This window comes from Xanthomonas sp. F4 (assembly GCF_011761895.1).
The window spans coordinates 173,015-230,328 of record NZ_JAASQX010000006.1 but is presented as its reverse complement, the minus strand read 5'-3'; the positions used below and the strand labels follow the sequence as shown (position 1 = coordinate 230,328).

Below are 57,314 nucleotides of genomic sequence, written 5' to 3'. Positions count from 1 at the left end.
GAGATCAGTACGACGCCCGAAAGCGTCGCGAGTTTGGAAGTCTTCCACATAATCACGTCCTTCCCCTGTTGGGGTTTTTTTGCCTGCCGTTCAGGCGATTCCACATTACGCGAATCGCAACAGGCCACTGTTGACAAATAATCAATCGATTCATACTTGTGATGCGTATCACTTTTATATATTCGGGAATGAGTCCCGAAAAAGTGCGCCGCATCGACTGCTCAGGTATGGCCCCAAGGTCACGCACCCTTACGTGGACCAGTCCGGCATCGCCGGGGCGTCGGGCGCTGTGCTCACTGCAGTTTCCATGCCACACAGGGCGGTCACGCCTGCGCGGCATAGCCGCCGCGTGCGGCCGGTCGCCTCGCCGCGGATGTGCGCATAGGCGGTCTTTGTTGGTGCGCCGGATCGAATGCAGCCGTCTATCGCCTGCGTTCTATAGCGCTGGGAAGACAATCGCCGCCACAGGGAGTTTCTCGAACGCGGCACGGCGTTCCCGTGCCGGGCATCGCGCTGATTGAATGTGGCGAAGTGACTGTTACTCAATAACCTGATGTATTTCTATCGTGCGACGAATGCTTGACGCATTTACGTCGTGCTGCCGTGATCGGTCGAGGCGGCGGTTTAAAACGCAATGGGCATGGCGATGGCCAAGGTGCGCCGCGCGCTGCCGAACCGCGTCTGCCATGCCGGCGTACATGTGGCCTGCCGAATCTTCCTCGCCACGGCATTGCTGCGCATCCCAATTCCCAAGGCATGGCAGTGGCCTCGCCTGCCATCGCACACCGGCATCCCGCCGGTGCGGTCGCGACGTCGCCGGTGGCGAAGACGGCGGCGGTGCCGGAACACTGCCGCCGCATGCGCTTACCAACTGTAGTTGACGTTGGCGTAGGCGAACGCGCCGTTGAAGCCGAATGGCGAGGACGTGCTGTACGGCAGATAGGTGCGGGTGCCGGCGCCGGCGCGAGAGCGGTCGGGATATTCGTTGAGCACGTTGTCGCCGCCGACGGTCACGCGCCAGCGGCCCAGCGTGTAGGCGGCCGACAGATCCAGGGTCCATTTGGCCGCGTAGGTCTGGTCGGCTGCGGGCGTGGTGCCGAAGTCGGTGAACTCGCCCCAGCGCGTGGCGGTGGCGGTGAAGGCCCAGGCGCCGGGCGACCACACGCTGCTCAGGAAGAACTTGTCGCGCGGCGAGCCGCGGGTGATGCGGCCGATCTCGGCGCGGCCGATGCGCACCGCGGTCGGGTCGATCGCTTCCAGCACCGCCGGGTTGCCGGCGATCTTCTCGATGTCGGTCTTGTTGTAGTTGTAGCCGGCGGTGAGGTCGAGGCTGCTGGCGGGCAGCGCGAGCTTGTAGGTGCCGATCGCGTCCACGCCCTGGGTCTTGGTGTCGATGGCGTTGGTGAAATAGCGGCCGCCGCCGATGCCGGCGTAGCCGTTGCCCTGCAGGTAGTTGCGCACGGCCGTGGAGGTGAGGTTCTCCGAGAGCACGATGCGGTCGTCGATGTCGATGCGGTAGGCATCGAGGGTGATGTACAGCGCGTCCACCGGCTGCAACACCAGGCCCAGGCCGTAGTTCTTGGATTTCTCGGCCTTCAGCGGTTCGGCGCCGAGCGCGATCGCCGCCGGGTTGTCGGTGCGGAAGGTGCCGATCTCGAACGGCGTGGCGGCGATGCTGCCGTCGGGCTGGGCGACGTTGATGAAGTTGGTGGCGACCGACTGGAAATACTGCTGCTGCAACGAAGGCGCGCGGAAGCCGGTGGAGGCGGTCGCGCGCAGCGCGACCTTGGGGCTGAAGGCGTAGCGCAGCGACAGCTTGCCGGTGGCAGTGTCGCCGAAGTCGCTGTAGTTCTCGTAGCGCCCGGCCAGGCCGGCGGAGAACTTGTCGGTGATGTCGCCTTCCAGGTCGAGGTAGGCCGAGTAGCTGTTGCGGTCGTAGTGGCCGGAGTCGCTGGGCTTGAAGCCGGCGAACACCTGCGCACCCGGCAGCAGGGTGCCGTTGGCCGAGGGGATGCCGCCGTTGACGTAGGACGCCGGCTCGCCCGGCGATTCGTTGAACTTCTCGCCGCGCCATTCGGCGCCGAAGGCCAGGGTCACCGGATAGGCCAGGCCGACCTCCAGCGATTTGCTGAAGTCGGCGTTGAGCACGTTCTGGGTGACCTGCAGCGCGCCGGCATAGAACTCGGTGGGGCTGGCCAGGCCCAGGCTGTTGTTGAGGCTGTGGCGCACGTCGAAACTCAGGTCGTTGCGGCCGTAGTTGTAGCTGAGGTCGATGGCCAGGCCGCCGGCGGTACTGGACTTGACCCCGCCGACCCAGGACACGTCCTTGCTGACGTTGTAGATCTGCGGCAGGAAGCCGTCGGGATAGATCTCCGGGCGGTTGCGGTTGTCGCCGGACCAGCGGAAGTAGCCGTTGGACAGCACTTCGCGGCGGCTGAGCATCGCGTAGGAATAGAAGGTGATGTAGTCGGCCGGGCTGTACTGGCCGTTGTAGGAGAACGCGCCCTGGTCCACGTCCGGGTCGCCGTAGCGCTGCTGCACCTGGCCCTGGTACGGCGTGGCGCGATCGGTCTGGTCCTGGTGTCCGGCCTGCGCGGCGAAGTGCACGCTGCCGGTCTCGGCGAAGGTGAGGCCGGCATCGCCGGAGAGCTGGTACTGCTCGCCGTCGCCGGCGCTGTACTTGCCGTAGCGCCCGGCCAGGCTGCCGCCCGTGCCGCTGCCCTTGAGCACGATGTTGATGACGCCGGCGATGGCGTCGGAACCGTATTGCGCGGAGGCGCCATCGCGCAGCACTTCGATGCGTTCGACCGCGGCGATGGGAATGGTGTTGAGATCGGCCGGCGAAGAGCCGCGGCCCTGCGCGCCGTTGAGGTTGACCAGGGCGGTGGTGTGGTAGCGCTTGCCGTTGACCAGCACCAGCACCTGGTCCGGCGAGAGCCCGCGCAACTGCGCCGGGCGCACGGCATCGGAGCCATCGGTGATCGCCGGGCGTGGGAAGTTCAGCGAGGGCACTGCGCGCGACAGCGCGGTGGCCAGTTCGGTGGTGCCGGTGGACTGCAATGTCTCCGGCGAGATGATGTCGATCGGCGAGGCCGATTCGGCCACGGTGCGGTCGGCCACGCGGGTGCCGGTGACGATGACCGTGTCCAGCGTTTGCGCGTTGCCGGCGTTCTGTGCGTGGACGGAAACGGCGGACGTCGCCAGGCACAAGGCGACGGCGTGGGCGAGCGGAGTGAGCGTGCGCGTCATGGGGGAGGCGGCTCCAGAAGTGGGGGAGGGGCGCCGCTGCATGCGCACTCCCCTGTCCCCTGGCGGATGCGGCGACGCTCCCTAGGGATTACCGGTTGATGTCAGTGGAGTCAATATTCCGTTAAGGGCGGCGCTGAGGTTGCAACTGCAACCACCGCTGCAGGCGTTGCGGCAGAGCGAATCCCTGGATTTTCCGGCCTCGTAGACAAAATGCCGGCGCTGCGCGCGGACGTGGTGCACGCGGCCGTGCCTGCGCGCGGGCGCTGCGGCGTTTTTCGCAGTGCGATGTGCAGGAGGCGGCCTGCGCGGCACAGGGCAGAGCACGGTGTCGCGCGCGCGTGGTTGTACGGGCACCGCATGTCGCGAGCATGCCCCTGGTACCCCATAGGAACGGCTTCAGCCGCGACGCGGACTGCGCAGGGTCGCGGCTGAAGCCGCTCCTACAAGAAGCCACGGGCCGCCACAGCACGGCACGCTGCGAACAATCCCCAATCCCCAATCCCGAATCCCGAACACAACAACGGCCCGGAGACCCGGGCCGTCGTCATGCCGCTCAACGTAGGCGCGATCGACGCCCACTCATGCGATCACCAGCGGTAATTGATCCGCCCGTACACGTAGGCGCCGTTGAAGCCGTACGGCGAGTAGTTGCTGTACGGCAGCATGCCGTAGGTGGAGTTGATCAGGTTGTCGGTCTTGTCCGGGTACTGGTCGAACACGTTGTCCGCGCCCAGCGTCAGCGTCCAGTTCGTGCTCGGCTTGAAGCTGGCCGAGGCGTCGACCACCCAGTCCGCGCCGTAGGTCTGGTCGCGGGTGGCGGTGGCCGAATTGCGCACGGTGAACTCGCCGTAGCGGGTGGCGGCCAGGCTCAGGTCCCACTTCGGCAGCTTCCAGGTGCCGCTGAGGATCAGCTTGTCCTTCGGGTAGCTGTCCTCCAGGCGGCCGATCTCGTCGCGGCCCAGGGTGGTCTGGGTCGAGCCGATGGCGGCCAGCGCCTGCGGCTGGGTCACCGCATGGGTGATGTCGGTCTTGCTGTAGCCGTAGCTGGCGGTGAGGTCCAGTGTGCTGGCCGCCAACGGGATGCTGTAGGTGCCGACCACGTCGACGCCGCGGGTGCGGGTGTCGGCGGCGTTGCTGAAGTAACGCACGCTGGTGACGTTGCTGTAGCCGAGCCCGCGCAGCTGCCCCAGCACCGCCGCGTCGTTGAGGTTGGACGACAGCAGGATGCGGTCGTCGATCTCGATCTGGTATGCGTCCACGGTCAGGTACAGGCGCTCGACCGGCTGCAGCACCAGGCCCAGGCTGTAGGACAGCGAGGTCTCGGCCTTCAGCGGCGCGGCGCCCAGCGCCTGGGCCACGGCGCTGTTCACCGGGAAGGTGCCGGATTCGAAGAAGCTGCCGTTGATGTAGCTGCTGGTCACCGCCTGGTACTGCTGCTGCGCCAGCGACGGCGCGCGGAAGCCGCTGGCGACAGTGCCGCGCAGCGCCACCTTGTCGGTGAACGCGTAGCGCGCCGACAGCTTGCCGGAGGTCTTGCTGCCGAAATCCGAGTAGTCCTCGTAGCGGCCGGTGAGGCCGGCGGAGAACTTGTCGGTGAGGTCGGCTTCCAGTCCCGCATACACCGCGTAGTTGTGGCGGTCCGAATGCACGGCGTTGAGCGGCGCGAAGCCGGCGAAACCCTGCGCGCCGCCGGTGGTGCCGGTGTACGAGGCCGGCTCGCCCGGCGACTGGTTCCACTTCTCCTGGCGGTATTCGGCGCCGAAGGACAGCGTCACCGGATAGGCCAGGCCCCACTCCAGCGGCTGGGTGAAGTCGGCATTGACTGCGTTCTGGGTGTACTCCAGCGCGCCGTCGTAGAAGCGACTCGGGCTGTCGACGCCGAGGCTGTAGTTGATGCTGTTGGCGGTGTGGAAGTCGACCTTGTTGTAGCCGTAGTTGTAGCTGACGTCCCAGGTGAAGCCGCCGGCGGTGCTGCCCTTCAGGCCGGCGACCAGCGAGCGGTCCTTGGAGTACTGCTCGATCTGCGGCACGTAGCCGTCGGGATAGACCTGCGCCAGCAGCGCGGTCTGGCCGTTGTGGTTGGGCGAGCGGTAGAACGCGAACGAAGTGATGTCGCGGTTGCTGGCGATCGCGGTGGCGTAGCCGGTGAGGTTGTCGCTGAAGCGGAACTCGCTGTTGGCCGAGACCGCGGTGGCATCGACCTTGGGGTCGCCGTAGACGAAGGTGGTCTGGCCGATGCCGGGGTAGTTGCCGGTGTTCGGCGCGGTGCCCTGGTAGGGGCCGGCGCGGTTGGTGGCGTCCTGCTGGCTGATCTGCCCGGCCACGTGCAGGCTGCCGCGGCCATCGCCGAAGCCGACCCCGGCGTCGCCGGAGAGTTGCGACTTGGCGCCGTCGCCGGCCGAGTACTGGCCGTGCTCCACGGCCAGGCTGCCGCCTTCGCCGGCGCCCTTGAGCACGATGTTGACCACGCCGGCGATGGCGTCGGAGCCATACTGCGCCGAAGCGCCGTCGCGCAGCACTTCCACCCGCTCGATCGCGGCGATCAGGATCGCGTTGAGATCCACCGCCGAGGAACCGCGGCCGATGGTGCCGTTGACGTTGATCATCGCCGAGGTGTGGCGGCGCTTGCCGTTGACCAGCACCAGCACCTGGTCGGGCGAGAGCCCGCGCAGCTGCGCCGGGCGGATGCCGCTGGTGCCGTCGGTCAAGGCCGGGCGCGGGAAGTTCAGCGAGGGCAGCGCGCGCGACAGCGCGGTCGCCAATTCCGAGGTGCCGGTGGCCTGCAGCGCTTCGGGGGTGATGATGTCGATCGGCGATTGCGACTCGGCGACGGTGCGGTCGCTGACGCGGGTGCCGGTGACGATCACCGTGTCCAGCGTGCTGGGCGTGCTGGGCGTGCTGGGCGTGCTGGGCGTGCTCGGCGCGTCGGGCGCGGTCTGGGCGAAGGAGGGGACGGCGAGGGCGGCGAGCACGGCGCTCGCCAGCAGCGACAACGGACGGTTCATGAAAACTCCAACAGGTGCCGAAACGGCAGGCGGGGCCGCGGCGGCCGGCAAGGCCGGCGGGCCGCGTCCTCAGGGATGTCTAATTATTTTTTAACATGCGTGCTGCGTCGCAGGATGCAAGCGCATGTTCTTATTCCATTACGTTCTAAGGGTCGGCAGAACGCCGCGTGCCGCCGCCGAGAGCGGACGGCAGTCGCAATGGCGAGGCGGCTATGCAGGCCGAGCAGCGTCCGCGCCCCATCGGGACAGCTGCGGCATCGGCCTGTTGGCCGCGCGAAGTCACGCGTGGCAGGGCGTCGCCGCTTGTCGCGGCGACGCCCGCCAGGTTCGCTCAGAAGCGGTAGCTCACCCGTCCGTACCAGTAGCGCCCGTTGAAGCCGAACGGCGACAGCGGCGAGTACTGCAGGCCGTTGGGCCGGTCGTCGTAGATGTTGTTGAGCGCGGTCCGGGTCGGGTACTGGTTGGTGACGTTGTCGGCGCCGACGGTGAAGGTCAGGTCGTGCCAGGCATAGCTGGTGGACAGGTTCAGCAGCCAGCGTGCGGCGAAGCCCTGGTCCTGGCTGCCGTCGGCCTCGTCGCCGCGGCGGGTGATGGCGCCGTAGCGGGTGGCGTCGCCGTGCAGGGTCCAGCCGGCCAGGCTCCAATCGCCGCTGAGCACGTACTTGGTGCGCGGCGTGGCATCGGTCAGCAGGCCCTGGCTGGCGCGGCCGAAGTTCGGATCGGAGATCTCCAGGATCTCGATCTTGTTGTAGTTGGCGCTGAAACTGAGGTTGAGCGTGCCGGCGCGGTCGAGGTCGAGCAGGTAGTTGTTCACCCAGTCCACGCCGCGGGTACGGGTGGTGGCGCCATTGACGAAGAACTGAGCTGCGCTGACCTGGCCGATCGGTTCGGCCAGCGAGATCTGGTCCGAATACAGGATCTGGTCCCAGATGCGGATCTGGTACAGGTCCAGGGTGGCGTTGAAGCCGCCGCCCGGTTGCCAGACCGCACCGATGCTGTAGTTGGTGGATTTCTCCGGCGACAGCGGCTTGGCGCCGAGGGCGATGGCCACCGGATCGGAGGTGCGGTAGGTGCCGATCTGGCTGAGGACGCCGTCCACCGGCAGGGTCACCACCGAGGCGTAGTTCTGTTGCGCCAGCGAGGGCGCGCGGAAGCCGTTGGAGATGGTGCCGCGGATGGCGAAGGCGTCGTTGAGCTGGTAGCGCGCCGACAGCTTGCCCGAGCGGGTGGTGCCGGCATCGCTGTAGTCCTCGTAGCGCGCGGCCACGCCGCCGGACAGGCGCTCGGTCAGGTCCGCTTCCAGGTCGGCGTACACCGCCTTGCTGTGGCGCTGGAATTGCCCGGCCACGGTCGGCGACAGGCCGGGGAACACTTGCGAGCCGCCGGGGTAGGGCGCGCCGGTCTCGGGGTTGATGGCGTTCGGATCGAAGTAGATCGAGGTGGGTGAGCCGGCGACCACGGCGTACTTGTCCTGCCGGTATTCGGCGCCGAAGGCGAGGTTCACCGGGTAGGCCAGGCCCCAGTCCAGGGACTTGCTGAAGTCGGCGTTGAGCGCGTTCTGCTCGTTGCGGAAGCCGCCGGCGTTGAAGCGCGTCGGCGAGGCGCCGGTGCTCCAGTACAGGTTGGTGTTGATGGTGTTGCGCAGGTCGAAGGTGACGTCGTTCTTGCCGTAGTCGGCCGAGACGTCCCAGGTCCAGCCGTTGTCGGTGCTGCCCTTGACGCCGAGCACCGCGGCGCGGTCGTTGGAGGGGTTGTAGATCTGCGGCAGGTAGCCGTTGGGATAGACCGCCTGCACGTTGCGGTCGCTGTTGTCCCAGGCGCGGTAGTAGCCGTTGGACAGCACCTCGCGGCGGCTGAAGTTGGCGTAGCCGTACAGGTCGACGTGCGGGGTGAGCGCGTAGCCGAAGTTGACCAAGCCCTGGTAAGTCTTGACCGCCGGGTCGCCGTAGCGCTCGTAGGGCACGCCGCTGGGGTTGGCGGCGCCGGCGAGCGTGGTGGCCTTGTCGGTGTTCTCGGCGCGATTGGTGTTCATCGCGTTCTGGTAGTTCCACGACACTCGCACCCAGCCCGGCGCCTCGCCGCCGGCCGCGCCGCCGAAGGCCAGACCGTAGGAGCCGTCGATACCGTTCTGCGCGCCGTCGCCCTTGTCCATGATGCCGCCGTTGACCGCGACGCTGTTGCTGCCGGCCTTGGCACCGTGCTTGAGGACGATGTTGATGACGCCGGCGATGGCGTCGGAACCGTATTGCGCGGAGGCGCCGTCGCGCAGCACCTCGATGCGCGCGATCGCCGACATCGGGATCGAGTTGAGGTCGGCCGGCGCCGAGCCACGCCCGACCGAGGGGTTGTAGTTGACCAGCGAGGTGGTGTGGTAGCGCTTGCCGTCCAGCAGCACCAGCACCGCATCCGGCGACAGGCCGCGCAGGGTCGCCGGGCGCAGCGCGTCGTTGCCGTCGTTGATCGCCGGGCGTGGGAAGTTCAGCGACGGCAACAACTTGCCGAGGGCGCTGGCGAGGTCGCTGGCGCCGGTGGCCTGCAGCGCCTCGGGCGCGATGATGTCGATCGGCGACTGCGATTCGGCCACCGTGCGGTCGGAGATGCGGGTGCCGGTGACGATGATGTTGTCCAGCGTGGTCGGTGCCTGCTGGGACTGGGCGAGGCTGTTGGCGGAGGCGAGCGCGAGCAGGACGGCACTGACGAGGGGGAGGCGGCGTTGCGTCATCGGGCGGAGACTCCAGTGGCTGGGAGGATTGGCGTGGGTCTGGCGATTTCCGGTGTGGGCGGTGCAATGCTGCGGTGCAGCGATTGCCATCGGATTGAAATCCGTTTTTCACGCCGGCGCGTATACAAAAACGGACCTGGGTCGGATTTTCTCGGTGCCCCGGGGGCCGCCCCGGACGACGCCGCGTCGCCGCCCGGGTGGGCCGGCGTCGGCGAAGCGGCTACACTTCCGCCTCGCTAGCCGAGTGCCCTGCCTTGATTTCCCTACGTAATTTCGCCTTGCGCCGCGGCGAGCGGCTGTTGCTGTCCAATGTCGATCTCACCCTGCATGCCGGCTACCGGGTGGGTGTGGTCGGCCGCAATGGGGCCGGCAAGTCCAGCCTGTTCGCGGCGGTGAAGGGCGAACTGGAGGCCGACAAGGGCGACGTCGACCTGCCCGGCAAGGTGCGCATCGCCAGCGTCGCCCAGGAAACCCCGTCGCTGCCGGACCCGGCACTGAGCTTCGTGCTCGGTGGCGACACCGCGGTGGCCGCGGTGCTGAGCGAAGAGGCCGAGGCGACCGCGCGCGAGGACTGGGAGGCGGTCGCCGCCGCGCACACCAAGATGGCCGAGATGGGCGCCTACGACGCCGATGCGCGTGCCGGCAAGCTGCTGCACGGCCTCGGCTTCCCGGCCGAGACCCATCACCGCGCGGTGTCCTCGTTCTCCGGCGGCTGGCGCGTGCGCCTGAACCTGGCGCGCGCGCTGATGATGCCCAGCGACCTGCTGCTGCTCGACGAACCGACCAATCACCTCGACCTGGACGCGGTGTACTGGCTGGAGCAGTGGCTGCTGAAGTATCCGGGCACGCTGCTGCTGATCTCGCACGACCGCGAGTTCCTCGACAACGTCGCCACCCACACCCTGCACCTGCACGGTGGCGGCGCCAAGCTCTATCCGGGCGGCTATACCGATTTCGAACGTCAGCGCGCCGAACAACTGCGCCAGCAGCAGATCGCGCACGAGAAGGAACAGGCCGAGCGCGCCCACCTGCAGAGCTTCATCGACCGCTTCAAGGCCCAGGCCAGCAAGGCCGCGCAGGCGCAGAGCCGGATGAAGCGTCTGGCCAAGCTGGCCGGTACCGAAGCGGTGCGCGCCGAGCGCGAGTTCCGCATCGAATTCGCGCCGCCGGCCAAACTGCCGTTCTCGCTGATCCGCCTGAACCATGTCGAGGCCGGCTACGGCAGCGACGCGGTCATTCTGCACAACGTGGGCTTCGGCCTGGAAGCCGGCCAGCGCATCGGCCTGCTCGGCCCGAACGGTGCCGGTAAGACCACGTTGGTGAAGACCCTGGTGGGCGAGCTGGCGCCGCTTGCAGGGGAACGCGCCGCCCATCCGGACCTGCGCATCGGCTACTTCGCCCAGCACACGGTGGAATCGCTGCATGAAGGCCAGTCGCCGATGGAGCACTTCCGCGACCTGGCCCCGGATGCGCCGAACCAGGCGTTCCGCGACTTCCTCGGCAAGTGGAATTTCCCGGGTGACCGTGCGTTCGAGCCGGTGGACGGCTTCTCCGGCGGCGAGCGCGCGCGCCTGGCGCTGGCGCTGATCGCCTGGCAGCAGCCGAACGTGCTGCTGCTGGACGAACCCACCAACCATCTCGACCTGGAAATGCGCGAGGCGCTGGCCGAGGCGCTGGCCGATTTCGACGGCGCCATCGTCATGGTCTCGCACGACCGCCACCTGATCGGCCTGGTCTGCGATACCTTCTGGCGCGTGGCCGACGGCGTGGTGGAGCCGTTCGACGGCGACCTCGACGCCTACGCCGCGTGGCTACGCACTCGGCCGGCCGCGCAGGGCACCAAGCAGAAACTGGCCGAGGCCGCGCCGACCCCGCCGCCGCCGGTCAAGCCGCTGCCGGCGAAGAAGCCGCCGAACCCGCACAAGCTGGCCGCCGCGGAGAAGCGCGTGGGCGAACTGGAAGCCACCCTGGCCGAGCTCGATCGCCAGCTCGCCGACCCGCGCAGCTATGCCGATGCGGAGAAGATGGCGGTGCTGGGCCGCGACCGCGAAGCGACCGCGCGCGATCTGGCGCAGGCCGAGCAGGCGTGGATGGAGTTGATCGACGGCGCCTGACGGCGTCGCACAGGCCGGCCGCGCGCCACGCGGCCGATGGCCCATCTCGCAGGCCCGGCCGGCGCGGTCATGCCTTCATGGAGCGACGACGATGATCAGCGGCACCATCCGCCTGGACGATTTCCGCGCTGCGCAACGCCTGCATCATCGATACAAGCTGCGCCGCGCACTGATGCGGATGGGCGGTGCGTTCCTGCTCGGCGTATTGCTGTTGTTGTCTGATGCGCGCGGTGGCTGGGCGAGCGTGCTGGGCGAGGCGCTGGTCTTCTTCAGTTGCGGTGCTCCGATCTGGCTGGCCTTGTGGTACGGCTGGGTCGTGCCGAGCAAGCTGCTGTTCCTCTACGCGCAGCAGGAGTCGCTGCGGCATCGCTTCACCTATGCATGGGACCAGGTGGGCATCCGCATCACCTGGCCGAAGGGCGAGGTACACCGCCGCTGGCGCGATTACGTCCGGTATCGCGAGAGTCCGCGGGTGTTGCTGCTGTACCACAACGACGGCATGTTCGACGTGGTGCCGACGGCATGGTTTGCCGACGCCGCACAGCGCGACGCGTTCCGGCGGCTGGCGGCGCGGGTGGGAACCGGAACTGGCAAGTCCACCGTGTAGCAGGCGCTCAGGTTGCGGCGTGCGCTGGACATGCATGCGATGTGGATGTCCGCGCTTGGTCCAGGCTCGCCGGAGCGCGAGTGGGCACACCCCCGTGGGAGGGGCTTCAGCCCCGACGCCTCACTGTCCCAGCCAACGGAAAGCCTCACCAGCAAGGCATGCGCAAGCGCCCAGGGCCCGGGCGCTGCGCGTGGCCGGCGCGGACGCTCTGGCGGCAGTGACACACGTGCCCCAGCGCCATGGGGCGCGATGGGTGTGCCGGCTAGAAGAGGACGGTCGGTTCGGCCGGCGCGTTGCGCCGGCCTGCGGTGCTCAGGCAGCGGCGCTGGCCACGACCAGCAGGCCGCCGGCGATCGCCGCCCAGTCCAGCGGCGTGCGCGAGCGCAGGCTCTTCAGCGAGGGGCGGGCGGTCGGCGTCGGTCGCAGGCCGGCCTTGAGCGCCATCAGCGCCAGGCCCGCGGCGCTGAGCGCCCAATGCCATTCGCTGGCGCCGCCGCGCAGGAAATAGGCCAGATGCAGCACACACAGACAGGCCAGTACGGCGGCCAGCACGACGTCACGCGAGACCAGGCCCGGACGGGCGGTCAGGACACCACGGTTCATCAACATGTTTCCCCCTGGACGATAGGCGCCTTCCCCGGCGCACACTGCGACTGCGACCGGGATCATATTTCGAGCTTGCACGGCCGCCAAGCGGCAGTGCACAAAATCTTCACATGGTTGTCAAAGCCTGCTGGTAGGCGTAGCAAGGCACGTGCCGGATGTGCGCAGGTGGCGTGGAAGGCGACGTGCAGCACTGGCTCTGCCGCTCAGTCGGGATGTGCGGCCTGCTCGGCCAGCAACCATTCGCGTAGCCGCCGCCCCGCGTCGCTTTCCGCCCGCGAGCGCAATCGGGTCAGCCAATAGCGGCCCAGGTCGATGCGGGTCGGGAATGGACACAGCAGGCGCCCGGCATCCAGGTCCTGGGCGAACAGCCGCAGCGGCAGCAGGGCCACGCCGTGGCCGGTCGCGGCGATGCTGGCCAGGGTCAGCGAGGCATCGCAGATCGGGCCGCCGGCCTGGACTTCGGGCGCGCCGGCGGCCTGCAGCCAGCGCGGCCATTCGTCCAGCCGGTAGGAGCGCAGCAGGTTGGTCCTTGCCAGGTCGGCGGGCGTGCGAAGCAGCGGCGCCAGTGCCGGTGCGCACACCGGTGCGAACGGCGCATCCAGGACCGGCGTGGCGTGCTGGCCCTGCCAGTCGCCGTCGCCGAAGCGGATCGCCAGGTCCAGGCCTTCGCCGGCCAGGTCGACCCGGTTGTTGTGGGTGTACACGCGCAGTTCGATGCCCGGGTGCGCGGCGTGGAAGGCGTCCAGCCGTGGCAGCAGCCAGCCCACCGCGAAGGTGCCGACCACGCCCACGCTCAGCGTCTCGCGATAGCGGCCGCCGGCGAAGCGCTGCAGGGTGGAGGCGATGCGGTCGAAGGCCTCGGTCAGCACCGGATGCAAGCGCAGGCCTTCGTCGGTCAGGGCCACGCCGCGCGGCAGGCGCTGGAACAGCACCACGCCCAGGCGCGCCTCCAGTTGCTTGATCTGGTGGCTCAGTGCGGCCTGGGTCACGCACAGCTCGGCCGCGGCGCGGGTGAGGTTCTGGTGCCGCGCTGCGGCCTCGAAGGCGCGCAGGGCGTTCAGCGGCAGGTGCGGACGGATCATTGCCAGGTATCAATTCGGCTCATGGGTGCGATTGAATAACCTCGCTGGTGGGGGCAGGTCAATGCGGCCATCATCCTGGCTCCCGACGGAGGTGGACGATGCTGACGAGACGACGGTTCCTGCAGGGCGTGGGCGTGGGCATGGGCGCGAGCCTGCTGGCGGTGGCTGCAGTGCAGGCAAAAACGCCGCAAAACAAGGCGCCAACGCTAAAGCAGCGACTGGCCGAGATCGAGCGGCGCAGCGGTGGCCGGCTCGGCGTGAGCCTGCTCGACGGCAGCGGCGCGGTGCTCGGCGGACAGCGCCAGGACGAGCGCTTCCCGCTGTGCAGCACCTTCAAATTTCTATTGGCGGGGGCGGTGCTGCAGCGGGTCGATCGCGGCGAACTGACCCTGGAGCGGCGCCTGCCGGTGCGCAAGGCGGATCTGCTGGGGAATTCGCCGGTGTCCGAGCGCCATGTGGGCGGCACGCTCAGCGCGGCCGAGCTGTGCCGTGCGGCGATGATCTACAGCGACAACGCCGCGGCCAACCTGCTGCTGCCGCTGGTCGGTGACCCGCCCGGCGTGACCCGCTTCCTGCGTGCGCTGGGCGATACGCAGACCCAACTGGATCGCAACGAGCCGGGCATGAACGACTTTGTCGCCGGCGATCCGCGCGACACCACCACGCCGGCGGCGATGGCGGCGACGATGCGCACCCTGTTGCTCGGCGAGGCGCTGCAACCCGTCTCGCGGCAGCGCCTGATCGGCTGGATGCGCGACAACCGCACCGGCAAGGATTGCCTGCGCGCCGGCCTGCCGGCGGGCTGGCGGATCGGCGACAAGACCGGCAGCAACGGCACCGACACCCGCAACGACATCGCCATCGTGTGGGCGCCAGGACGGCCCACGCCGCTGCTGCTGACCGCCTATCTCAATGGCGCCAAGGTCGACAGCGCCGCGCGCGATGCGGCGCTGAAAGCGGTGGCGCAGGCGGTGGTGGCCACGCTGCCGGCGCAGGCGCCGCGCGCCGCCTAGTCGCTCTCCGTAGGGCTGACTTCAATAGCGACGGGCCTTACTGGGAAGGTCCGTCGTGGCTGATTCCACAAAAGGCGACAACAGCCGTTCCTACCCGACGCCGCTCGCGATCATCGGCGTCGCCATTCTGTCTATGTCGCGCGCGATCGCCTGCGTTGTACCCAACGGCCACAGCCGCCGCGGCCGTGCCACCTGATCGTGCGGTCCCTTCCAGTCCCTTCCTGTTCGGAGCGTCCCATGCGTGGATTCGTGTGCTGTTCGTTCGCCATCGCCCTCGGGCTGTTCGCCCACGCCGCGCAGGCGCGTGTCTGGGAACCCGCGCCCGGCCACGTGCAGGTGCCGATCTGGCCCGGCGCGGTGCCGGACGCCCTGCCGCATCCGAAGCCGGAAACGGCCGGTCCGGGGGCCAGGATCGACAACGTCAGCCGGCCGACCATGACGGTCTATCCGGCGCAGGGCCACAACACCGGCGCCGCGGTGGTGGTGTTTCCCGGCGGCGGTTATCAAATGCTGGCGATGGACCTGGAGGGCACGGGGATCTGCGACTGGCTGACCTCGCGCGGCATCACCTGCGTGCTGTTGAAGTACCGCGTGCCGAACTCGGGCCCGACCTGGGTCGATGGCCATCGTTACTACCCGAAGGTGCAGACCGCACTGCAGGACGCGCAGCGCACGCTGGGCCTGGTGCGCCAGCAGGCCGCGACCTGGGGCGTGGACCCGCACAAGATCGGGGTGATGGGCTTTTCCGCTGGCGGCCACCTGGTGGCTGCGGCGAGCACGCACTTCGCCCAGCGCACCTATCCGCTGGTGGATGCCGCCGATCGCGTCAGCTGCCGCCCGGACTTCGCCATCGCTGTGTATCCAGGCCACCTGTGGGCGCACGAGGACGAAGATGACGACACCCGCGATCCCACCGATCTGGCCTTGCGTCCGGACATCCGCGTCGTCGCCGACACTCCGCCCACCTTCCTGCTGCAGGCCCAGGACGACCACGTGGATGGCGTCTCGCAGGTGCTGGCGTACTACGTCGCCCTCAACCACGCCGACGTGCCGACGGAAATGCATATCTACGCCAAGGGTGGCCACGCTTTCGGCCTGCGTGCAAAGAACCTCCCGATCGCGCAGTGGCCGCAGCTGGTGGAGACCTGGCTGCGGACGATCGGGGTGCTTGAGAGCCGGGATTAGGGAGTCGGGATTGGGGATTCGTAAAAGCGGCTTCCGCGGGAGTCGGAGTTAGGTCGCACCATTCGGGATTGGCGGAAACGCATCAGCGTGCAGGCGCCGCTCTTGCCAATCCCCAATCCCGACTCCCCAATCCCGCCCGCCTCAGACGGGTCCCGGTCCTTGATAGTTGGGCGGGCTCTCCTGATACAGCCGCGCCGGCCCGCCCATCGCCGGGTCGCTGATGCCGGGCTTGCCGGTTTCCACGCGGCCGGCCAGGCGCTGGCGGGCGTGGTCCTGGACCAGCCACAGGTCGTACCAGCCGCCGCTCGGCTTGGCGCTCCAGCGCATGCGCTGCTCGGCACCAGGCGCCAGCGTCACCTGCTGGCGCGGCTGTGCCTGCGCATAGGCGGCCGGCTCCAGGGACACGCTGAGCGGGTCGGGGCCGGGATTGCGCAGCACCAGGCACAGCGTCTGCGCGTCGTCCGGGTCCTGGGCGATCTCGGCCTGCAGCAGCGGAGCGCTCAGATCGCCGCGGTAGTAGCGGTGGAAACCGTTGGGGCCGAGCAGCCACAGGTCGTAGTCGCCGTCGTAGGTGGTCCACGTGCCGTCCAGGCTTGCACCGGCGCCCACCGTGTAGCGGCGCGGGATCGACTCCAGCAGGTAGCGGTCGTAGACGTGCAGCACCGCCGCGGCGCCGGTGTTGGTCATGCGCAACTGCACTTCGCCGCGCTCGAGCACGTACTGCAACTGCACCGTCGGCCGATACGGTAGCGCGCGTGCGCGGCGCACGCCGAATGCCTGTCGTGGCGCCTGCAACTGCGTCGGCAGCGGCGGCAGCGCATGCTCGCGCAGCGCCGCGGCGCGTGCCGCCGCCTCGCGCACATCCGGCAGGTCGGCGACGAAAGGGCGCGTATCGGTCTGGCGGAAATCGAAGGCGTCGAGCAGGTCGCCGCAGACCGCGCGGCGCCACGGGGTCAGGCCGGCGGCGGCGACGCCGAAGCGGCGTTCCAGCAGGCGCAGCACCGAGGTGTGGTCGTAGACCTGCGAATCGACCCAGCCGCCACGGCTCCATGGCGAGATCACGTACAGCGGCACGCGCGGGCCGAGGCCGTAGGGGCGTCCGCGCAGCTCCGGCGGGTCGGCCTTGGCGTCGCCCGGTGCCGGGTGCAGGTGGTATTCGCCGTCGGTGGGGATGCTGGAGGCGCCGGCCCAGCCGCCGGCCGAGGACGGGTCGGGCGAGGGCGGGGCCGGCGGCGGCACGTGGTCGAAGAAGCCGTCGTTCTCGTCGAACATCAGCAGCAGCGCGGTGCGCGCCCACACCTTGGGATCGGCGGTCAGCGCGTCGAGCACGCGCGCGGTGTAGGCCGCGCCCTGCGCCGGGCTGGACGGATCGGGATGCTCGCTGCCGGCGGCGTCGGCGATGATGAAGCTCACCGACGGCAGCCGCGCGGCCAGCACGTCCTCGCGCAACTGCGCCAGGCTGCGGCTGGAAACGCCGCGTGCGCGCAATTGCGGATCTTGCCCGGGCGCACCGCGCCAGGCCGCGCGGAACGGCGCGAAGCCGGCCAGCGGGTTGTCGGTGAAGTTGTCGGCCATGTCCTGGTAGATCTGCCAGGACACGCCGGCCTGCTGCAGCGCCTCGACGTAGCTGGGCCAGCGGTAGTCGTCCGGGGCGCCGCCCAGTTCCGGGAAGTTGTCGTGCGAGTTGGCGATGACCGGGCCGCCGGCGCGGGCGTGCGGATCGTTCTGCCCGGTCCACAGGAACACGCGGTTGGGATTGGTGCCGGCCTGGATCGCGCAGTGGTAGGCGTCGCACACGGTGAAGGCTTCGGCCAGGGCGAACTGGAACGGCAGGTCGTCGCGTTCGTAGTACGCCAGTGCGTGGTCTCGCTTGGCCGCCGGCCATTGGCCCATGCGGCCGTGGTCCCAGGCTTGCTGTGCGTTCGGCCAGGTATGCGGGGTGCCTTGCACGCGCATGGTGGCGAAGTTCTGCGCGGTGCGCAGCGGGAACGGTGCCAACGGGCGGCTGCCGTCGGCGCTGGGCTGCAGCCACACCGTGCGCGGGGCGATGCCGGGCAGCGTCGGTGCGGGGATCGGGAAGCGGTCGCCGAAGCCGCGCACGCCGGCCAGGCTGCCGAAGTAATGGTCGAAGGCGCGGTTCTCCTGCATCAGGATCACCACGTGCTGCAGATCGTCGAGGGTGCCGCTGCGCACGTCCGGGGCGATCGCCGCGGCGCGGGCGATGCTCGGCGGCAGCAGTCCGGCGGCGCTGGCGGTGAGGCCGGCGCGGAGCAGCCGGCGGCGGGTCTGGTCGGTCATGGCGGTCCGGGGAAACACAAAACGGCGGAAGCCGGGATCGGCTGCCGCCGCGAGACTGCCACGGCGCCGGTTACAGGTCGACCATGAAGGTCAGGCCGACCGTGCGCGGTGGCGCGATGAAGGCGCTGTCGCTGCCGTCCACGCCGTTGAGGTAGCGCTTGTCGGTGAGGTTGCTGATCACCAGGTCCAGTTTGGCCTGCTGCAACTGCGGCGACAGCCCGCCCAGGGCGATGCCGAGATTGGCGTCGAAGGTGGTCACCGCATCCAGCGACGCGCTGTTGGCCGCGTCCAGGTAGCGCCGGCCGAGGTAGCGGCCGGACAGGCCGCCGTGCCAGCGCTGGCCCTGCCAGTCGGCCGACAGCACCAGGGTCTGCCGCGGCTGGCCGATCACCTGCGAGCCCGGTGCGATCTCCAGTGCCTGGTCGCGCGCGGCGTTGCCGCTGCCCAGGTAGGTCGCCTTGTTGTAGGTGTAGGCGCCGTTGAGCCGCCAGCCGTTGTCCCAGGCGTAGCCCAGCGCCAGTTCGACGCCGCGCGCGTGCACGCCGCCGAAGTTCTCGTAGACGCCGTCGGTCTCGCCCAGGTAGTCGATGCCGGTGACGAAGTTGGCCGGCACGTAGACGATGCGGTTGTCGAAGCGGATGTCGTACAGGGTGATGCTGCCGGTCAGCGGCCAGCGGCTCATGCGCAGGCCCACCTCGACGTTGTCGGCGGTTTCCGGCTTGACCTTGCTCAGCACCAGCGGATCGGTCTCGCCGAGCACGCCGGAGGGGATCGCGGCGAAGTTCTGCGAGAAGCCGGCGAAGGCCTCCACGCCCTTGAGCGGCGTGGTCCAGGTCAGGCCGGCGGAGACCAGCGGATCGGAGTGCGAATCCGATTCGATGTGCGCGGCGTCGCCGATGCGGCGGTCGCGGGTCTGGTCGACGAAGAACTGCTTCACGCCCACGCGCCAGGCGAAGTCGCCATAGCGCATCACGTCCTCGGCGTAGTACATCTGCTCGTCGGTGCGGTAGTCGTCCTTGAACTGCACCCAGTACGGCACGTGGTCGAAGGCGATGTTGGTGCCGACGTCGAGCAGGCGGTGCCAGTCGCGGGTGACGCTGCGGTCGTAGCGTTCCAGCCACAGGCCGCCGCGCACGGTGTTGTGCAGCCCGCCGAAGTCCTGTGCCCATTCCACGTCGGCGGTGATGCCGCCGCGCTGGTTGTCGTAGTGGCTGTGGCGGTAGGACTGCACCGGCAGCGAGCCGGCCGGGTAGCAGGCCGGGTTGGACTCGGCCGGCAGGGTCGCGGTGTCGGCGCAGCTCGGCAGCATGCTCGCGGCCGCGCCGCTGGGGGTGACGAAGTAGAGCTTGCCCAGGGCATTGCCGCCGTACACGGTGCGGCCGCCGGTGTATTCGGATTCCGGACGCCCGGCGCCGTCGTTGGTGACGTCCACCAGGTAGGGCGGGATCCAGTCGCCGCGGCCCTTCAGGCCGTGCCCATAGCCGGTCAGGGTGGCCTTGAAGCCGTTGCCGCCGTCGAACTGGCCGCGCAGGTAGCCGAAGGTGTTCTTGCGCAGCGCGCGCGAACCGGAGCGGTAGTTCTGGTCGTAGTAGGGGATGCCGGTGAGCCTGCCGGTGAGCAGGTCGTGGTCCGGATCGGTGGCGAACTGCGCCGGGGTGACGCTGCTGTATTCCGATTCGTTGGCGTCGTCGTAGGACAGGTACCCGCTGAGTGTCCATGCGCCGAGGTCGCTGACGAACTTGCCGGCCAGGTGGTCGCGGGTGGTGTGGCCGCTGCCGTCGATCCAGTCGTCGTTGCTGGCGTGCGAGCCACTGACCCAGGCGCGGGTGCCGCCGAGGTCGCCGCTGTCGTAGCGCGCGTAGTACTTGCGCGCCTGGTTGTCGCCGATGCCGAAGGCCATGCGCACGCGCTGCTGGTCCAGCGGCTCGCTGGTGAGGAAGTTGAGGGTGCCGCCCAGCGCTTCGTTGGAGCGCGAGGCGATGTCGGCGGTGCCCTGGCTAACCTCCACCGTCTCCAGGTCCAGCGTGTCGATGAAGCGGTTGGCCTTGGCGCCGCCGCCGTAGGCCGAGCCGCCGTTGGGCACGCCGTCGATGGTGGTGCCGATCTGCTGGTCGTCGCGGTTGGTGACGAAGCCGCGCATGCTGATCTGCGTGCCCCAGTCGGAGGAGCCGAACGCATCGGCCTCGGTGGCGATCACGCCGGGCAGCTCGTTGAGCGCATCGTTGACGCTGCTCATCGCGAACTGGCGGTCCAGCGCCTCCTTGCTGACGTTGATCTTGGCGTAGGTGGTGGCCTGGCCGAGCACCTGCACCTGGTCCAGGGTCGAGACCCGGTCGCTGCTGTCGGACGGGGCCGTGCCGTCGGCGCCGTCGCTGGCCTCGGCGGCGTGGGCGCAGCCGAGGCTGGTGGCCAGCGCCAGGGCCAGCAGGGTCGGGGCAGGGGTGCGGAAATACGCCGAAACGGTCATCGGGTGCGTGGCTTGCGTGAGGGGCGCTCATGGTCCGATCGAGCGGTTTCGTGCGTGTGACCGCGATCTTGCGAATTCATGCATCATGCGCAAATCGGCATGAAAGACGAGCCTGGCACGATGCGGCGGCATGCGCCGCGGCAACTGGCGGCCGGTAGCTGAAGCGGCGTGGCGGCGCTTGTGCCGCCTTCCGGGAGTGAAGCGTTGGCGCGCGCCACCCAGATGGTGGACGGCTGGCCGCTAGGATTGCGCTCCAGCGAGATCGCTGCGTGTGTGACGCCGCCGTTGGTGCCCGCGTCAGGCACGGCTGCCGGCATGCGCGATGGTTTCTTCGCAGCGAGGCCGTGTCCTCGCGTAGACGTGCAGCCGCACTCCGGCGCCGCACGGGCGCGCGACCGTGCCCGGGGTCCGGCCGTGATGGCGTACCACACGAGCAAACCGGCATCATCGCCCGCTGCCGCCGCCGGCGGGCCCGCACTGGAACCTCCTGCCCGATGAGTCACGAACTGATCTACCTGCTGCTGATCTTCGCCCTGCTGGTGATCCCGCGCGCGTTGCAGCGCTTCAAGATGCCGGCGCCGCTGACCTGCCTGCTGTTCGGCATCATCGCGATGCTGGCGATGGGGCCGCGTGCGCACGACCCGGTGGTGACCCTGCTGGCCACGCTCGGCATCTCCTCGCTGTTCCTGTTCGCCGGCCTGGAAGTGGACCCGAAGGCGCTGCGCCGCGGCTTGTGGCCGCTGCTGCTGCACCTGGTGGTGCGCGGCGCCACCCTGTTCGGTGTCGGCTGGCTGGCCTGGCGATACGCCGGGCTGTCGTGGCAGGCGGCCGGATTGCTGGCGCTGGCCCTGCTGACGCCGTCCACCGGTTTCATCATCGAGTCGCTGGGGCGGCTGGGGTTGGACGAGGAAGAGCGGTTCTGGGTCACCAGCAAGGCCATCGCCGGCGAGCTGCTGGCGCTGGCGGCGCTGTTCGTGATCCTGCAGGCCGGCGATCCCTGGCAGATGGGCCTGTCCAGCCTGGCGCTGGTGGCGATGCTGGTCGGCCTGCCCCTGCTGTTCGTGGCCCTGGGGCGCTGGGTGGCGCCGCAGGCGCCGGGGTCGGAGTTCTCGCTGCTGGTGATGGTCGGCCTGATCGCCGCCTACATCACCTATTCGCTGGGCGTGTACTACCTGGTCGGCGCGTTCATCGCCGGGCTGGTGGCGCGGCTGCTGCGTCAGCGCATGCCGCTGCTGGCCTCCGACGAGAACCTGCAGGCGGTGCGCCTGTTCGCCTCGTTCTTCGTGCCGTTCTACTTCTTCAATGCCGGCACCAAGGTACCGAGCGGGGCGCTGAGCCTGCAGGCGCTGGGCCTGGGCCTGGCCCTGACCGCCTGCGTGCTGCCGCTGCGCATCGGCATCCTCTGGCTGCAGCGGCGGGTGCTGTTCGGCGAGGGCGCGCGCAGCAGCCTGCGGGTGTCGCTGGCCCTGTCGCCCACGCTGATCTTCACCCTGGTCCTGGCCGGGATCCTGCGCGACCGCTTCGCCATCGCTGACGCGCTGTTCGGCGCCTTGCTGCTGTACGCGGCCCTGACCACGCTGCTGCCGGCGTTGCTGCTGCGCATGCCGTTCGACGTCAGCCCGCTGGAAGCGGCGCCGCCTGCACCGGCGGATGCCGCGTCTGCGCAGGCGCCGGCCGAGCCGGTGGCGGAGGCGCCCGAGACGCCTGCGCCGACGCTGCCCGCGGGCGTGCCGGAGACGGCGCCGCGGCCCCAGCCCGGGCCGGCGTGAGCGAAGACGCTTGAAAGCCGGCGTGCGGCCCCCATACTGGCCGCCTCCGTTGCTCTCGCGTTTTTGCCGCCATGCCGATCTACGCTTTCCAATGTGCCGCATGCGGTCACAGCTTCGACCGCCTGCAGAAACTGTCCGATCCCGATCCGGAGACCTGTCCGTCCTGCGCCGCCCAGGCGGTCAAGCGCCAGCTCACCGCACCGGCGTTCCGCCTGTCCGGCAGCGGCTGGTACGAGACCGACTTCAAGAAGGACGGCGACAAGAAGCGCAACCTCGCCGAGTCGGGCAGCACCGGCGGTAGCGGGGACAGCAAGCCCGCAGCCGCAGCTGCGGCGTCCGACGCGCCGGCCAAGCCCGCGGCGGCGGCCACGCCCGCCGCGGCGCCCGCCGCAGCCAAGCCTGCGGCGACCTGAGTCGCGCCTCGGCCAACTGTCCGGTCGCTTCGCTCTTCGTAGGAGCGGCTTCAGCCGCGACCAGGCGTTACCCGGTCGCGGCTAATCCAAAAGAGCGGCAAGCGCCGCCCCTAACTCGACATATCACGCCATGCATCGGGCCGCGCGGGGCCCGGCGTTCGCCCTGGCTCAGCGCGCGCCGAAGCGTGCCCGGCAGCCGCCGTTGACCCACACCGTATTGCCTTCGTAGCCCCAGCTGCGGCCTTCCGCGCAGGTGGTGCCGGACAGTTGTTCGAGCAGCACCGGGCGGCCCTGGCGGCGATCCCAGGCGCAGGTGCGCAGGCGCTTGTCGTCGCTGCTGCAGGTCACCGTGTAACCGTTGTCCAGCGGCGGCCGGCCCGGTCCCCAGCCACCGCCGCCGCGGCCCTCGGCGAATTCGCCGCGACAGCCGTCGTCGACCCACACCGCGCCGTCGCGCGACCCCCAGGTGCGGCCCTCGATGCAGCGGGTGTCGGATAGCTGCCGCACCAGCGTGGCGTTGCGCCAGCCGGTCGGGCACACGCGCTGGCGCTGGTCCTGGCTTTCGCAGCGCACGGTGCCGGCCACGCCGCCACCACCACCGCCCCAGTTGCCGCCCGGTGCGCCGCGGCCTTCGACGAAGCGGCCGCGGCAGCCCTGGTCCACCCACACCACGCCGGGTGCCGAGCCCCAGGTGCGGCCTTCGATGCAGGGCGAATCGGACAGGGTGCCGACCAGCCGGGCTGGCCCGCGGAACGGCGTCGCGCATTGCTGGCGGCGGCGGTCGTTGCTGGAACAGGCGACGGTGCGGCCGTCGAAGCCCGGTTCCTGCCGCCAGCCATCGCCGCGGCCGCGCAGCGAAGTGGCGATGTCCTGCTGGATGTTGCCGAAGCCCCAGCCGCGGTCGATCTGGTCCAGGTAGAACTCGAGCTGATCGTCGGGGATCTGCCGGCCGCGCGACTGGTCGGCGTACTCGCGTTCGATCACCCGGACCCGGCCGGGGACCGACAGTTGCCGCAGGTCCTGCGGGGCGTAGGCGCGGGCGCTCTGGGCCGCCGCAGGTGCGCTGGTGAGGGCCAGTGCGGCGATCACCAGCCAACCGCCAAGGTGCTTCAACATGGGTTCTCTCCTCCCCGTGAATGGTGCGCGGACTATAGCCGCAGGCCAACTTAAGCCAGGATGAGCCATGCGCGATTTGCCCGCGCCGACGCGCCGCCGCAGAATACCGGGCTTGCCGGCGCCTTCTGCGCCGGCCGCCCCCTGTTTGGAGCTAGCGATGCGTACCCACTTCTGCGGCCTGGTCGACGAGACCCTGATCGGCCAAACCGTCACCCTGGCCGGCTGGACCGACGTGGCCCGCAATCTCGGCGGCGTGTGCTTCATCGACCTGCGCGACCACGAAGGCATCGTGCAGGTGATGGTGGAGCCGGAGAACGCGGAGGTGTTCAAGGTCGCCGCCAGCCTCGGCTACGAGGACGTGCTGCAGGTCGAGGGCGTGGTGCGTGCGCGGCATGCGGTCAACGACAAGCTGCGCAGCGGCAAGGTCGAAGTGATCGCCACGTCCATCACCGTGCTCAACAAGGCCGCGCCGCTGCCGTTCCATGCGCACGAGAACCCGGGCGAGGAAACCCGCCTGAAGTACCGCTACCTGGACCTGCGCCGTCCGGAGATGCAGCGCATGCAGCGCACCCGCATCAAGCTGGTGCAGGCGCTGCGCCGCTACCTGGACGAGCGCGGCTTCCAGGACATCGAGACCCCGATCCTGACCAAGGCCACCCCGGAAGGCGCGCGCGACTTCCTGGTGCCGGCGCGCATGCATCCGGGCGAGTTCTACGCGCTGCCGCAGTCGCCGCAGCTGTTCAAGCAGATCCTGATGGTGGCCGGCTTCGACCGCTACTACCAGATCGCGCGCTGCTTCCGCGACGAGGCGCTGCGCGCCGACCGCCAGCTCGAGTTCACCCAGCTCGACATGGAGTTCGCCTTCGTCCGCGAGCGCGACGTGCAGGACTTCGTCGAAGCCATGGTCCGCGCCATCTTCAAGGAGGTGGTCGACGTCGAGCTGGCCGCCGAATTCCCGCGCATGACCTGGGCCGAGGCCATGCGCCGCTACGGCTCGGACAAGCCGGACCTGCGCATCGCGCTGGAGCTGACCGACGTGGCCGAGCTGGTCAAGGACAGCGACTTCGCGGTGTTCAGCGCCGCGGCCGCCGATGCCGACGGTCGCGTCGCCGCGCTGCGCATTCCCGGCGGCGCCAGCCTCTCGCGCAAGCAGATCGACGAGTACGCCGCGCACGCCGCCAAGTACGGCGCTAAGGGCCTGGCCTACGTCAAGATCGCCGACAGCGGCGAGATCAGCTCGCCGATCCAGAAGTTCTTCGGCGAGGCCGCGTTCGCCGCGCTGCTCGCCCACGTCGGCGCCGGCAACGGCGACATCGTGTTCTTCGGCGCCGGCGCCTACGGCAAGGTCTCCGACTTCATGGGCGCGCTGCGCCTGAAGGCCGGCAAGGACTTCAACCTGGTCGCCGACGGCTGGCGGCCGCTGTGGGTCACCGACTTCCCGATGTTCGAGTGGGACGAGGAGGCGCAGCGCTACGTCGCCCTGCATCACCCGTTCACCGCGCCGGCGGTGGACGACATCGCCGAGTTGCGCACGCATGCCAAGACCGCGGTGTCGCGCGGCTACGACATGGTGCTCAACGGCAACGAGATCGGCGGCGGTTCGATCCGCATCCATCGCCCGGACATGCAGAGCGCGGTGTTCGAGCTGCTCGGCATCGGTGCCGAGGAAGCACGCGCCAAGTTCGGCTTCCTGCTGGATGCGCTGAACTACGGCGCGCCGCCGCATGGCGGCATCGCCTTCGGCATCGACCGCATCGCCGCGCTGATGGCCGGCACCGAGTCGATCCGCGACGTGATCCCGTTCCCCAAGACCACCGGCGCGCAGGACCTGATGACCGACGCGCCGTCGCCGATCGCCGACGCGCAGCTGGCCGAAGTGCACGTGCAGGTGCGCCCGCGGACGCAGTGACTCCTTTCCTCCAACCGTAGCGCAGGCCGACACATGAGCGAGACCGCATTCAATCTGGAGTGGGAAACCCTCGGCAACGAAGGCGCAGTGGAGGCCATCGTCACCCAGCGCGCGCGCGTGTTCGGCGGCTGGCTGGTGCGCGCCGGCAGCGGCGCCAACGCGCCGCTGGCGTTCGTGCCGGATCCGGAGGGCCGTTGGGACGGCGAGGACTTCGGCGAGGACGATTACGAGTACGAGGAAGACGAAGAGGGAGAGGAAGAAGAGGACGAGGACGAGGAAGGCGACGACGAAGACGAGGACGACGTCGAGGACGCCGACCCCGCGCACCCGGCGCGCTGAGCCGTGCGCATCCGTCGCGCCACGCCGGACGATGCCGCGGCGGTGACCCGCATCGCCACGGCCACCTTCTGCGAAACCTTCGGCCATCTGTATCCCGCGCAGGACCTGCAGGCCTTCCTCGACGAGGCCTATTCGCTGGAGCGTGCCCAGGTCGTGCTGGCGCATCCGGACTACGCGATCTGGCTGGTCGAGCACGACGGCGCGGTGGTCGGGCATGCCGCGGCCGGCCCCTGTGGCCTGCCGCACGCCGAGGTACGCCCCGGCGACGGCGAACTGAAGCGGCTGTACCTGCTGCGCGCACACCAGAACGGCGGCTGGGGCGCGCGGCTGTTCGATACCGCCCTGGCCTGGCTGGAACGCGACGGCCCGCGCACGCTGTGGGTGGGCGTGTGGTCGGAGAACCTGGGGGCGCAGCGTTTCTATGCGCGCTACGGCTTCGAGAAGGTCGGCACCTACGAATTCCCGGTGGGGCAGGTGCGCGATCTCGAATTCATCCTGCGCCGGCCGCCGCGCGCGGCCTGACGCCGTGCGGCCGGGCCCGGTCCCGGCACCGCCGCGTCGACATCGCGGCAACGAGGGCGCGTTAGAGTGCAGGCCTGTCCAGCCTGCAGGAGAACGCGCCATGTTCCGACCGTGGATGGGAATCGCCGCCGTGCTGCCGCTGCTGGCCGCGTGCGCGCCACCGGCATCGTTGCAGCCGGCCAGTGCCGGCCCCGCCGTGCAGGGCGATGGTCGCTGCAATGTCGACGCGGTGGCCTGGGCCGTCGGCCAGGAAGCCACCCAGGCGACCATGAGCCGGGTCTGGAAGGAGAGCGGAGCCGGCGTGGTGCGGCCGATCGCGCCCGGCCAGGCGGTGACCCGCGACCTGCGCCTTGACCGGCTCAATGTGTTCCTGGATGGCAGCAATCACATCGTCCGCACCACCTGCGGTTGAGCCGCCGATGGCCGCCGCGCCGCAGGTGCTGTTGCTGCACGGCATCTGGAACGCGCGGCCGTGGCTGCTGCCGCTGGCGCTACGCCTGCGCCGCGCCGGCTGGCGGGTCGCCAGTTTCGGCTATTCGACCGCCGTCGGCGGTGCCGAGGCCGCGGTGCCACGGCTGCATGCGCGCATCGAGCACCTGGCCGTTGCCGGCCCGGTGGCCCTGGTCGGGCATAGCCTCGGTGGCCTGATCGCGTTGCAGGCGTTGCAGCAGGCGCCCTCGTTGCCGGTGACCCGGGTGATCTGCCTGGGCAGTCCCTTGGCCGGCAGTGCCGCGGCGCGCGCCCTGGCGCAGCGGCGGCTGGGCGTGGCGCTGGGCCGCAGCGCGGCGCTGTTGCAGCAGGGCGTGGCGCGTTGGGACGGGCCGGCCGAGGTCGGCATGATCGCCGGCACCGTGGCGCGCGGGCTGGGCGCTCGCTTCGCCGCGCTGGGGCCCGAGTCCGACGGCAGCGTGGCCCTGGCCGAGACCCGCGTGCCCGGTCTTGGCGATCACTGCCAGGTCCGCGCCAGCCACAGCGGCCTGCTGTTTTCGGCGGACGCCGCGCGGCAGACCGCCGCCTTCCTGCGCGATGGGCGCTTCGCTGCCTGAGTCGGTTTGTCGGAACCGACCATCCCGCGGCGGCGGTCGGCGCCGCGTCGTGGTGTCCGCCACGACTGCCTTGGCGCCGGCCGGGGCGATACCGTCGCTCAGGGCGTCACGAAGGTCTTCAACCAGTCCAGGGTGGGGTTGAGCGCCCAGGCGGCGGTGCCGCTGCGGTAGTTGCCGTCGACCAGAATGCCGGTGCACTGGGTGCCGGGATAGCCGCCGAAGCCCATGAAGCAATGGTCGGCGTACAGGTCCTGCACTTCCCGGTCCTTGACGACGTACCAGCCGCTGCCGTTGCTGCGGAAGCACGACTGCTGCCCGTCGCAGCGCAGGCCGGTGACCAGTTGCGCCTGCGTGCGGGCGATGTTCTCGGTGCCGCCGACGAACATGTCGCGCTCGCCGTTGATGATGCGCAGGCGATCGGACGGCAGGCTGTGGTTGCCGTCGGCGACGCAGGACGCCAGGTTGTAGTAGGCGGTGTAGGTCGTGCCGGTGCCCTGGCCGAACGAGGCGGCGACCCGGGGATCGTAGTCGTGCGCCAGCACCGAGATGATCGAGCCCTGGCTGAGGCCGCCGGTCACCACACCCTTGGAGCAGTCGGCCTTGCCGCGGGCGCAGAGTTGGGCGATGGCGCTGTTGAGATTCTGCGCATCGAAGATGGCCTTGGCGCGGTTGCCGATGACGCCGCAGCTGCCGAAGCTGGCGTTGTCGTACTCCACCGAGGCGGCCACGAAGCCCTTGGCCGCCGCGGCATTCACTGCGGCCATCGCCCAATTGCTCTGGTAGTTCTCGCCGGTCCCGCCGATATGCACATAGACCGGGTACTTGCCCGCCGCGCGGGGTTCCTGGCCGCTGATCGAATAGGTGGTGAAGCCGGCCCTGTAGCTGCCCCTGAAGGCATCGGTCTGGGCGCTGGCGAGGCCCGGGGCGGCGAGGGCGAGCAGGCCCAGGCAGCGCAGGGCCAGCGACAGGAACGGGGCGGGGGCGGAGGGGCTACGGAACATGTGGGATCTCCTTTGGTGCGAAGGAACGCGGGCGCGATTTGCGCGTTCAGCCTCCAGGTGGGGCCTTACAGTTCTGGCAGCGATGTGGCGCGCATGGGTAGACAGTCCGCCAAGGATTGATGGGCAGCACGGGGCCGCGCGCGCTGGAGCGGGCGCCGCCGGGGGAACGGGTTGCATGCGCCGGTCGCATGCGCGGTCGGTCGTCGGCGCGGCCGGACCCCGGGATGCCTGCGGCATCAGGTAAAATCCGCGCCTTGTCCTTATAACTGTCCGGAACGCCCCATGGGTAGAGGCCCCTCGATCGAAGCCCGCAAGAACGCATCCGATGCGAAGCGCGGCAAGATTTTCACCAAGATCATCCGCGAGATCGGCGTCGCCGCGCGCGCCGGCGGCGGCGATCCGTCCAACAACCCGCGGCTGCGCGTGGCGATGGATAAGGGGCTGGCCTCGAACATGTCCAAGGACGTGATCGAGCGCGCGATCAAGAAGGCCACCGGCGAGCTGGAAGGCGTGGAGTACGAGGAAGTGCGCTACGAGGGCTATGCCCCGGGCGGGGTGGCGGTGATCGTCGACTGCCTGACCGACAACCGCGTGCGCACCGTGGCCGACGTCCGCCACGCCTTCAGCAAGTGCGGCGGCAACATGGGCACCGACGGCTCGGTGGCCTTCATGTTCAAGCGCCTGGGCGTGCTCAGCTTCGCCGCTGGCGCCGACGAGGAGAAGATCACCGAGGCCGCGATCGAGGCCGGTGCCGACGACATCGTGGTCTACCCCGAGGACGGCGCGATCGACGTGTTGACCGCGCCGGAGGCGTTCCAGGCGGTCAAGGACGCCATGGACGCGGCCGGCCTGTCCCCCGACCACGCCGACATCACTTTCCGCGCCGACAACGACATCGCCGTGGATGGCGACACCGCGGTGCAGGTGCGCAAGCTGCTGGACATGCTGGAAGACCTGGACGACGTGCAGAACGTCTATTCCAACGTGGACCAGGCAGCGCTGAGTGACGGTGGCTGACACCATGAACGCCGGGGGCCGTGGCCCGGGACCCCGGACCCGGAAAGCCGCTGTGCCGATGCCGGAGGCATTGCAGACGTCGATGACGGCCGCGGGCATCGCTGCCCGCACGGGCACTGCTTTCCCGAATCCCGAATCCCGAATCCCGAATCCCGGCACCACCACCACCCGCATCCTCGGCATCGATCCCGGCTCGCAGCGCACCGGCGTCGGCATCATCGACGTGGACGCGGCCGGCCGCACCCGCCACGTGCACCACGCCCCGCTGCTGCTGCTGGGCGAGGGCGATTTCGCGCTGCGGCTCAAGCGCCTGCTGTACGGGCTGGATGCGCTGATCGAGGAATACCGGCCGCAGGAAGTGGCGATCGAGCGGGTGTTCATGGGCAAGAGCGCCGACGCGGCGCTGAAACTCGGCCATGCCCGCGGCGCGGCGATCTGCGCGGCGGTGCTGCGCGAGCTGCCCGTGCACGAGTACGCCGCCAAGGAGATCAAGCTCGCCGTGGTCGGCAAGGGCGCGGCGGAGAAGCAACAGGTGCAACACATGGTCGGTCTCATGCTGAGCCTGACCGGCAAACTTCAGGCCGACGCCGCCGACGCGCTGGCCGTCGCCATCACCCATGCCCACGTGCGCGCCACCGCGCAGCGCCTGGGCGTCAGCACGCAGCAGGCTTGGAGTAGAAAATGAGTGGAGCGGGGATTCGGGATTCGGGATTGGGGATTGGCAACAGCCGCGCGCGTGCGCGCCCGCCCCGCTTTGACGAATCCCCAATCCCCAATCCCCAATCCCGGCGCCTCCAAGGAGGCGCCCAATGATCGGCCGTCTGCGCGGGATCCTCGCCTACAAGCAGCCGCCGTGGCTGGTGATCGATGTGGGCGGGGTGGGCTATGAGCTGGAGGCGCCCATGAGCACCTTCTACGACCTGCCCGACGTCGGTCGCGACGTGATTCTGTTCACCCACTATGCGCAGAAGGAGGACAGCGTGTCGCTGTACGGCTTCCTGCGCGAGGGCGAGCGGCGCCTGTTCCGTGATGTGCAGCGGGTCAGCGGGATCGGCGCGAAGATCGCACTGGCGGTGCTGTCCGGGGTCAGCGTCGACGAATTCGCGCGGTTGATCACCGCCGGCGACGTCACCGCGCTCACCCGCATCCCCGGCATCGGCAAGAAGACCGCCGAGCGAATGGTGGTGGAACTGCGCGACCGTGCGGCCGACTTCAGCGGCGGCGCGCCGGTGACCGGGCAACTGGGCCCCGACGCGGTCTCCGAGGCCACGGTGGCGCTGCAGCAGCTCGGCTACAAGCCGGCCGAGGCGGCGAAGATGGCGCGCGACGCCGCCGCCGACGGCGACGAGGTCGCCACGGTGATCCGCAAGGCCCTGCAAGCGGCCCTGCGCTGACCGCCCGGTCGGCTCGGCCTCCCGCTCTTTCTTCACGTTCTGGCGCTACTCTTCCCACCATGTCCAGCTCCTCCAGTTCCGCCGCCCGCCCGGGCAGCCACGATCCGCATGCCAAAACGGGCCTGGGGGTAATGCTGACCGCCATCGGCGTGGTCTTCGGCGACATCGGCACCAGTCCGCTGTACACGCTCAAGGAGGCGTTCTCGCCGCACTACGGCTTGTCCCCGGACCACGACACCGTGCTGGGCATCCTGTCGCTGGTGTTCTGGGCGCTGATGCTGGTGGTCACGCTCAAGTACGTCACCGTGATCATGCGCGCCGACAACGATGGCGAGGGCGGCATCATGGCGCTGACCGCGCTGGCGCAGCGCACCCTGCCGGGCGGCTCGCGCTCGATGTATGTGGTCGGCATCCTCGGCATCTTCGGCGCCTCGCTGTTCTTCGGCGACGGCGTGATCACCCCGGCCATCTCGGTGCTGTCGGCGGTGGAAGGCCTGGAGGTGGCCGCGCCCAAGCTGGAACCGTTCGTGGTGCCGATCACCCTGGTGGTGCTGGGGATGCTGTTCATGGCCCAGCGCTACGGCACCGAGCGGGTGGGCAAGGCATTCGGGCCGATCACCCTGGTCTGGTTCGTGGCGCTGGGCGCGATCGGCGTCTACAACATGGCGCGGGCGCCGGAAGTGCTGCAGGCGCTGAACCCCTGGTGGGGCGTGCGCTTCTTCGCCGAACACAACTGGCATGCGGTGTTCGTGCTCGGCGCCGTGGTGCTGGCGGTGACCGGCGGCGAGGCGCTGTACGCGGACATGGGCCATTTCGGCGCCAAGGCGATCCGGCGCTCGTGGAATTTCCTGGTGCTGCCGATGCTGACCCTGACCTACCTGGGGCAGGGCGCGCTGGTGCTGCGCGACCCGGCCGCGGTCAGCAACCCGTTCTACGAGGCGGTGCCGGAGTGGGCGCTGTATCCGATGATCGTGCTGGCCACCGCGGCCACGGTGATCGCCTCGCAGGCGCTGATCACCGGCGCCTATTCGGTGGCCAGCCAGGCCATGCAGCTGGGCTACATCCCGCGCATGCACATCCGCCACACCTCGCATTCCACCATCGGCCAGATCTACGTGCCGGCGGTGAACTGGTGCCTGCTGGCGCTGGTGGTGGTGGCGGTGATCGGCTTCGGCGACTCGACCTCGCTGGCCACCGCCTACGGCGTCTCGGTCACCGGCACCATGCTGATCACCACCGTGCTGATGATCATCTACGCGCGCGCCAACCCGCGCGTGCCGGCGCCGCTGCTGTGGCTGTTCGGGCTGGTGTTCCTGGCGGTGGACTGCGCCTTCTTCTACGCCAACATCATCAAGTTCCTGGACGGCGCCTGGTTCCCGCTGCTGCTGGGCCTGATCCTGTTCACCCTGATGCGCACCTGGCGCCGCGGCCGCAAGCTGCTGCACGACGAGATCCGCAAGGACGGCATCAAGCTCGACACCTTCCTGCCCGGGCTGATGCTGGCGCCGCCGGTGCGCGTGCCCGGCACCGCGGTGTTCCTGACCGCCGACCCGATGGTGGTGCCGCACGCGCTGATGCACAACCTCAAGCACAACAAGGTCCTGCACGAGCGCAACGTGTTCCTGACCGTCGAAACCCTGCAGGTCCCATACGCGGCCGCCGGGCAGCGGCTGAAGATCGACGCGATCGGCGACGAGTTCTACCGGGTCTATGTGCGCTTCGGTTTCATGGAGACCCCGGACGTGCCGCTGGCGCTGATGCGCTCCTGCGACCAGGGCGGGATCTACTTCGACCCGATGGACACCACCTATTTCGCCAGCCGCGAGACCATCGTGGCCAGCGCCAACCGCGGCATGCCGATCTGGCGCGACAAGCTGTTCGCGGTCATGCACCGCAACGCCGCCCCCGCCACCGGCTTCTTCCGCATCCCCGGCAACCGCCTGGTGGAGCTGGGCGCGCAGGTGGAGATCTGAGGCCGCCTGCGGCGGCCGGGATTGGGGAGTGGGGATTCGGGATTGGTCAAGGCCATGGCGCCGAGACCGTCCCACAGCCGATACTATTGCGCTACCAATCCCGAATCCCGACTCCCCACTCCCGGCTTTAAATGGACCGCATCATCGCCAGCAGCGCCACCCGCGAGGATGAGGTCGCCGAGGCCAGCATCCGCCCCAAGCGACTGGACGACTACCTCGGCCAGCAGCCGGTGCGCGAGCAGTTGTCGATCTACATCGAAGCGGCCAAGGCGCGCGGCGAGGCGATGGACCATGTGCTGATCTTCGGGCCGCCCGGCCTGGGCAAGACCACGCTCAGCCACGTCATCGCCAATGAGCTCGGGGTCAACCTGCGGGTCACGTCCGGCCCGGTGATCGAGAAGGCCGGCGACCTGGCCGCGCTGCTGACCAACCTGCAGCCGCACGACGTGCTGTTCATCGACGAGATCCACCGGCTGTCGCCGGTGGTCGAGGAAGTGCTGTACCCGGCGATGGAAGACTTCCAGATCGACATCATGATCGGCGAGGGCCCGGCCGCGCGTTCGATCAAGATCGACCTGCCGCCGTTCACCCTGATCGGCGCCACCACCCGCGCCGGCCTGCTGACCGCGCCCTTGCGCGACCGCTTCGGCATCGTCCAGCGCCTGGCCTTCTACACCCCGGACGAGCTGGCGCAGATCGTGCGCCGCTCCGCCAGCATCCTCGGCATCGCCTGCAACGCCGACGGCTGCGCCGAGATCGCGCGCCGCGCGCGCGGCACCCCGCGTATCGCCAACCGCCTGCTGCGGCGGGTCCGCGACTTCGCCCAGGTGCGCGCCGGCGGGCAGATCGACCTGGCGGTGGCGCAGGCCGCCACGCAGATGCTCAAGGTCGACGCCGAGGGCTTCGACGAGCTGGACCGGCGCATGCTGCGCACCATCATCGAGTACTTCGACGGCGGCCCGGTCGGCGTCGAGTCGCTGGCCGCCTCGCTGTCGGAGGAGCGCGGGACCCTGGAGGACGTGATCGAGCCCTTCCTGATCCAGCAGGGCTACCTGATCCGCACCGCCCGCGGGCGCATGGCCACCAACAAGGCGTATCTGCACTTGGGCTTGCAGCCCAAGCGGGATTCGGGATTGGGAATTGGAAATTCGGGAGACCTGTTTTGACTGTTGACCGCCAGGAGGCGCCTCTGCCCGGCGAATCCCCACTCCCGAATCCCCAATCCCCGCGGCTATTCAGTTGGCCGACACGCGTCTACTGGGAAGATACCGACGCCGGTGGCGTGGTCTACCACGCGCGCTACGTGGCCTTCCTGGAGCGGGCGCGCACGGAGTGGTTGCGGGCGTTGGGGTATGGTCAGGAGCGTCTGCGCCTGCAACACGATCTGGTGTTCGCAGTGCGCGCGATGCAGCTCGACTTCCTGCGCCCGGCACGCCTGGACGATTCCCTGCAGGTCGGCGTCGCGCTGTCGCAATGCAAGCGCGCCAGCCTGGTGTTCGCGCAGTCGATCCACCGCGACGACGGGGAGCTGCTGTTGCGCGCGCAGGTGCGGGTGGCGGCGCTCAGCGCCGGCAACTTCCGCCCGCGCGGCATGGACGACGCGCTGCACGATGTATTGAAAGTTCTTGAAATCACTGAAGCCGAATTACTGAGGAACGACGGATGATCGCATTGCTCCTGGCCCTGCAGGACACGGTGGTGGAGGCGCTGCCGCAGGACGTGACCCAGACCGCCACCCAGGCCGTCGCCAACACCGCCGCCCACGGCGGCATCAATTACCTGGACCTGATGGTCAAGGCCAGCCTGCCGGTCAAGGTGATCGTGCTGCTGCTGCTGCTCGGCTCGCTGATCAGTTGGGTCATCATCTTCCGCAAGGGCAAGGTGTTCAAGGACGCCAACCGCGAGGCCGACGACTTCGAGAACCGCTTCTGGTCCGGCACCGATCTCAGCAAGCTCTACGCCGGCGCCACCGACCGCAACCGCGTGGTCGGCGGGCTGGAGGCGATCTTCGAGGCCGGTTTCCGCGAGTTCGCCCGCCTGCGCGACAAGCGCCGGCTGGATGCGCGCATCCAGCTGGAAGGCGCGCAGCGGGCGATGCGCGCGACCTATGCGCGCGAGGTCGACCGCCTCGAGCGCAACCTGGAACTGCTCGCCAACATCGGCTCCACCGCGCCCTACGTGGGCCTGGTCGGCACCGTGTTCGGCATCATGGTGACCATGCACGACATGATCAACAGCGGCCAGCAGGCGGGCATCGCCGCGGTCGCGCCAGGCATCTCCGAGGCGCTGTTCGCCACCGCCATCGGCCTGTTCGTGGCGATCCCGGCGGTGTGGGCCTACAACCGCTTCACCACCCGCGTCGAGCGGCTGGCGGTGCGCTTTGAGACCTTCTCCGAAGAGTTCAGCTCCATCCTGCAGCGCCAGGCCAGCGGCGACTGAGCGTCGCCCGCCTGTCCCCGACTCCCAGGATTCCCGCATGACTGCCGCCATTTCCCGCCGCAAGCGCCGCAAGCTCAAGTCCGAGATCAACGTCGTGCCGTACATCGACGTGATGCTGGTGCTGCTGATCATCTTCATGGTCACCGCGCCCTTGCTCAGCCTGAGCGTGGACGTGGACCTGCCCGATTCCACCGCACGCTCGGTGGAAAGCAAGAAGGACCCGGTGATCGTCACCGTCGATGCCCAGGGCCACTACACGCTGACCCTGCAGGACGGCAAGCCGGAGAAGATCGCCGCGCCGGAACTGAAGGCGAAGATCCAGGCCTTCGTCGGCCAGAACAAGGACGTGCCGGTGTTCGTCGCCGCGCCCGGCAGTTCCAACTATCAACTGGTCATGGACACCATGGTCATGCTGCAGCAGGCCGGCGTTCCCAAGGTCGGCCTGATGAGTCAGCCCGGAAACAATGCACGCTGAAGCCGATTCCCGCCCGCCGCAGCACCGCGGCGACGACAAGGGGCTGATCTTCGGGGTCGCCCTGGCGTTGCTGGTGCATGTGCTGATCGCACTGCTGTTCTTCCTGGCCTGGTGGTGGTCGCCGGTGCGCCAGGTCGAACCGGCCGCCGGTTCGCCGATGGTCGAGGCCTCGCTGGTGGTCTCGGCCGCCGACGTGCGCTCGGCGCAGAAGGCGGTGAAGGACGCGCCCAAGCCCTTGCCCGAGCCGCTGCCCGAGCCGGTCAAGGACGTCGCCGAGGAAGACACGGTGCCGCCGCCGCAGCCGCTCCCCACGCCCAAGCCGCAGCAGGCGCCGACGCCGCAGCAGCAGAAGGCGCAGGACTTCGTCCCGGTGCCCGACAAGGTTGACCAGGACCGCGCCACCCGCACCGCGATCTCCCAGGAAAAGGAGAAGCAGGAGCAGGAGGCCAAGCGCCGCCAGGAACAGATCGACCTGACCGAGCAGAAGCGCCAGCAGGAGGCCGAGCAGAAGCAGCGCCTGGCCGCGCAGCAGGAAGAGGAGCGGCAGAAGAAGATCGCCGACATCCGCAAGCAGCGCGAGCAGGCCCAGCGCGAGGCCAAGCTGGCCGAGCAGAAACTGCAGCAGATCGCCGACCTGAACGCCAAGAAGGCGTCGGCGGCCGCGGCCACCACGCCGCAGCAGGCGCCGGGCCAGAACGGCACCAACACTGATCTGCTGGCGAAGTACAGCGCGGCGATCCAGCAGGCGGTGCTGAGCCAGTGGGTGCGCCCGGATTCGGTGCCGCTGGGGCAGAAGTGCAAGATCGTGATCACGCAGATTCCCGGTGGTCAGGTGATGGAGGCCAAGGTCAGCCCCGACTGTCCCTACGACGAGGCCGGCCGGCGCTCGATCGAAGCGGCGGTGTTGCGTGCGCAGCCACTGCCTTATCGGGGCTTCGAGACCGTTTTCTCGCGCACTCTGACCTTCAACTTCACCGCCCAGGACAAATGACCCCGGCGGGCGGCCGCCGCCGCGTTCGCGCGCGGCCGGCCATCCGCCGGACACGCGATGGGCGATAATGGAGAGCGTCCTGCCATCGGCTTCACATGGCGATGGTTCATGATTGCGAATACGTTCACCCGCGCATTGCTATCTCTTGCGCCTTTCCGATCCTGCTGAGCGAACCATGAAGAAACTGCCGCGCTGGCTTGCCGTTCTTACCGCCCTGTTGTTGCCTCTCGCCGCATCCGCGCAGGACAAGGGCCTGGAAATCGACATCGTCGGCGGCAATGCCTCGGCGACCCCGATCACCGTCGTGCCGATGCCGTACCAGGGATCGGCGACTCCGCCGAGCACCGACGTCGCCGCCGTGGTCCGCGCCGACCTGGATCGCTCCGGCCAGTTCCGCAATCTGCCCGAGTCGCAGATCGTCGAGCGCCCGACCCGCGGCAGCGAGGTGCAGTTCGCCACCTGGCGCGCGCTCAAGCAGAGCTATCTGGTCGTCGGCCGGGTGATGGATGCCGGCGAAGGCGCTTACCGCGTCGAGTACGAACTGTTCGACGTGGGCAAGGGCGAGCGCATGCTCGGCCTGGCGATGACCGCCCGCGCCAACGCCATGCGCGACGTCGCCCACCAGATGGCCGATGCCATCTACGAGAAGATCACCGGCGTGCGCGGCGCGTTCTGGACCCGCATCGCCTACGTCACCGCCAGCGGCAAGGGCGGGGCGATGCGCTATGCGCTGATGGTCGCCGACTCCGACGGCTACAACCCGCAGACCATCGTCCGCTCGGCCGAGCCGCTGCTGTCGCCGAACTGGAGCCCGGACGGCAAGAAGCTGGCCTACGTGAGCTTCGAGCGCGGCAACTCCTCCATCTACATCCAGGACATCGCCACCGGCGCCCGCCAGCTGGTGTCCAGCTTCCGCGGCATCAACGGCGCCCCGTCGTTCTCGCCGGACGGCAAGAAGCTGGCGCTGGCGTTGTCGCGCAGCGGCAACCCGGAGATCTACGTGATGGATCTGGGCAGCAAGCAGCTGACCCAGCTGACCAACCACTTCGGCATCGACACCGAGCCGACCTGGGCGCCGGACGGCAACAGCATCTACTTCACCTCCGACCGCGGTGGCCGCCCGCAGATCTACCAGGTGCCGGCGACCGGCGGCAGCGCCACCCGCATCACCTTCCAGGGCAACTACAACGCCACCCCGAGCGTGTCCTTCGATGGCAACAAGCTGGTCGTGGCCCAGGGCAGCGGCAACACCTACAAGATCGCGATGATGGACCGCAGCCTGGGTTCGCCGCGCTGGAGCACCCTGTCGACCGGTTCGCTGGACGAGTCGCCGAGCTTCGCCCCCAACGCCAGCATGGTGCTGTATGCGGCGCGTGAAGGCGGCCGTGGCGTGCTGTACGCGGTCTCGGCCGATGCCCGCGTGCGGCAGCGCCTGGTGCTCGCCGATGGCGACGTGCGCGAGCCGTCCTGGTCGCCGTATCGCACTGCACGTTGACATGTAAGTTTGGTGTTAATATTTCGCTGTTGAACCCCTCATCGGCCCAGGAGCCACAAGGTATCCCCATGAACAAGACCACCCGCGTTCTGCTTGTTTCGCTGTTGTCCGTTGCAGCTCTGGCCGGCTGCGCCAAGAAGGTCAAGGAACAGCCCCAGACCGACACCACCGGCACCACCGGCACCACCGCCCCGACCGGCCCGTCGACCTCCGGTCTGTACGGCCCGGGCGATCTGGAGACCGATTCCTGCCTGCGTCAGCGCGTGGTCTACTTCGACCTGGACAAGGATGCCGTGAAGCCGGAATTCCAGGCGATCATGGCGTGCCACGCCAAGTACCTGCGTGACCGTCCGTCCTCGCGCATCACCCTGCAGGGCAACACCGACGAGCGTGGTTCGCGCGAGTACAACATGGGCCTGGGCGAGCGTCGTGCCAACGCCGTGTCCTCGGCGCTGCAGGCCAACGGCGGCTCGGCTGCGCAGCTGACCGTGGTCAGCTACGGCGAAGAGCGTCCGGTCTGCACCGAGTCGAACGAGTCCTGCTGGTCGCAGAACCGTCGCGTCGAGATCGTCTACACGGCGCAGTAAGAGAAGATGCGTATCGGTGTCCTTACATCGATGATCGTCGCGGCGGCCCTCGTGGCCGCCGCGCCGGCTCATGCGCAGCGCGCGAGCCTGGCCGACCGCGTTTCCGCGCTCGAGCAGCAGGCCATGAATTCCCAGGCCAACACCGACATCCTGAACCAGCTCAACCAGCTGCGGACGCAGATGCAGTCGATGGAGGCCACGATCGAACAACTGCAGCACAACAACGACCAGCTCAAGCAGCAGATCAAGGACCAGTATCTGGACCTGGATGGCCGCGTGGGCCGGCTCGAAAGTGGTGCAGGGGCAGGGGCGCCGCCGCCGTTGCCGCCGGCCAATGGCGCAGCACCGGCTGCCGCACCGGCCGCGCCTGCGGGCAAGCCGGCCGCCGCCGCCGAGCCGCCGCCGTCGGTGCACGGCGACGCCGGCACCCTGGCTGCCGCCGGCGACGAGCGGGCGGCCTACAACGTCGCCTTCGATGCGTTGAAGGCCGGCAAGTACGCCGACTCGGCGAACCTGTTCCAGAGCTTCCTGCAGGCCTACCCGAACGGCGTGTATGCGCCGAACGCGCTGTACTGGCTCGGCGAGAGCTATTACGCCACCAAGAACTTCCAGTTGGCCGAGGCCCAGTTCCAGGACCTGATCGGCCGCTACCCGACCCACGACAAGGCGCCGGGCGCCCTGCTGAAGCTGGGCCTGTCCCAGTACGGCGAGGGTCGCGTCCAGGACGCCGAGCAGACCCTGCAACAGGTCGGCGCGAAGTATCCTGGGTCCGATGCCGCGCGGACCGCGCAGGACCGTCTGCAGTCGATCCGTATCGGCCAGCAGTTGCGCTGAGCCCCTTACGCTGCCGCCGCTGTTGCGGGAGCACTCTTCTCCCGCCATGGCCGCCGTTCCCAGCGATATCGTCCAAAGCCCGCTGCCCCGCCTGAAGCTGACGGAGATATTCCTGTCGCTGCAGGGCGAGGCCGAGAGCGCCGGCTGGCCCACCGTGTTCGTGCGCCTGACCGGCTGCCCGCTTCGCTGCAGCTACTGCGACACCGCCTATGCCTTCCACGGCGGGCAATGGTGGGACATCGACGCGATCCTCGAAGAGGTGGCGCGCCACGGCGTGCGCCACGTGTGCGTGACCGGCGGCGAGCCGCTGGCGCAGAAGCGCTGCCTGCAGCTGCTGCAGCGCCTGTGCGACGCCGGCTACGACGTGTCGCTGGAGACCTCCGGCGCGCTGGACATCGCCGAGGTCGACCCGCGCGTGTCGCGTGTCGTCGACATCAAGACCCCGGCGTCGCAGGAAGCGCATCGCAACCGCTGGGAGAACCTGCCGTTGCTGACGGCGCGCGACCAGATCAAGTTCGTGCTGTGCGGTCGCGCCGACTACGAATGGGCGCGTGGCGTGGTCGCCGAACATCGGCTCGATACGCGCTGCACCGTCTGGTTCTCGCCGAGCAAGAGCGAACTGACCGCGCGCGACCTGGCCGACTGGATCGTCGCCGACCGCTTGCCGGTGCGGTTCCAGATGCAGTTGCACAAGCTGCTGTGGAACGACGAGCCGGGCCGTTGAGAAGCCGGGATTGGGGATCGGGGATTCGGGATTCGTAGAAGCCCTCCCGGTCACCTGTCACGTGCTGTAGCTTTGCGAATCCCCAATCCCCAATCTCCAATCCCGGCCTCCCAATGAAAAATGCCGTCGTCCTTCTCTCCGGTGGCATGGACTCCGCCGTCGTCGTCGCCATCGCCCGTGCGCAGGGTTTCGCCGTGCATGCCCTGAGCGTGCGCTACGGTCAGCGCCATACGTCCGAACTGGATGCGGCCGCGCGTGTCGCTACGGCGCTCGGCGCGGTGGCGCACAAGACCGTCAACGTCGACCTGCGCAGCATCGGCGGCTCCGCGCTGACCGACGACATCGAGGTGCCGGACGCCGGTGGTGACGGCATCCCGGTCACCTACGTGCCGGCGCGCAACACCATCATGCTGTCGGTGGCGCTGGGCTGGGCCGAGGTGCTGGGCGCGGCAGACATCTTCTGCGGGGTCAACGCGGTGGACTACTCGGGCTATCCCGATTGCCGCCCGGAGTTCATCGAGGCGTTCCAGACCCTGGCCAACCTGGCGACCAAGGCCGGGGTGGAGGGCGCCGGACTACGCGTGCATGCGCCGTTGCAGCACATGAGCAAGGCCGACATCGTGCGCGAGGGCATGCGCCTGGGCGTGGATTTCGGCCTGACCGTGTCCTGCTACCGTGCCGACGACGCCGGCCGCGCCTGCGGCCACTGCGACGCCTGCCGCCTGCGCGCGGCCGGCTTCGCCGATGCCGGCGTCGCCGACCCGACCCGCTACGCCTGATTTCGCGAAACGCCCCGCCCTGGGGTAGACTACGCGCCCCGGTGCAACGCCGGGGTCTTGTTTTGGGCCGTTAGCTCAGTCGGTAGAGCAGAAGACTTTTAATCTTTTGGTCGATGGTTCGAATCCATCACGGCCCACCACTCCTCTCAGCGGGTTAGGCATCGCCTTTGGCGGTTTTTTTGCCAACCCCTGAAAACACTCCTGAAAAACGACCGCAGTTCGCTGGTTCCACGCTCGGCATTGCGTGTTCGTCGCGTTGCCGCATCGACTCGGTTTTGTGGCCATCAAGCTCTTTATCCGAGCATTTGAGGGCTCAAGGGTTCAGGCCGTGTGGCGCAGCGTGCTCGTCCACGGCGATCACGCTCTTGTCGGTTGCTGGCGGCCATCGTGGCGCTTCATGAGGCGACCACGAGAGCCGGTACATGCCTGTCGTCTCGGGCGCCGGCGTCGCTGTATTGATGCTGCCTTGGCTGCCGACTTCCCGATTACTCACCCCAAAGGCTGCAGCAGCAACGAGACGCACAGCCCCAGCATGAACAGTGCGACTGCCGCATCCAGCAGCCGCCATGCAGCGGGTTTGCGGAACACCGGCTGCAGTAGCCGCGCGCCATAGCCCAGGCTGCAGAACCAGGTCACGCTGGCCAGGCAGGCGCCAAGGGCGAACGCCCAGCGCAAGTGTCCTGGATAGCGGGTGGAGAGGCTGCCCAGCAGCACCATGGTGTCCAGGTAGACATGTGGATTGAGGAAGGTGAAGGCCAGGCAGGTCAGCAGGACGCGCTGCCAGCTCCGCTGATCCTGGCCTTGCGCCAGCAGGCCGCCACTGCCGCGCCAGGCACGTCGCGCCGCCAGCAACGCGTACGCGCCGAGGAAGGCCGCGCCGCCGAAGCGCAATGCCTGCAGCACGCCCGGCCAGGCATCCACCACGGCCCCGATGCCGGATACGCCGAGGACGATCAGCGCAATGTCGCTGGCGGCGCAGACGGCTACGACCAGGCCGACATGCCGACGCTGCAGCCCCTGGCGCAGCACGAAGGCATTCTGCGCGCCGATCGCGACGATCAGGCCGGCGCCGGCGACGAGGCCGGCCAACAGTGCGTGCAGCCACATGCGCGATGTCCTGGTAGTTGGGGCGAGCATGCTGCACGCCACACCATGATTAGCCAAACTCATTTTTCTGTAGGCTGTGAAGAATCTCTAATCTGATCGCTGCCATGGACCTGCTCCACCCCCAGCTGTCCGCCTTCGCCGCCGTGTTGGAAGAGGGGAGTTTCGAGGCCGCCGCGCGCCGCCTGGCGCTGACCCCGTCGGCGGTGTCGCAGCGGATCAAGGCGCTGGAGGACCGGCTCGGCCAGGTGCTGATCGTGCGCCTGGCTCCATGCCGGCCCACGCCCGCCGGCGAGCGCCTGTTGCGTAGCGTGCGACCGATGCAGGTCTTGGAGACCGAGGCAGTGGCCGACCTGCTGCCCGCGCCCGCCGGCAGCGCCACCGCGCGCAGCATCGCGATCGCGGTCAACGACGACTCGCTGCAGACCTGGTTCCTGGACGCGCTGGCGGCCCTGCACGACGCGCACGGGTTCCTGTTCGACATCCGCGTGGATGACCAGGACCACACGCTGGAGCTGCTGCGCAGTGGCGCGGTGCTCGGTGCCGTTACTTCCGTCGGTCAGGCCTTGCAGGGCTGCAATGTGCTGCCGCTGGGCGCGATGCGCTACCGCGCGATCGCCTCGCCGGCCTTTTTCGACCGCTATTTCGCCGACGGCCTGGATGCGGCGGCGCTGGCCCGCGCCCCGATGATCGTCTACAACCGCAAGGACGCGCTGCAGGCGCGCTTCGTGCGCCGCATCACCCGCTCGCGGCTGAGCCCGCCGATGCACTACCTGCCAACCTCCGTCGGTTTCGTCGAAGCGGCCGCGCGTGGGCTGGGCTGGTGCCTGGCGCCGGAACAGATGCTTGCGGCCGCCTTGCGCCAACGGCAGATCGTCGTCGTCGACCCGCAGCGCTGGCTCGACGTGCCGCTGTACTGGCAGCACGTCGCGGTCCGTTCCAGGACCCTGCAACAGATCGGCCAGGCCATACGCAGTGCGGCGCAGCGCATGCATGGGCACGTGCAGCCGGTCTGAACGGTTCTGCGCAATGCCGTGCGGCGGTGATGCGGGTTGAGCGCTTACGCGGTTGCGTTCTGGGATCGCGGAGATCGGGGATCGGATGCCGCTGTGGATCAACCGACATGCTTCGTTGACCGCTTATCGCGTCTCGGCAGCTCGCCCACTTCGCCGACCACGCGTGCATCGGCGGCGGTCGACCATGCGCGGTACACGCAATCAACCCGAACGCGCGCTGGCTGGCACGCGGGTGGTTCATCGATGTCCCGCGCCGTAGGCGCCCGAGCTCGAGTATCGGGCGGACCCAAACCGCGCTACCCGCGCGCGGTACTGAAGATCCCGGCCAGGCTTTCACTGAGGATCAGCTGCAGGTGCATGCGGTTGAGCTCCACGCCGGTGGTCATCATCATGTGCAGGCCGCCGCACATCGCCGCGACCGCGTAGACGCGGGCCTGGAACTCCGCTTCGCTGCCGCTCCAGCCGTGGTCGCGCAGCATGCGCCGCAGCAGGTCGCCCAGGTTCTGCACCAGGGACACGTTGAGCCGGCGCGCGTACTGCGCCAGTTCGGGATCGCGCGCCGCGGCCAGGTCCATTTCCAGGTCCAGGCGGCGGCGCCGCTGGTTGGCGTCGGTCACCAGCCAGTCTTCGAGGGCACCGGCGATGAAGGTGGTCGCGTCCTGGTGCGGCGGCGGTTGCAGCAGCCACATCGTGCGGATCGCGCGCTCGTAGCCGCGTTCCATCAACGCCTGGACCAGGCTGCGCTTGTCGTCGAATTGCCGACGCACAGCGCTGCACGAAACGTCGGCACTACCGGCGATCAGTTCGAAGGTGGTGGCGCCGAGGCCGTTCTCGACGATGCAGCGCTCGGCTGCATCGAGGACGTCATCGTGCAGGCGCTGCTCGCGTTCGCGGGCGCTGTGCAGCCGGACTACGTTGGACATGGCGTGAGTTCGGGGGGAAGCGGTGCCAATGAAGGGGGACATCTGCCCGGAGCCCGCCGCCGAGGCGCACGCTGTTGCATGTGGCCATCGCGCGCGGAACGCCGGTGCAGCGCGATTGTAGACGCGATGCGGCGTGGTCGCGCGTGCGGTGGCAAGTCGGTCGATCCCGTAGCCATGAGCGTGACCACCGGCACGCTTGTGCGACTTCTCGCGTCGCGCCTGCAATGAGAGCGGCAGGCATTGCGGCACGATCGGGCGCGTCGACTTGCGAAACAGCGTAGGCAGGGACGTGGCGGGATGCAGCGCTGCCGGCAACACACGAAGAGCTGCCGGGTGTGAAGACTGCGGACGGGAACAGGAAAAACGCGCTGCCGAAGCTTCCTGGCAGCGTTCGCACCCGCTTGGTGACGCGGTATCGCGCTGCGGTTGGTCGCGCTTACCAGCCGAACGGCGGCGGGCCGTAGGCGCCGGGGTAGTAGCCGCGTCCGAATACCGGCCCATCGCCGCGGCCGACGCTGATGCTGATGCCCATCTGCCGCGGCTTGCCGTCGTCGGTGTAGGAGGTCTTGCACAGGTTCAGATTGGCGGCCTGGTAGTTGCTGTTGCCGCCATGCGTGGAATAACCGATGCCGGTGGCGACGCTGCCGTGCACGTCGCCGTTGCAGCGGTCGGCCTGCGCCTGCAGGGCCTCGGCGCGCGCCTGGTCGGCGGCTGCTTTCTGCGCCGAGGCCGAGGTGCCGCTGGTATCGCCGTAGTAGGCACCCGGCGGATCGGCCTTGGTGCCGGGATCGGCATAGGTGATCGGCTGCTGCGGCACGCTGAGGTCGAGCTTGCGCTTGGCTGCCTCGCTGTCGCTGGTGGCATCGGCGGTCTGGGCCAGGGCCGGGCCGGCAAGCAGGGTGCAGGCGAGGAGAAGGAGGCTGCGGTTCATCGGGCATCTGCCAGAAGAGAGGGGCCGGGCGGGGCTGGTTGCACGCTCCGCCATGACGCTGACGCTATCAATACCACGTTGAACCCGGCCTGTCGGCGCCGCGGGCGCTCCACGCAGGGGCGACGGCCGGCGAGCAGGCGCCGGTGCCGCGCCTCAGCCCTGCGCGTGCACCACGTCGAGCAACTGCTGACCGTATCGGGCCAGCTTGCTGCCGCCGATGCCGCCCACCCGCGCCAGTTCGTCCAGGCTGGTCGGGCGCTGCTCGGCGATGTTGCGCAGGGTGCTGTCGTGGAAGATCACGAAGGCCGGCACGTTCTGCTCCTTGGCCAGGCCGGCGCGCAGGTCGCGCAGGGCGTTGAACAGCGGCAGGTCCTGCGCCTGCACCGGCACGCCGGTACGTGGACTGCCGCTGCGGTCGCCGCGCTCGCGGCCGCGGCTGGGCAGTTCGCGGCGCATCATGATCTTGCGTTCGCCCTTGAGCACCTGGCGGCTGGCGTCGGTGAGGCGCAGGCCGCCGTAGGCGTCGCTGTCCACTTCCAGCAGGCCGGTGGCGACCAGTTGCCGGAACACGCCGCGCCAGGCGCGCGCGTCCAGGTCCTTGCCGATGCCATAGGTGCTGAGCTGGTCGTGGCCGAACTGCTTGATCTTCTCGCCCTCGTTGCCGCGCAGGATGTCGATCAGGTGGCCGACGCCGAACCGCTGGCCACTGCGGTAGACGCAACTCAGCGCCTTCTGCACCGCCACGGTGGCGTCCCAGGCGTCGGCCGGCTGCAGGCAGTTGTCGCAGTTGCCGCAGGGCTGCGGATAGGTCTCGCCGAAGCTGGCCAACAGCACCTGGCGGCGGCACTGCATCGATTCGCAGTAGCCCAGCAACTGGTCGAGCTTGCGCCGTTCCACGCGCTTGCGCTCTTCGCCGGCCTCGCCCTGCTCGATCATCTGCTTGAGCAGCACCACGTCGCCCAGCCCGTAGCACAGCCAGGCCTCGGCCGCCTCGCCGTCGCGGCCGGCGCGGCCGGTCTCCTGGTAGTAACCCTCCAGCGACTTGGGCAGGTCGGTGTGGGCGACGAAACGCACGTCGGGCTTGTCGATGCCCATGCCGAAGGCGATGGTGGCGCACATCACGATGCCGTCCTCGCGCAGGAAGCGGCGCTGGTTGTCGGCGCGCACTTCGGCCGGCAGGCCGGCGTGGTAGGGCAGGGCGTTCAGGCCTTCGCGGGCCAGGAATTCGGCGGTCTCCTCGACCTTGCGCCGCGACATGCAATAGACGATGCCGGCGCTGCCGCGGTGCGCGCGCAGGAAGTCCAGCAGCTGGCGCCGCGCGTTGTCCTTCTGCACCACGGTGTAGCGGATGTTGGGGCGGTCGAAGGAGCTGACGAAGTGGCGGGCCTGCGCCAGGTCCAGGCGCTCGGCGATCTCGCGCTGGGTCGGCGGGTCGGCGGTGGCGGTGAGGGCGATGCGCGGGGTCTGCGGCCAGCGCTCGTGCAGCACGGTGAGCTGCCGGTACTCGGGCCGGAAGTCGTGGCCCCATTGCGATACGCAGTGCGCCTCGTCGATCGCGAACAGGGCGATGCGGCTGCGCTCGATCAGCGACAGGAAGCGCGGGGTCAGCAGCCGTTCCGGGGCGACGTACAGCAGGTCCAGTTCGCCGGCCAGCAGGGCGCGCTCGACCCGCTGCGCGGTCTCGCCGTCCAGGGTGGAGTTGAGGTACTCGGCGCGCACCCCGAGCTGGCGCAGCGCCTCGACCTGGTCCTGCATCAGTGCGATCAGCGGCGAGATGACGATACCGGTGCCGTCGCGCAGCAGCGACGGGATCTGGTAGCACAGCGACTTGCCGCCGCCGGTGGGCATCAGCACCAGCGCATCGTGGCCGGCAGCGACGTGTTCGACGATGTCCTGTTGCGGGCCGCGAAACTGGTCGTAGCCGAAGACGCGGCTGAGCAAGGCGTGGGCGGGGGAAGACATCCGTCTAGGATACCTTGCCGCGCAAGGGCGGTTGGCTTCCGGATTTGCGCAAGAGCGCGTCAGGCGAATGCGCGCTTTTCTGTAGGAGTCGACAGTTGCCTGAGGCTATGACGAATGAAGCCTGCCTGGCCCGCGCTAGGAAGGCGTCGGGAGTGAAGTCCCTCCCACAGTGCACCCAGCTAGCGCCCTGCAGGTTCCGGTTGGAGCGGCGCTTGGCTCCTTTGGGGATTGGCCGCGACGGGGCCTGGTCACGCGCGCCGGTCGCGGCTGAAGCCGCTCCTACAAGGGAGCCAGGCGTGACGAGGCAGCGATCGGCATGCATTGCCGCCCAATCCGGGCGACGGAGCGAGCGCAGCGTCGCCTGGGCCCAGCTCGGCGTGCCCTGCCTGCCAGGCAGGCAGGGCGCCACCCCTTACTGCAGCAGCGAGCGCAGCATCCAGGCGTACTTCTCGTGGGTCTGCAGGCGCTGGGTCAGCATGTCCACCGACGGGTCGTCGCCGGCGTCGTCGGCGGTCTTGAGCACCTTGCGCGCGGTGCGGCACACCGCCTCGTTGCCGACCACCAACTGGCGCACCATCTCGCGCCAGTCGGCGCTGTCGCTGAGGCCTTCCTCTTCCGGGATCGAGGTCAGCGCGGCGTACTCCTTGTACGACCCCGGGGCGTTGAAGCCCAGGGCGCGGATGCGCTCGGCGACGTCGTCCAGCGCCGCCCACTGCTCGGTGTACTGGGTCTCGAACATCAGGTGCAACGAATTGAACATCGACCCGGTCACGTTCCAGTGGAAGTTGTGGGTCTTCAGGTACAGGGTGAAGGCGTCGGCCATGTAGTGCGACAGGCCGTCGGCGATCTTCTTGCGATCGCCGCCGCCGATCCCGATATCGATATTGGGCGCGGACGGCGCCAGCCCGGCCAGCGGCTGGCCGGCGAGGGCCTTGCTGGCGGAGTTCTTGGTCTTGCCGGGGGTCTTGCTCTTGGCCATTGGAGTTCCTCCTGGGGGTTACGGACGAGATGGCGTCACAATAGACAGACTAAAGCATGTGCTGTGATTCAACGTTCAATGGCATCCGATTGATGAACGCTATCGAAAAACCTTCCGTGCCGGCACGCCTGCGCGAACGCCGTGCCGCGATCGACGGCGCGCTGACCCGCGACCGCGGTCGCTTGCTGGGCCTATGGTCGCGCTGGCAGGCCGCGCCCGGCAATGCCGCGCTGGAAACGGCGTTCGAGCAGGCGCTGCAGACGTCGCAGGCGCGCTGTGCCGCGCGCGCGGCGCAACACCCGGCGATCACCCTCGACCCGCAGTTGCCGATCGCGCGCGAGGCCGAGCGCATCGTCGCGCTGATCCGCGAGCACCAGGTGGTGGTGATCGCCGGCGAGACCGGTTCGGGCAAGACCACGCAGTTGCCGAAGCTGTGCCTGGCCGCCGGTCGCGGCGCCGCCGGCATGATCGGCTGCACCCAGCCGCGGCGCATCGCCGCGCGTGCGGTGGCCAGCCGCGTGGCCGAGGAGCTGCGCACGCCGGTGGGCGAGACGGTGGGCTTCCAGGTGCGCTTCAACGATCGGGTTGGCGAGCAGACCCGGATCAAGTTCATGACCGACGGCATCCTGCTGGCCGAGATCGCCAGCGACCGCTGGCTGTCCAGCTACGACACGATCATCGTCGACGAGGCGCACGAGCGCAGCCTCAACATCGATTTCCTGCTCGGCTATCTGAAGCAGTTGCTGCACAAGCGCCCGGACCTGAAGGTCATCGTGACCTCGGCGACGATCGACACCGCACGCTTCGCCGCGCATTTCGACGATGCGCCGGTGATCAGCGTGGAAGGCCGCACCTATCCGGTGGAGGTGCGTTACCGGCCGCTTGAGGAGCCGGGATTGGGGAGTGGGGATTTGGGATTGGAAGAAGCGCGCGAGCCCCAACGTTCGCCGCGAACCGCCTCAGCGAATCCCGAATCCCGAATCCCCACTCCCGGCCTCTCCGTCAACGACGCGATCGTGGCGGCGGTGGACGAGATCACCCGGCTGGACCCGCGCGGCGACGTGCTGGTGTTCCTGCCCGGCGAGCGCGAGATCCGCGATGCGCACCATGCGCTTGAACGGCGCAAGTACCGCGAGACCGAGGTACTGCCGCTGTACGCGCGTCTCTCCAACGCCGACCAGGACCGGGTGTTCAACCCCGGCCCGCGGCGGCGCCTGGTGCTGGCCACCAACGTCGCCGAAACCTCGCTGACGGTGCCGCGGATCCGCTACGTGATCGATCCCGGCTATGCACGGGTCAAGCGCTACAGCCCGCGGCAGAAGCTCGACCGCCTGCATATCGAACCGATCTCGCAGGCCAGCGCCAACCAGCGCAAGGGCCGCTGCGGCCGCATCGCCGAGGGCATCTGCTACCGGCTGTACGCCGAGGCGGATTTCCAGGCGCGGCCGGCGTTCACCGATCCGGAAATCCGCCGCTCCAGCCTGGCCGGGGTGATCCTGCGCATGCTGCAGCTGGGGCTGGGCCGGATCGAGGATTTCCCGTTCCTGGAGCCGCCGGACGAGCGCGCGGTGGCCGATGGCTGGCAGCAGCTGGTGGAACTGGGTGCGGTCGGCGAGCCGGACCGGCATGGCCTGCGCAAGCTCACCGAGATCGGCCGCAAGATGGCGCGGCTGCCGGTGGACGTGAAGCTGGCGCGGATGCTGGTGGCGGCGCAGCAGCACGGCTGCCTGCGGCCGATGCTGGTGATCGCCGCGTTCCTGGGCATCCAGGACCCGCGCGAGCGCCCGCCCGAGGCGCGCGAGGCCGCCGACAACGCGCACGCCAAGTTCGCCGATGCGCGCTCGGAGTTCGTCGGCATCCTGCGCCTGTGGGACGGCTACCGGCAGGCGCACGAGGACCTGACCCAATCCAAGCTGCGCGACTGGTGCGGGCGGCATTTCCTCGGCTTCCTGCGCATGCGCGAGTGGCGCGAACTGCACCGCCAGTTGCATCTGCTGTGCGCGGAGCTGGGCTGGACCGAGGAACCGGTGGCGGCCTCGCTGCAACCGTTGCTGGCCGGCGCCGCCGCGCCGGCACCGGCGCGCGATGCCGAGACCGCGGCGCGCGCCACCCGCGGGCAACTGCACCGTGCCGCGCGTCTGGCCCGCGAAGGGCGTGGCGCGCCGACCACGCCCGTGTCGGCGGCGGCCCCGACCCCAGCGCCGGCGCCCGCCGATGCGGGCGAGGCGCCGCGTGCCAGCGAACGCGAGCGCGCCGCGGCCTACCAGGCCTTGCACCGCGCCTTGCTGGCCGGCCTGCCGACCCAGGTCGGCCACCGCACCGAGAAGGGCGATTTCCTGGCGCCGCGGCAGCGTCGCTTCCTGCTGTTCCCCGGTTCGGCGCTTGCCCGCAAGCCGCCGCCGTGGGTGCTGCCGGCGACGCTGCTGGACACGCAGAAGGTGTGGGGCCTGACCAACGCCGCGATCGAGCCGGATTGGGTGATCGCCGAGCTGCCGCACCTGCTGGCGCGCAAGCATTTCGATCCGCACTGGTCGCGCGCGCAGGGGCAGGTGCTGGCCTCCGAGCAGATCAGCCTGTTCGGGCTGGTGCTGGCGCCGAAGAAGCCGGTGCACTACGGCCGCATCGATCCGTCCGGCGCGCACGAGCTGTTCGTGCGGCAGGGCCTGGTGCCGGGCGAGATCAACACCCGCGCCAGCTTCGTCGCCGACAACCAGAAGGTGCTGGCGCAGGCGCACGAGGAAGAGGCCAAGCTGCGCCGCGCCGGCATCGTCGCCGACGAGGACTGGCAGGCGCGCTGGTACCTGGACCGGATTCCCGGCGAGATCCACTCCGCCTCCGGCCTAGACGCCTGGTGGAAGGCGCTGGCGCCGGAGCAGCGGCGCACGCTGCACTGGTCGCTCGCCGACCTGCTGCCGGGCGAGGGCAGCGAGGCCGAGCGTTATCCCAAGTACTTCCCGCTGGGCGATGCGCGGCTGCCGCTGCACTACCGGTTCGAACCGGGCGCGGCCGACGACGGCGTGACCCTGGAGGTGCCGGTGCATCTGCTCAACGCGCTGGACCCGACGCGGCTGTCGTGGTTGGCGCCGGGCTTCGTCACCGACAAGGCGGCGGCGCTGATCCGCAGCCTGCCCAAGGCGCTGCGGCGCAACTACGTGCCGGCGCCGGACTTCGCCCGTGCGTTCTCCGAGGCGTTCCCGCAGCCCAGCGCCGACGATCTCCGTGGCGAGCTGGCGCGCTTCCTGCAGCGTGCCACCGGTGCGCCGCTGAGCGCGCTGGTGTTCGACGAGAGCACGCTGGAGCCGCATCTGCGCATGAACCTGCGCCTGCGCGACGATGCCGGCAAGGTGCTGGCCGAATCGCGCGACCTGGACGCGCTGCGTGCGCGCTTCGGCGAACGCGCCGGGCAAGCCTTCGCCGCGCGGGCCGGCCGCGCCATGGCCGCGACCGGGCTGCGCGAGTTCCCGGCGACGCCGATCCCGCAGCAGGTCCCCGGCGAAGCCGGGGTGCCGGCCTATCCGGCCCTGGTGGACGAGGGCGACAGCGCCGCGCTGCGCATCTTCGCCGACCGTGCGCAGGCCGAGGCGGCGCATCCGCGTGGCGTGCGCCGGCTGCTGGAGATCGCCCTGGCCGACAAGGTCAAGCAGGCGCGCAAGCAGTTGCCGGTGTCGCCCAAGACCGGGCTGCTGTATGCGGCGATCGAGTCGCAGGAACGCCTGCGCGGGGATCTGGTGGAGGCGGCCTTGAATGCGCTGCTGGAGCAGGGGCTGGAGGCGATCCGCGACGCGGACAGTTTCGCCCAGCGTCGCGATGCCGCCGCCAAGCAGCTGTTCGGCGAGGCGATGGAGCGGCTGAAGCTGGCCGAGGCGATCATGGGCGCGGCCGCCGAGTTGAAGCCGCAACTGGAATCGCCGCTGATGGGCTGGGCCAGCGGCAACCTCGACGACCTGCGCGCGCAATTGGCGGCGCTGCTGCATGCGGGCTTCCTGCGCGAGACCCCGGCCACCGCGCTGGCGCAGTTCCCGCGCTATCTGCGGGCAATGATCCTGCGCGCCGAACGCGCCAAGCGCGATCCGGCTCGCGACCAGGCGCGCATGCTGGAGCTGAAGCCCTTCGTCGACGCACTGGCCGACGCGGCCGCGGCCGGCCGCAGCGGCGATCCACAGTGGCAGGCGCTGCGTTGGGACCTGGAAGAACTGCGCGTGTCGCTGTTCGCGCAGGAGCTGGGTGCCCGCGCGGGCATTTCGGCCAAGAAGCTGGCGCAGCGGGTGGCTGGACTGCGATGATGACCAGCCGTTCGGCTGTGGAAAGCCGGGAGTGGGGATTGGGGATTGGTGGCGGGGTTTCCGCGCTGTTCTTGGGCTGTCCGTGATAACCGCGCTGCTCGCGTTGGCAGCTTTCTTGTGGGAAGGACTGCAGTCCCGATGCTCAGGCGGCGATGCGTCGGGGCTGAAGCCCCTCCTACAAAAGAGATAGGCCGTGTGGGTGTGGTGACGGCCAACCGCACTGCAACGATTCGTCGTTCTCGCTCTTGCGAATGCAGCAGATCGCAGTGGAGTCGTGCCGATACCGTCGTAGGAGCGGCTTCAGCCGCGATTTTTTTGCGTCAACGCGTCGCGGCTGAAGCCGCTCCTACAGGTCCATCGCTTGCTGTCGTGTGCCGTTCGTTCGGCGCATCGGCAGTGCGCTCGTTGTGGGAGGGGCTTCATTCCCGACGCGTCTGGCGGCAATGCGTCGGGACTGAAGTCCCTCCCACAAAAGAAATGCGCCGGGTCGAGTAGCAAGCTACTTGCGCTGCAATGGCGCGTCTTTTTGGTGCCAAGCACCGAGGCGGTCAGTATCTTGCTGCTGCGCTGGTAAGAGCGGCTTCAGCCGCGACGCATGGCACCAACACGGTCGCGGCTGAAGCCGCTCTTACGGGATGCGGTGGCTGCGCTTCGACACTGCAGCTTGCAGGAATGCTGCGAATCCCCACTCCCGCATCCCCAATCCCCGCCCCTCAATCATCCACCCGCTCGCCCATCAGCTCGCGCTGGCGCTTGTCCAGTTCCTCGGCGTAGCGCTTGCGCACGAAGCTTTCGCTGAGCACGCCCAGCACCTTGCCCTGGTCGTCGACCACCGCCAGTTCGTCGCTCTGGGTCAGGTCGAACTGGCGCATGGCGGTGACCACGTCGGTGTCGGCGGGCAGGGCCACGTCGCGGTTGCCGGCGTAGTCGACAATGGCTGCGTCGGCGTTGACGCCGTCGGCATAGGCGGCCGCCAGGGTGACCAGGCCGGCGTAGTGGCCGCTCTCGTCCTCCAGCACCACGCGGGTGCCCGAGCCGAGCGGGAAGCGGCGGCGGAACTCGGCCACGCTGGTGGTGGCGGCCAGCGGATGCACGTCCTTCTGCATCATCCGCCCGGCGCTGAGGTGCTTGACCCAGCCCACGTCGCGCGCGCTCCTGATGGTTTCGCCGCGCAGGTGCAGGCGCCAGGTGGAGAACGAGTAGCCGAAGATCTGGCGGACGATGGTGTTGGCCACCAGCACGGCGACCATCACCGCGCTGGCCAGTACGAAATCGTGGGTGCCTTCCAGCACCAGCATCGCCATCGTCATCGGCGCGCCGATCACCGCGGCGGCCATCGCCGCCATGCCGGCCAGCGAAGCGGCCGTGCCGTCGACCAGGGCCATGCCGCTGCCGAGATTCAGCACGCCGGCGAACAGCCCGCCGACCAGCGACCCCATGAACAGCGAGGCGAAGAACAGGCCGCCGCGGAAGCCGAAGCCCAGCGAGATGGCCGAACCCAGGCACTTGAGCAGCAACAGGATGCCCAGCCAGCGCAATGAGGTCGGGCTGGTCAGGTCCAGGTGCAGTGCGCCGTGGCCGGAGGACAGCACCTGCGGCGTGATCAGCGCCAGCGGGATCAGCAGCAGGCCGCCGGCGACCGGGCGCGCCCAGCGCGGCAGCGGGCTGCGGTTGATGGCCTGTTCGATCGCGCCGATCAGGCGCATCACCGCGACCGCCAGCAGGGCGCAGAGCACGCCCAGCAGCGCGTACAGCACGTAGTCGCGCGCCTCCAGCGCCGAGGCCGCCGAGGCCGGCAGCAGGTACGGCTGCACCCCGGCCAGTTGCGACACGAACACCGCGCCCAGCGAGGCCACCGCCACCGGTGCCAGTGCCGACGGCGAGTACGCGCCGATCACGATCTCGAAGGCATAGAACGCCCCGGCCAGCGGCGCACCGAACGCGGCGGCAATGGCCGCGCCGGCACCGGCGCCGACCAGGGTGCGGATGTCGGCACGGCGCAGTCGCAGTACCCGGCCCAGATGCGAGCCGCTGCCGGCGCCCATCTGCGTATACGCCGCTTCCAGGCCGACCGAGGCGCCGACGCCGTTGGAGAACAGGGTCTGCACGGAGACGATCAGATTGTCGCGCATCGACATGCGTCCGCCGTACAGCGCGTTGGCTTCGACGGCGTCGACCAGTTGGCGCTTGCGCGCGCGCGCGGCCATGCCGAGCAGGCCGACCAGCAGCCCGCCCAGCGGCAGCACCAGCAACTGCTGCACGCTCAGGTCCGACATGGCGCTGAGCCGCTCGTCGGCCTCCAGGCCATACAGCCAGGCCTGCGCACCATGCGCCAGGCTGCTCTGCAGCAGGGTCAGCAGGCCGGCGATCACCCCGACCAGCAGCGCCAGGACGATGAACCACACATCGCTGGCGCGCAGGCGCCGGCGCAGCGCATCGGCGAGGCTGTGCGAGGCGTCGGCCAGGCCCGGCCGCGGACGCAGGTTCACGACACGCGTTCCTATTTGACGCGACGAACTTTGGCGCGGGTGTTGTAGTTGTCGATCTGCATGTACCACACGCCCATGATCCCCGGGGTGATCTTCACCTTGGGCGCGGTGCGGTGCACGCCGGGCAGGCTCGCCGCTTCGGTCTGCTCCCACTCCTGGCCATTGGCCAGCACATATTTGCGGCCCTTGGCGAAGCCGGAGAACTCACCAACCAGGGTGCTCTCGATCGGCTCGGCGCTGCCGAAGTCGAAGAAGCCGCGGTTCTTGGTGATCACCTCGCGGCGGCCTTCCTCCTTGGCCTTTTCCAGCGCCACCGCGGTTTCCTTGGCGACCTTGCCCTGCAGCCAGTCGTTCAGCGCGGCCAGTTCCTGTGGCGACAGCTTGTCCAGCCCGGCGGCCTTGAACTCCTGCGGCGACATCTGCGTCTGCAGATCGCCGGAGACGGTGCGCTGGGCGAGCGCCGGGGTGGCGGACACGGCGAGCGCCGCGCACAGGGCCAGGGGAGCGAGACGCGCAAGGGACATGGCGGGGATCCGGGCAGTGGGATGCGCCGTAGTGTAGTCGCAAGCGCGCGGTGTCTGACGCCCGCGGCGGCCAATCGGCCCAGCCCCGGGGCCGTTCGCATCGCCAGCTGCCGGTCGATGGGTGCCACGGCGCTTGTCCACGCAATCGGCCCTTTCGCCCCGCATATGTCCCGCTCGCCCCACAGGGCACGCCCGCCTGGAACGCCGTGGGTAAACTTGCCGATCATGAACCCGCCCTCTTGTCCGCCACGGGCAGGCGCCCTCGCTGCCAGCGGTGCGATGTCCACTCCGAAAGCGCTGACCGGGTTGTGGGTGGCGTTCTGGCTGCTCATGATCGGCGTGTCCGTGCAGGAGCGCCTGAGCAACCCGCAGACCCACTGGTGGGAAGGGGTGCTGTCGGAGGGAAGTTCCGCGGTGGTCGCGACCGTCTGGATCTGGCTCGCCGTGCGCGTGCGCGGACGTTATGCGGCCTATCTGGACCGGCCGCTGATCTGGTTCGGCAGCTACCTGCGCTGGTTGCCGGTGATCGCCGTCACCTTCATCGTGGCGGTGTATGCGCTGCGGCACGGGATCTATGCCGCAATGGGCTTCACCTACGAGCATCCGGGCTGGCGCTCCCTGTTCGTGTACGAGACCACCAAGCTGAGCGTCTTTGTCGGCCTGTGGCTGGGGATTCTGTTCGGGCTCGAGTCCCATGACCAGTGGCAACTGCAGCGGAACCGTCTGCTGCAGACGCAGAAGGCGCTGGCCGAGGCACAGCTGGCGCAGCTTCAGGGGCAGCTGCGCCCGCATTTCCTGTTCAACGCGCTCAACACGGTCTCCTCCGTGATGCACAGCGACGTGGAACGCGCCGACCGCCTGCTGGCCGCACTCGGCGACCTGCTGCGCACCAGCCTTGGCACCATCGAGAACGAGATGACGCCGCTGTCCGCGGAACTGCGCACACTCGAGCGCTATGCGGACATCATGCGCGAGAGGTTCCGCGATCGGGTGACGCTGACATGGCAGGTGGACCCCACACTGCTCGATGCCAGTGTCCCTGCGCTCCTGCTGCAGCCCTTACTGGAGAACGCGTTCAAACATGCCGTCGAGCCCACGTTGGTGCCCGTCGCCATTGCGGTCAGTGCGCGACACGCAGGCGGCTCGCTGGAGATCGTGGTCCACAATTCCTGCTCCGCCCTGCCGGCGTCGGCGCCGGGGACGCAGGACGGGGTGGGGTTGCGCACCTGCCGGGCGCGCCTGGGCATCCTCTACGGCGCTGCCGCCTCCTTGATTGTGCGTAACGAAGGCGACGGCGTTGCCGCGCGCGTCTCGATCCCGCTGGCGGAGCCCAGGCGATGATCCGCGCCGTGATCGCCGACGACGAAGCGCCCGCGCGCGAAAAGCTCGAGCGCTGGTTGGCGGAGCAGCCCGGCATCGCGGTGGTCGGATCGGCCGAGGACGGATTGTCCGCGGCCCTGTGCATCAAGCAGCAGCGCCCGCACGTGGCCTTTCTCGACATCCAGATGCCCACGCTGTCTGGGCTGCAGGTCGCGGCGCAGCTCGAGCCGTCGAGCGCGCCGCTGATCGTGTTCGTGACCGCCTTCGATGCGCATGCCGTGAAGGCGTTCGACCTCAATGCGATCGACTACCTGCTCAAGCCTTACGACCGCGACCGGCTCGCGCTGACCGTGCAGCGTGTGCGCGAGCGGCTCAGCGCGCACGAGTCCGGGGCCGCGGCGGTGGCGATGGGACGCGCGCGCACCCCTGCATGCGAGCGCCTGCTGGTGCCCGATGGCGAGCGGCTGCAGCTGATCGATGCGACCTCGATCGAATGGCTGGAGGCAGACGGCAACTACGTGCATGTGCATACCCCCGCGCGCACCTATCTGATGCGCAGGACGCTGCAGGACCTGCTGGCGCAGCTGGGCGAACAGCGCTTCGTCCGCATCC

47 protein-coding genes and 1 tRNA gene (2 of these 48 running past the window's edge) are annotated in these 57,314 nt (G+C 69.1%); 31 read left to right on the top strand and 17 right to left on the bottom strand.

Annotated features, from left to right (window positions below):
• The 4 genes from FHR66_RS17820 to FHR66_RS17805 form a co-directional block, all read right to left on the bottom strand.
• Positions 1-50, bottom strand: partial view of a hypothetical protein gene (locus FHR66_RS17820; protein WP_160969126.1) — the beginning only. Its footprint begins 382 nt before the window's first position; 50 of the gene's 432 nt are visible here — the first part of the coding sequence; it begins with the start codon at positions 48-50; the stop codon falls past the left edge of the window.
• 814 nt (positions 51-864) lie between these two features.
• Positions 865-3,249, bottom strand: a complete 2,385-nt coding sequence (locus FHR66_RS17815; RefSeq protein ID WP_160969076.1) for a TonB-dependent receptor plug domain-containing protein — start codon at positions 3,247-3,249, stop codon at positions 865-867.
• A gap of 587 nt (positions 3,250-3,836) precedes the next feature.
• Positions 3,837-6,254, bottom strand: coding sequence for a TonB-dependent receptor plug domain-containing protein (locus FHR66_RS17810; protein WP_160969075.1), 2,418 nt, complete (start codon positions 6,252-6,254; stop codon positions 3,837-3,839).
• Between the two features lie 331 nt (positions 6,255-6,585).
• Positions 6,586-8,976 (bottom strand): TonB-dependent receptor plug domain-containing protein, encoded by a 2,391-nt coding sequence (locus tag FHR66_RS17805; protein WP_160969074.1) that lies wholly within the window; start codon positions 8,974-8,976, stop codon positions 6,586-6,588.
• A gap of 254 nt (positions 8,977-9,230) precedes the next feature.
• Here FHR66_RS17805 and FHR66_RS17800 point away from each other — a divergent pair, with 254 nt between their 5' ends.
• Both FHR66_RS17800 and FHR66_RS17795 read left to right on the top strand, forming a co-directional pair.
• Complete coding sequence (locus tag FHR66_RS17800) at positions 9,231-11,090, top strand: ABC-F family ATP-binding cassette domain-containing protein (RefSeq protein WP_160969073.1); 1,860 nt, start codon at positions 9,231-9,233, stop codon at positions 11,088-11,090.
• A 91-nt stretch (positions 11,091-11,181) separates the two neighbouring features.
• Positions 11,182-11,697, top strand: a complete 516-nt coding sequence (locus FHR66_RS17795; RefSeq protein WP_160969072.1) for a YcxB family protein — start codon at positions 11,182-11,184, stop codon at positions 11,695-11,697.
• Positions 11,698-12,009: 312 nt separating this feature from the next.
• On the opposite strand, the gene FHR66_RS17790 is transcribed toward FHR66_RS17795, so the two are convergent.
• Both FHR66_RS17790 and ampR read right to left on the bottom strand, forming a co-directional pair.
• Entirely contained in the window at positions 12,010-12,300 is a 291-nt protein-coding gene (locus FHR66_RS17790; RefSeq protein ID WP_237475401.1) for a hypothetical protein, read from the bottom strand.
• Between the two features lie 206 nt (positions 12,301-12,506).
• Positions 12,507-13,385: a LysR family transcriptional regulator AmpR gene (gene ampR, locus FHR66_RS17785; RefSeq protein ID WP_160969070.1), complete on the bottom strand. Its 879-nt coding sequence runs from the start codon at positions 13,383-13,385 to the stop codon at positions 12,507-12,509.
• 98 nt (positions 13,386-13,483) lie between these two features.
• On the opposite strand from ampR, the gene bla reads away from it, so the two are divergent.
• Genes bla through FHR66_RS17770 form a run of 3 tightly spaced genes read left to right on the top strand, consistent with a single transcriptional unit; the run spans position 13,484 to position 15,583 of the window.
• On the top strand, positions 13,484-14,398 hold the full coding sequence (gene bla / locus FHR66_RS17780; protein WP_160969068.1) for a class A beta-lactamase: 915 nt from the start codon (positions 13,484-13,486) through the stop codon (positions 14,396-14,398).
• Between the two features lie 55 nt (positions 14,399-14,453).
• Positions 14,454-14,594 (top strand): hypothetical protein, encoded by a 141-nt coding sequence (locus tag FHR66_RS17775; RefSeq protein ID WP_160969066.1) that lies wholly within the window; start codon positions 14,454-14,456, stop codon positions 14,592-14,594.
• A 41-nt stretch (positions 14,595-14,635) separates the two neighbouring features.
• Positions 14,636-15,583, top strand: a complete 948-nt coding sequence (locus tag FHR66_RS17770; protein ID WP_160969064.1) for an alpha/beta hydrolase — start codon at positions 14,636-14,638, stop codon at positions 15,581-15,583.
• 141 nt (positions 15,584-15,724) lie between these two features.
• On the opposite strand, the gene FHR66_RS17765 is transcribed toward FHR66_RS17770, so the two are convergent.
• Complete coding sequence (locus FHR66_RS17765; protein WP_167087991.1) at positions 15,725-17,881, bottom strand: phosphocholine-specific phospholipase C; 2,157 nt, start codon at positions 17,879-17,881, stop codon at positions 15,725-15,727.
• A 70-nt stretch (positions 17,882-17,951) separates the two neighbouring features.
• Positions 17,952-20,348: a TonB-dependent receptor gene (locus FHR66_RS17760; RefSeq protein ID WP_160969060.1), complete on the bottom strand. Its 2,397-nt coding sequence runs from the start codon at positions 20,346-20,348 to the stop codon at positions 17,952-17,954.
• Positions 20,349-20,842: 494 nt separating this feature from the next.
• Between FHR66_RS17760 and FHR66_RS17755 the strand changes: the two genes are divergently transcribed.
• A complete protein-coding gene (locus FHR66_RS17755) occupies positions 20,843-22,117 on the top strand; it encodes a cation:proton antiporter (protein ID WP_160969059.1) in 1,275 nt (424 codons plus the stop codon).
• A 71-nt stretch (positions 22,118-22,188) separates the two neighbouring features.
• A complete protein-coding gene (locus FHR66_RS17750; protein ID WP_160969058.1) occupies positions 22,189-22,530 on the top strand; it encodes an FmdB family zinc ribbon protein in 342 nt (113 codons plus the stop codon).
• A 168-nt stretch (positions 22,531-22,698) separates the two neighbouring features.
• Here the strand turns inward: FHR66_RS17750 and FHR66_RS17745 are convergent, their stop codons facing one another.
• Entirely contained in the window at positions 22,699-23,646 is a 948-nt protein-coding gene (locus FHR66_RS17745) for a DUF3011 domain-containing protein (RefSeq protein WP_160969057.1), read from the bottom strand.
• A 157-nt stretch (positions 23,647-23,803) separates the two neighbouring features.
• Here FHR66_RS17745 and aspS point away from each other — a divergent pair, with 157 nt between their 5' ends.
• The 5 genes from aspS to FHR66_RS17720 all read left to right on the top strand — a co-directional run bounded on the left by aspS (position 23,804) and on the right by FHR66_RS17720 (position 27,462).
• Complete coding sequence (gene aspS / locus FHR66_RS17740) at positions 23,804-25,555, top strand: aspartate--tRNA ligase (protein WP_160969056.1); 1,752 nt, start codon at positions 23,804-23,806, stop codon at positions 25,553-25,555.
• 33 nt (positions 25,556-25,588) lie between these two features.
• On the top strand, positions 25,589-25,894 hold the full coding sequence (locus tag FHR66_RS17735; protein ID WP_160969055.1) for a DNA primase: 306 nt from the start codon (positions 25,589-25,591) through the stop codon (positions 25,892-25,894).
• A gap of 3 nt (positions 25,895-25,897) precedes the next feature.
• A complete protein-coding gene (locus tag FHR66_RS17730) occupies positions 25,898-26,416 on the top strand; it encodes a GNAT family N-acetyltransferase (RefSeq protein ID WP_160969054.1) in 519 nt (172 codons plus the stop codon).
• A 100-nt stretch (positions 26,417-26,516) separates the two neighbouring features.
• Complete coding sequence (locus FHR66_RS17725; RefSeq protein WP_237475400.1) at positions 26,517-26,828, top strand: I78 family peptidase inhibitor; 312 nt, start codon at positions 26,517-26,519, stop codon at positions 26,826-26,828.
• A gap of 7 nt (positions 26,829-26,835) precedes the next feature.
• A complete protein-coding gene (locus FHR66_RS17720) occupies positions 26,836-27,462 on the top strand; it encodes an esterase/lipase family protein (protein WP_160969053.1) in 627 nt (208 codons plus the stop codon).
• Positions 27,463-27,560: 98 nt separating this feature from the next.
• On the opposite strand, the gene FHR66_RS17715 is transcribed toward FHR66_RS17720, so the two are convergent.
• Positions 27,561-28,463: a hypothetical protein gene (locus tag FHR66_RS17715; protein ID WP_160969052.1), complete on the bottom strand. Its 903-nt coding sequence runs from the start codon at positions 28,461-28,463 to the stop codon at positions 27,561-27,563.
• A 282-nt stretch (positions 28,464-28,745) separates the two neighbouring features.
• Here FHR66_RS17715 and FHR66_RS17710 point away from each other — a divergent pair, with 282 nt between their 5' ends.
• The 15 genes from FHR66_RS17710 (at position 28,746) to FHR66_RS17640 (ending at position 41,311) form a co-directional block, all read left to right on the top strand.
• The gene (locus FHR66_RS17710) at positions 28,746-29,480 is read left to right on the top strand and encodes a YebC/PmpR family DNA-binding transcriptional regulator (protein ID WP_160969051.1); all 735 of its coding nucleotides are present in this window, start codon (positions 28,746-28,748) and stop codon (positions 29,478-29,480) included.
• A gap of 82 nt (positions 29,481-29,562) precedes the next feature.
• Positions 29,563-30,165, top strand: a complete 603-nt coding sequence (gene ruvC / locus FHR66_RS17705) for a crossover junction endodeoxyribonuclease RuvC (protein ID WP_202394893.1) — start codon at positions 29,563-29,565, stop codon at positions 30,163-30,165.
• 124 nt (positions 30,166-30,289) lie between these two features.
• Entirely contained in the window at positions 30,290-30,874 is a 585-nt protein-coding gene (ruvA, locus tag FHR66_RS17700; RefSeq protein ID WP_160969820.1) for a Holliday junction branch migration protein RuvA, read from the top strand.
• Positions 30,875-30,933: 59 nt separating this feature from the next.
• Positions 30,934-32,847, top strand: coding sequence for a potassium transporter Kup (locus tag FHR66_RS17695; RefSeq protein WP_160969818.1), 1,914 nt, complete (start codon positions 30,934-30,936; stop codon positions 32,845-32,847).
• Positions 32,848-32,978: 131 nt separating this feature from the next.
• Positions 32,979-34,013 carry a Holliday junction branch migration DNA helicase RuvB gene (gene ruvB, locus FHR66_RS17690; RefSeq protein WP_160969816.1) on the top strand — a complete coding sequence of 345 codons (1,035 nt, stop codon included), beginning with the start codon at positions 32,979-32,981 and terminating at the stop codon, positions 34,011-34,013.
• A complete protein-coding gene (gene ybgC / locus FHR66_RS17685) occupies positions 34,010-34,513 on the top strand; it encodes a tol-pal system-associated acyl-CoA thioesterase (protein ID WP_456361776.1) in 504 nt (167 codons plus the stop codon). The genes ruvB and ybgC overlap by 4 nt, the downstream gene beginning before the upstream one ends.
• Positions 34,510-35,286 (top strand): protein TolQ, encoded by a 777-nt coding sequence (tolQ, locus tag FHR66_RS17680; RefSeq protein WP_160969814.1) that lies wholly within the window; start codon positions 34,510-34,512, stop codon positions 35,284-35,286. Before ybgC ends, tolQ begins: the two co-directional genes overlap by 4 nt.
• A 37-nt stretch (positions 35,287-35,323) precedes the next feature.
• Positions 35,324-35,761, top strand: coding sequence for a protein TolR (gene tolR / locus FHR66_RS17675; protein WP_160969813.1), 438 nt, complete (start codon positions 35,324-35,326; stop codon positions 35,759-35,761).
• A complete protein-coding gene (gene tolA / locus FHR66_RS17670) occupies positions 35,751-36,752 on the top strand; it encodes a cell envelope integrity protein TolA (protein ID WP_160969812.1) in 1,002 nt (333 codons plus the stop codon). The genes tolR and tolA overlap by 11 nt, the downstream gene beginning before the upstream one ends.
• A gap of 175 nt (positions 36,753-36,927) precedes the next feature.
• The gene (tolB, locus tag FHR66_RS17665) at positions 36,928-38,247 is read left to right on the top strand and encodes a Tol-Pal system beta propeller repeat protein TolB (RefSeq protein ID WP_148828954.1); all 1,320 of its coding nucleotides are present in this window, start codon (positions 36,928-36,930) and stop codon (positions 38,245-38,247) included.
• Positions 38,248-38,315: 68 nt separating this feature from the next.
• Positions 38,316-38,834, top strand: a complete 519-nt coding sequence (gene pal, locus FHR66_RS17660) for a peptidoglycan-associated lipoprotein Pal (protein WP_048491898.1) — start codon at positions 38,316-38,318, stop codon at positions 38,832-38,834.
• 6 nt (positions 38,835-38,840) lie between these two features.
• Positions 38,841-39,668 (top strand): tol-pal system protein YbgF, encoded by an 828-nt coding sequence (ybgF, locus tag FHR66_RS17655; protein WP_202394930.1) that lies wholly within the window; start codon positions 38,841-38,843, stop codon positions 39,666-39,668.
• Positions 39,669-39,714: 46 nt separating this feature from the next.
• Positions 39,715-40,392, top strand: a complete 678-nt coding sequence (gene queE, locus FHR66_RS17650) for a 7-carboxy-7-deazaguanine synthase QueE (RefSeq protein ID WP_167087989.1) — start codon at positions 39,715-39,717, stop codon at positions 40,390-40,392.
• Between the two features lie 113 nt (positions 40,393-40,505).
• Positions 40,506-41,171 (top strand): 7-cyano-7-deazaguanine synthase QueC, encoded by a 666-nt coding sequence (gene queC, locus FHR66_RS17645; protein ID WP_160969810.1) that lies wholly within the window; start codon positions 40,506-40,508, stop codon positions 41,169-41,171.
• 64 nt (positions 41,172-41,235) lie between these two features.
• A tRNA-Lys gene (locus tag FHR66_RS17640) sits at positions 41,236-41,311 on the top strand.
• Positions 41,312-41,660: 349 nt separating this feature from the next.
• On the opposite strand, the gene FHR66_RS17635 is transcribed toward FHR66_RS17640, so the two are convergent.
• Positions 41,661-42,278 carry a LysE/ArgO family amino acid transporter gene (locus FHR66_RS17635; RefSeq protein ID WP_160969809.1) on the bottom strand — a complete coding sequence of 206 codons (618 nt, stop codon included), beginning with the start codon at positions 42,276-42,278 and terminating at the stop codon, positions 41,661-41,663.
• Positions 42,279-42,382: 104 nt separating this feature from the next.
• Between FHR66_RS17635 and FHR66_RS17630 the strand changes: the two genes are divergently transcribed.
• A complete protein-coding gene (locus FHR66_RS17630; RefSeq protein WP_160969808.1) occupies positions 42,383-43,291 on the top strand; it encodes a LysR family transcriptional regulator ArgP in 909 nt (302 codons plus the stop codon).
• A gap of 296 nt (positions 43,292-43,587) precedes the next feature.
• Here the strand turns inward: FHR66_RS17630 and FHR66_RS17625 are convergent, their stop codons facing one another.
• The 4 genes from FHR66_RS17625 to FHR66_RS17610 form a co-directional block, all read right to left on the bottom strand.
• Positions 43,588-44,214: a TetR/AcrR family transcriptional regulator gene (locus tag FHR66_RS17625; RefSeq protein WP_160969807.1), complete on the bottom strand. Its 627-nt coding sequence runs from the start codon at positions 44,212-44,214 to the stop codon at positions 43,588-43,590.
• 436 nt (positions 44,215-44,650) lie between these two features.
• The gene (locus FHR66_RS17620; protein WP_160969806.1) at positions 44,651-45,145 is read right to left on the bottom strand and encodes a hypothetical protein; all 495 of its coding nucleotides are present in this window, start codon (positions 45,143-45,145) and stop codon (positions 44,651-44,653) included.
• A gap of 153 nt (positions 45,146-45,298) precedes the next feature.
• Complete coding sequence (gene recQ / locus FHR66_RS17615; RefSeq protein ID WP_160969805.1) at positions 45,299-47,107, bottom strand: DNA helicase RecQ; 1,809 nt, start codon at positions 47,105-47,107, stop codon at positions 45,299-45,301.
• A 412-nt stretch (positions 47,108-47,519) separates the two neighbouring features.
• Complete coding sequence (locus tag FHR66_RS17610) at positions 47,520-48,086, bottom strand: Dps family protein (RefSeq protein ID WP_160969804.1); 567 nt, start codon at positions 48,084-48,086, stop codon at positions 47,520-47,522.
• Positions 48,087-48,178: 92 nt separating this feature from the next.
• Between FHR66_RS17610 and hrpA the strand changes: the two genes are divergently transcribed.
• Entirely contained in the window at positions 48,179-52,369 is a 4,191-nt protein-coding gene (hrpA, locus tag FHR66_RS17605) for an ATP-dependent RNA helicase HrpA (protein ID WP_167087987.1), read from the top strand.
• Positions 52,370-53,082: 713 nt separating this feature from the next.
• Here the strand turns inward: hrpA and FHR66_RS17600 are convergent.
• Positions 53,083-54,858 carry a chloride channel protein gene (locus FHR66_RS17600; RefSeq protein ID WP_160969802.1) on the bottom strand — a complete coding sequence of 592 codons (1,776 nt, stop codon included), beginning with the start codon at positions 54,856-54,858 and terminating at the stop codon, positions 53,083-53,085.
• An 11-nt stretch (positions 54,859-54,869) separates the two neighbouring features.
• Positions 54,870-55,382: a hypothetical protein gene (locus FHR66_RS17595; RefSeq protein ID WP_160969801.1), complete on the bottom strand. Its 513-nt coding sequence runs from the start codon at positions 55,380-55,382 to the stop codon at positions 54,870-54,872.
• Positions 55,383-55,661: 279 nt separating this feature from the next.
• Between FHR66_RS17595 and FHR66_RS17590 the strand changes: the two genes are divergently transcribed.
• Together FHR66_RS17590 and FHR66_RS17585 are read left to right on the top strand one after the other, a co-directional pair.
• Entirely contained in the window at positions 55,662-56,723 is a 1,062-nt protein-coding gene (locus FHR66_RS17590) for a sensor histidine kinase (protein WP_160969800.1), read from the top strand.
• On the top strand, positions 56,720-57,314 hold the 5' portion of the coding sequence (locus tag FHR66_RS17585) for a LytR/AlgR family response regulator transcription factor (protein ID WP_160969799.1). The gene runs 146 nt beyond the window's last position; 595 of the gene's 741 nt are visible here — the first part of the coding sequence; it begins with the start codon at positions 56,720-56,722; its stop codon lies beyond the right edge, outside the window. Before FHR66_RS17590 ends, FHR66_RS17585 begins: the two co-directional genes overlap by 4 nt.

Bases quoted from the DNA above. Each gene is read 5' to 3' on its own strand.
- FHR66_RS17720 (WP_160969053.1), top strand. From the start codon at position 26,836: ATGGCCGCCGCGCCGCAGGTGCTGTTGCTGCACGGCATCTGGAACGCG.
- ruvC (WP_202394893.1), top strand. From the start codon at position 29,563: ATGACGGCCGCGGGCATCGCTGCCCGCACGGGCACTGCTTTCCCGAAT.
- tolA (WP_160969812.1), top strand. From the start codon at position 35,751: ATGCACGCTGAAGCCGATTCCCGCCCGCCGCAGCACCGCGGCGACGAC.
- FHR66_RS17710 (WP_160969051.1), top strand. From the start codon at position 28,746: ATGGGTAGAGGCCCCTCGATCGAAGCCCGCAAGAACGCATCCGATGCG.
- FHR66_RS17590 (WP_160969800.1), top strand. From the start codon at position 55,662: ATGTCCACTCCGAAAGCGCTGACCGGGTTGTGGGTGGCGTTCTGGCTG.
- ruvB (WP_160969816.1), top strand. From the start codon at position 32,979: ATGGACCGCATCATCGCCAGCAGCGCCACCCGCGAGGATGAGGTCGCC.
- pal (WP_048491898.1), top strand. From the start codon at position 38,316: ATGAACAAGACCACCCGCGTTCTGCTTGTTTCGCTGTTGTCCGTTGCA.
- queE (WP_167087989.1), top strand. From the start codon at position 39,715: ATGGCCGCCGTTCCCAGCGATATCGTCCAAAGCCCGCTGCCCCGCCTG.
- FHR66_RS17620 (WP_160969806.1), bottom strand. From the start codon at position 45,145: ATGAACCGCAGCCTCCTTCTCCTCGCCTGCACCCTGCTTGCCGGCCCG.
- tolQ (WP_160969814.1), top strand. From the start codon at position 34,510: ATGATCGCATTGCTCCTGGCCCTGCAGGACACGGTGGTGGAGGCGCTG.
- FHR66_RS17715 (WP_160969052.1), bottom strand. From the start codon at position 28,463: ATGTTCCGTAGCCCCTCCGCCCCCGCCCCGTTCCTGTCGCTGGCCCTG.
- aspS (WP_160969056.1), top strand. From the start codon at position 23,804: ATGCGTACCCACTTCTGCGGCCTGGTCGACGAGACCCTGATCGGCCAA.
- bla (WP_160969068.1), top strand. From the start codon at position 13,484: ATGCTGACGAGACGACGGTTCCTGCAGGGCGTGGGCGTGGGCATGGGC.
- recQ (WP_160969805.1), bottom strand. From the start codon at position 47,107: ATGTCTTCCCCCGCCCACGCCTTGCTCAGCCGCGTCTTCGGCTACGAC.
- ruvA (WP_160969820.1), top strand. From the start codon at position 30,290: ATGATCGGCCGTCTGCGCGGGATCCTCGCCTACAAGCAGCCGCCGTGG.
- FHR66_RS17750 (WP_160969058.1), top strand. From the start codon at position 22,189: ATGCCGATCTACGCTTTCCAATGTGCCGCATGCGGTCACAGCTTCGAC.
- FHR66_RS17725 (WP_237475400.1), top strand. From the start codon at position 26,517: ATGTTCCGACCGTGGATGGGAATCGCCGCCGTGCTGCCGCTGCTGGCC.
- FHR66_RS17760 (WP_160969060.1), bottom strand. From the start codon at position 20,348: ATGACCGTTTCGGCGTATTTCCGCACCCCTGCCCCGACCCTGCTGGCC.
- ampR (WP_160969070.1), bottom strand. From the start codon at position 13,385: ATGATCCGTCCGCACCTGCCGCTGAACGCCCTGCGCGCCTTCGAGGCC.
- queC (WP_160969810.1), top strand. From the start codon at position 40,506: ATGAAAAATGCCGTCGTCCTTCTCTCCGGTGGCATGGACTCCGCCGTC.
- FHR66_RS17630 (WP_160969808.1), top strand. From the start codon at position 42,383: ATGGACCTGCTCCACCCCCAGCTGTCCGCCTTCGCCGCCGTGTTGGAA.
- FHR66_RS17625 (WP_160969807.1), bottom strand. From the start codon at position 44,214: ATGTCCAACGTAGTCCGGCTGCACAGCGCCCGCGAACGCGAGCAGCGC.
- FHR66_RS17795 (WP_160969072.1), top strand. From the start codon at position 11,182: ATGATCAGCGGCACCATCCGCCTGGACGATTTCCGCGCTGCGCAACGC.
- FHR66_RS17695 (WP_160969818.1), top strand. From the start codon at position 30,934: ATGTCCAGCTCCTCCAGTTCCGCCGCCCGCCCGGGCAGCCACGATCCG.
- tolR (WP_160969813.1), top strand. From the start codon at position 35,324: ATGACTGCCGCCATTTCCCGCCGCAAGCGCCGCAAGCTCAAGTCCGAG.
- ybgF (WP_202394930.1), top strand. From the start codon at position 38,841: ATGCGTATCGGTGTCCTTACATCGATGATCGTCGCGGCGGCCCTCGTG.
- FHR66_RS17810 (WP_160969075.1), bottom strand. From the start codon at position 6,254: ATGAACCGTCCGTTGTCGCTGCTGGCGAGCGCCGTGCTCGCCGCCCTC.
- FHR66_RS17790 (WP_237475401.1), bottom strand. From the start codon at position 12,300: ATGAACCGTGGTGTCCTGACCGCCCGTCCGGGCCTGGTCTCGCGTGAC.
- tolB (WP_148828954.1), top strand. From the start codon at position 36,928: ATGAAGAAACTGCCGCGCTGGCTTGCCGTTCTTACCGCCCTGTTGTTG.
- FHR66_RS17745 (WP_160969057.1), bottom strand. From the start codon at position 23,646: ATGTTGAAGCACCTTGGCGGTTGGCTGGTGATCGCCGCACTGGCCCTC.
- FHR66_RS17595 (WP_160969801.1), bottom strand. From the start codon at position 55,382: ATGTCCCTTGCGCGTCTCGCTCCCCTGGCCCTGTGCGCGGCGCTCGCC.
- FHR66_RS17770 (WP_160969064.1), top strand. From the start codon at position 14,636: ATGCGTGGATTCGTGTGCTGTTCGTTCGCCATCGCCCTCGGGCTGTTC.
- FHR66_RS17610 (WP_160969804.1), bottom strand. From the start codon at position 48,086: ATGGCCAAGAGCAAGACCCCCGGCAAGACCAAGAACTCCGCCAGCAAG.
- FHR66_RS17815 (WP_160969076.1), bottom strand. From the start codon at position 3,249: ATGACGCGCACGCTCACTCCGCTCGCCCACGCCGTCGCCTTGTGCCTG.
- FHR66_RS17805 (WP_160969074.1), bottom strand. From the start codon at position 8,976: ATGACGCAACGCCGCCTCCCCCTCGTCAGTGCCGTCCTGCTCGCGCTC.
- hrpA (WP_167087987.1), top strand. From the start codon at position 48,179: ATGAACGCTATCGAAAAACCTTCCGTGCCGGCACGCCTGCGCGAACGC.
- FHR66_RS17755 (WP_160969059.1), top strand. From the start codon at position 20,843: ATGAGTCACGAACTGATCTACCTGCTGCTGATCTTCGCCCTGCTGGTG.
- FHR66_RS17735 (WP_160969055.1), top strand. From the start codon at position 25,589: ATGAGCGAGACCGCATTCAATCTGGAGTGGGAAACCCTCGGCAACGAA.
- FHR66_RS17765 (WP_167087991.1), bottom strand. From the start codon at position 17,881: ATGACCGACCAGACCCGCCGCCGGCTGCTCCGCGCCGGCCTCACCGCC.
- FHR66_RS17635 (WP_160969809.1), bottom strand. From the start codon at position 42,278: ATGTGGCTGCACGCACTGTTGGCCGGCCTCGTCGCCGGCGCCGGCCTG.